At 71.4% G+C, this 57,671-nt stretch carries 47 protein-coding genes, 1 tRNA gene and 1 riboswitch (1 of these 49 running past the window's edge); of the genes, 34 read left to right on the top strand and 14 right to left on the bottom strand.

Annotated elements, in window-relative coordinates; all coding sequences use genetic code 11:
- Window positions 1-74: the 3' portion of a hypothetical protein gene (locus tag P3T29_RS13090; protein ID WP_280716564.1), read on the top strand. Its footprint begins 214 nt before the window's first position; only the last 74 of its 288 coding nucleotides appear in the window; its start codon lies beyond the left edge, outside the window; it ends in the stop codon at window positions 72-74.
- A 70-nt stretch (window positions 75-144) separates the two neighbouring features.
- Here P3T29_RS13090 and ppc read toward each other — a convergent pair whose 3' ends face one another.
- On the bottom strand, window positions 145-2,910 hold the full coding sequence (gene ppc / locus P3T29_RS13085) for a phosphoenolpyruvate carboxylase (protein ID WP_280716644.1): 2,766 nt from the start codon (window positions 2,908-2,910) through the stop codon (window positions 145-147).
- A gap of 254 nt (window positions 2,911-3,164) precedes the next feature.
- On the opposite strand from ppc, the gene P3T29_RS13080 reads away from it, so the two are divergent.
- Window positions 3,165-4,433 carry a histidine kinase gene (locus P3T29_RS13080; RefSeq protein WP_280716563.1) on the top strand — a complete coding sequence of 423 codons (1,269 nt, stop codon included), beginning with the start codon at window positions 3,165-3,167 and terminating at the stop codon, window positions 4,431-4,433.
- A 67-nt stretch (window positions 4,434-4,500) separates the two neighbouring features.
- Here the strand turns inward: P3T29_RS13080 and P3T29_RS13075 are convergent, their stop codons facing one another.
- Entirely contained in the window at window positions 4,501-5,175 is a 675-nt protein-coding gene (locus P3T29_RS13075; protein ID WP_348532825.1) for an SUKH-3 domain-containing protein, read from the bottom strand.
- Complete coding sequence (locus P3T29_RS13070; protein WP_280716562.1) at window positions 5,100-5,576, bottom strand: YwqJ-related putative deaminase; 477 nt, start codon at window positions 5,574-5,576, stop codon at window positions 5,100-5,102. The genes P3T29_RS13075 and P3T29_RS13070 overlap by 76 nt, the downstream gene beginning before the upstream one ends.
- A gap of 427 nt (window positions 5,577-6,003) precedes the next feature.
- Here P3T29_RS13070 and P3T29_RS13065 point away from each other — a divergent pair, with 427 nt between their 5' ends.
- The 6 genes from P3T29_RS13065 to P3T29_RS13040 all read left to right on the top strand — a co-directional run bounded on the left by P3T29_RS13065 (window position 6,004) and on the right by P3T29_RS13040 (window position 14,556).
- Entirely contained in the window at window positions 6,004-6,984 is a 981-nt protein-coding gene (locus tag P3T29_RS13065; RefSeq protein WP_280716561.1) for an NAD-dependent epimerase/dehydratase family protein, read from the top strand.
- A 218-nt stretch (window positions 6,985-7,202) separates the two neighbouring features.
- Window positions 7,203-8,330 (top strand): DegT/DnrJ/EryC1/StrS family aminotransferase, encoded by a 1,128-nt coding sequence (locus P3T29_RS13060; RefSeq protein ID WP_280716560.1) that lies wholly within the window; start codon window positions 7,203-7,205, stop codon window positions 8,328-8,330.
- 141 nt (window positions 8,331-8,471) lie between these two features.
- Window positions 8,472-9,578: a DegT/DnrJ/EryC1/StrS family aminotransferase gene (locus P3T29_RS13055; RefSeq protein WP_280716559.1), complete on the top strand. Its 1,107-nt coding sequence runs from the start codon at window positions 8,472-8,474 to the stop codon at window positions 9,576-9,578.
- 136 nt (window positions 9,579-9,714) lie between these two features.
- On the top strand, window positions 9,715-10,725 hold the full coding sequence (locus P3T29_RS13050; RefSeq protein ID WP_280716558.1) for an SMI1/KNR4 family protein: 1,011 nt from the start codon (window positions 9,715-9,717) through the stop codon (window positions 10,723-10,725).
- Between the two features lie 61 nt (window positions 10,726-10,786).
- On the top strand, window positions 10,787-13,000 hold the full coding sequence (locus P3T29_RS13045) for an SUKH-4 family immunity protein (protein ID WP_348532824.1): 2,214 nt from the start codon (window positions 10,787-10,789) through the stop codon (window positions 12,998-13,000).
- A gap of 317 nt (window positions 13,001-13,317) precedes the next feature.
- A complete protein-coding gene (locus P3T29_RS13040; protein WP_280716556.1) occupies window positions 13,318-14,556 on the top strand; it encodes a hypothetical protein in 1,239 nt (412 codons plus the stop codon).
- A gap of 18 nt (window positions 14,557-14,574) precedes the next feature.
- Here the strand turns inward: P3T29_RS13040 and P3T29_RS13035 are convergent, their stop codons facing one another.
- Window positions 14,575-15,492: a hypothetical protein gene (locus tag P3T29_RS13035; protein ID WP_280716555.1), complete on the bottom strand. Its 918-nt coding sequence runs from the start codon at window positions 15,490-15,492 to the stop codon at window positions 14,575-14,577.
- Window positions 15,493-16,120: 628 nt separating this feature from the next.
- Between P3T29_RS13035 and mfd the strand changes: the two genes are divergently transcribed.
- Window positions 16,121-19,735, top strand: coding sequence for a transcription-repair coupling factor (mfd, locus tag P3T29_RS13030; protein ID WP_280716554.1), 3,615 nt, complete (start codon window positions 16,121-16,123; stop codon window positions 19,733-19,735).
- Between the two features lie 126 nt (window positions 19,736-19,861).
- On the opposite strand, the gene P3T29_RS13025 is transcribed toward mfd, so the two are convergent.
- Window positions 19,862-20,455, bottom strand: coding sequence for a DUF4352 domain-containing protein (locus tag P3T29_RS13025; RefSeq protein WP_280716553.1), 594 nt, complete (start codon window positions 20,453-20,455; stop codon window positions 19,862-19,864).
- Window positions 20,456-20,671: 216 nt separating this feature from the next.
- On the opposite strand from P3T29_RS13025, the gene P3T29_RS13020 reads away from it, so the two are divergent.
- The 5 genes from P3T29_RS13020 to P3T29_RS13000 all read left to right on the top strand — a co-directional run bounded on the left by P3T29_RS13020 (window position 20,672) and on the right by P3T29_RS13000 (window position 26,997).
- Window positions 20,672-22,774: an N-6 DNA methylase gene (locus P3T29_RS13020; RefSeq protein ID WP_280716552.1), complete on the top strand. Its 2,103-nt coding sequence runs from the start codon at window positions 20,672-20,674 to the stop codon at window positions 22,772-22,774.
- 150 nt (window positions 22,775-22,924) lie between these two features.
- A complete protein-coding gene (locus P3T29_RS13015; RefSeq protein ID WP_280716551.1) occupies window positions 22,925-23,446 on the top strand; it encodes a hypothetical protein in 522 nt (173 codons plus the stop codon).
- Entirely contained in the window at window positions 23,443-25,167 is a 1,725-nt protein-coding gene (locus tag P3T29_RS13010; RefSeq protein ID WP_280716550.1) for a serine/threonine-protein kinase, read from the top strand. The genes P3T29_RS13015 and P3T29_RS13010 overlap by 4 nt, the downstream gene beginning before the upstream one ends.
- Before the next feature lie 141 nt (window positions 25,168-25,308).
- A complete protein-coding gene (locus P3T29_RS13005; protein WP_280716549.1) occupies window positions 25,309-25,941 on the top strand; it encodes a SurA N-terminal domain-containing protein in 633 nt (210 codons plus the stop codon).
- A gap of 60 nt (window positions 25,942-26,001) precedes the next feature.
- Complete coding sequence (locus P3T29_RS13000; protein ID WP_280716548.1) at window positions 26,002-26,997, top strand: MazG family protein; 996 nt, start codon at window positions 26,002-26,004, stop codon at window positions 26,995-26,997.
- Here P3T29_RS13000 and P3T29_RS12995 read toward each other — a convergent pair.
- The gene (locus P3T29_RS12995) at window positions 26,952-27,383 is read right to left on the bottom strand and encodes an SDR family NAD(P)-dependent oxidoreductase (RefSeq protein WP_280716547.1); all 432 of its coding nucleotides are present in this window, start codon (window positions 27,381-27,383) and stop codon (window positions 26,952-26,954) included. The two genes, P3T29_RS13000 and P3T29_RS12995, sit on opposite strands and share 46 nt — an antisense overlap.
- Before the next feature lie 156 nt (window positions 27,384-27,539).
- Here P3T29_RS12995 and P3T29_RS12990 point away from each other — a divergent pair, with 156 nt between their 5' ends.
- The 7 genes from P3T29_RS12990 to P3T29_RS12960 all read left to right on the top strand — a co-directional run bounded on the left by P3T29_RS12990 (window position 27,540) and on the right by P3T29_RS12960 (window position 35,623).
- A complete protein-coding gene (locus tag P3T29_RS12990) occupies window positions 27,540-28,790 on the top strand; it encodes a cytochrome P450 (protein WP_280716546.1) in 1,251 nt (416 codons plus the stop codon).
- 253 nt (window positions 28,791-29,043) lie between these two features.
- Window positions 29,044-29,191: riboswitch (cyclic di-AMP (ydaO/yuaA leader) on the top strand.
- A gap of 5 nt (window positions 29,192-29,196) precedes the next feature.
- Entirely contained in the window at window positions 29,197-30,030 is an 834-nt protein-coding gene (locus tag P3T29_RS12985) for a transglycosylase family protein (protein WP_280716545.1), read from the top strand.
- Between the two features lie 248 nt (window positions 30,031-30,278).
- Window positions 30,279-31,565, top strand: coding sequence for a phosphopyruvate hydratase (gene eno, locus P3T29_RS12980; protein ID WP_280716544.1), 1,287 nt, complete (start codon window positions 30,279-30,281; stop codon window positions 31,563-31,565).
- A gap of 138 nt (window positions 31,566-31,703) precedes the next feature.
- Entirely contained in the window at window positions 31,704-32,153 is a 450-nt protein-coding gene (locus P3T29_RS12975) for a septum formation initiator family protein (protein WP_280716543.1), read from the top strand.
- A 12-nt stretch (window positions 32,154-32,165) separates the two neighbouring features.
- Window positions 32,166-32,819 (top strand): DUF501 domain-containing protein, encoded by a 654-nt coding sequence (locus P3T29_RS12970; RefSeq protein ID WP_280716542.1) that lies wholly within the window; start codon window positions 32,166-32,168, stop codon window positions 32,817-32,819.
- Window positions 32,816-33,754, top strand: coding sequence for a Ppx/GppA phosphatase family protein (locus tag P3T29_RS12965; RefSeq protein WP_280716541.1), 939 nt, complete (start codon window positions 32,816-32,818; stop codon window positions 33,752-33,754). Before P3T29_RS12970 ends, P3T29_RS12965 begins: the two co-directional genes overlap by 4 nt.
- Window positions 33,755-34,255: 501 nt before the next feature.
- On the top strand, window positions 34,256-35,623 hold the full coding sequence (locus P3T29_RS12960; RefSeq protein WP_280716540.1) for an NAD(P)/FAD-dependent oxidoreductase: 1,368 nt from the start codon (window positions 34,256-34,258) through the stop codon (window positions 35,621-35,623).
- A 307-nt stretch (window positions 35,624-35,930) separates the two neighbouring features.
- Here the strand turns inward: P3T29_RS12960 and P3T29_RS12955 are convergent, their stop codons facing one another.
- Window positions 35,931-38,522 carry an ABC transporter permease gene (locus P3T29_RS12955; protein ID WP_280716539.1) on the bottom strand — a complete coding sequence of 864 codons (2,592 nt, stop codon included), beginning with the start codon at window positions 38,520-38,522 and terminating at the stop codon, window positions 35,931-35,933.
- Window positions 38,523-38,567: 45 nt separating this feature from the next.
- Complete coding sequence (locus P3T29_RS12950; RefSeq protein WP_280716538.1) at window positions 38,568-39,341, bottom strand: ABC transporter ATP-binding protein; 774 nt, start codon at window positions 39,339-39,341, stop codon at window positions 38,568-38,570.
- A 428-nt stretch (window positions 39,342-39,769) separates the two neighbouring features.
- Between P3T29_RS12950 and P3T29_RS12945 the strand changes: the two genes are divergently transcribed.
- The 3 genes from P3T29_RS12945 to P3T29_RS12935 all read left to right on the top strand — a co-directional run bounded on the left by P3T29_RS12945 (window position 39,770) and on the right by P3T29_RS12935 (window position 41,261).
- Window positions 39,770-39,854 (top strand) — tRNA-Leu (locus P3T29_RS12945).
- Between the two features lie 114 nt (window positions 39,855-39,968).
- On the top strand, window positions 39,969-40,868 hold the full coding sequence (locus P3T29_RS12940) for a Bax inhibitor-1/YccA family protein (RefSeq protein WP_280716537.1): 900 nt from the start codon (window positions 39,969-39,971) through the stop codon (window positions 40,866-40,868).
- A gap of 75 nt (window positions 40,869-40,943) precedes the next feature.
- Window positions 40,944-41,261: a hypothetical protein gene (locus tag P3T29_RS12935; protein ID WP_280716536.1), complete on the top strand. Its 318-nt coding sequence runs from the start codon at window positions 40,944-40,946 to the stop codon at window positions 41,259-41,261.
- A 62-nt stretch (window positions 41,262-41,323) separates the two neighbouring features.
- Here the strand turns inward: P3T29_RS12935 and P3T29_RS12930 are convergent, their stop codons facing one another.
- The 3 genes from P3T29_RS12930 to P3T29_RS12920 form a co-directional block, all read right to left on the bottom strand.
- On the bottom strand, window positions 41,324-42,331 hold the full coding sequence (locus P3T29_RS12930; protein WP_280716535.1) for a hypothetical protein: 1,008 nt from the start codon (window positions 42,329-42,331) through the stop codon (window positions 41,324-41,326).
- A gap of 270 nt (window positions 42,332-42,601) precedes the next feature.
- On the bottom strand, window positions 42,602-43,822 hold the full coding sequence (locus P3T29_RS12925; RefSeq protein WP_280716534.1) for an acetyl-CoA C-acetyltransferase: 1,221 nt from the start codon (window positions 43,820-43,822) through the stop codon (window positions 42,602-42,604).
- Between the two features lie 92 nt (window positions 43,823-43,914).
- Window positions 43,915-45,009, bottom strand: coding sequence for an SGNH/GDSL hydrolase family protein (locus tag P3T29_RS12920; protein ID WP_280716533.1), 1,095 nt, complete (start codon window positions 45,007-45,009; stop codon window positions 43,915-43,917).
- Window positions 45,010-45,172: 163 nt separating this feature from the next.
- Between P3T29_RS12920 and P3T29_RS12915 the strand changes: the two genes are divergently transcribed.
- From P3T29_RS12915 to P3T29_RS12885, 7 genes are all read left to right on the top strand, one after another.
- The gene (locus P3T29_RS12915; RefSeq protein WP_280716532.1) at window positions 45,173-46,573 is read left to right on the top strand and encodes a cystathionine beta-synthase; all 1,401 of its coding nucleotides are present in this window, start codon (window positions 45,173-45,175) and stop codon (window positions 46,571-46,573) included.
- A gap of 625 nt (window positions 46,574-47,198) precedes the next feature.
- Window positions 47,199-47,525 (top strand): hypothetical protein, encoded by a 327-nt coding sequence (locus tag P3T29_RS12910; RefSeq protein WP_280716531.1) that lies wholly within the window; start codon window positions 47,199-47,201, stop codon window positions 47,523-47,525.
- A 207-nt stretch (window positions 47,526-47,732) separates the two neighbouring features.
- A complete protein-coding gene (locus P3T29_RS12905) occupies window positions 47,733-48,980 on the top strand; it encodes an Ig-like domain-containing protein (RefSeq protein WP_280716530.1) in 1,248 nt (415 codons plus the stop codon).
- A 95-nt stretch (window positions 48,981-49,075) separates the two neighbouring features.
- On the top strand, window positions 49,076-50,014 hold the full coding sequence (locus P3T29_RS12900) for a MerR family transcriptional regulator (RefSeq protein ID WP_280716529.1): 939 nt from the start codon (window positions 49,076-49,078) through the stop codon (window positions 50,012-50,014).
- A gap of 228 nt (window positions 50,015-50,242) precedes the next feature.
- The gene (locus P3T29_RS12895) at window positions 50,243-51,556 is read left to right on the top strand and encodes a hypothetical protein (protein ID WP_280716528.1); all 1,314 of its coding nucleotides are present in this window, start codon (window positions 50,243-50,245) and stop codon (window positions 51,554-51,556) included.
- A 193-nt stretch (window positions 51,557-51,749) separates the two neighbouring features.
- A complete protein-coding gene (locus tag P3T29_RS12890; RefSeq protein ID WP_280716527.1) occupies window positions 51,750-52,616 on the top strand; it encodes an AraC family transcriptional regulator in 867 nt (288 codons plus the stop codon).
- 188 nt (window positions 52,617-52,804) lie between these two features.
- Entirely contained in the window at window positions 52,805-53,842 is a 1,038-nt protein-coding gene (locus P3T29_RS12885; RefSeq protein ID WP_280716526.1) for a serine hydrolase, read from the top strand.
- A 143-nt stretch (window positions 53,843-53,985) separates the two neighbouring features.
- Here the strand turns inward: P3T29_RS12885 and P3T29_RS12880 are convergent, their stop codons facing one another.
- From P3T29_RS12880 to P3T29_RS12870, 3 genes are all read right to left on the bottom strand, one after another.
- Window positions 53,986-54,300: a hypothetical protein gene (locus tag P3T29_RS12880; protein WP_280716524.1), complete on the bottom strand. Its 315-nt coding sequence runs from the start codon at window positions 54,298-54,300 to the stop codon at window positions 53,986-53,988.
- Between the two features lie 22 nt (window positions 54,301-54,322).
- A complete protein-coding gene (locus P3T29_RS12875) occupies window positions 54,323-54,478 on the bottom strand; it encodes a hypothetical protein (RefSeq protein ID WP_280716523.1) in 156 nt (51 codons plus the stop codon).
- A gap of 196 nt (window positions 54,479-54,674) precedes the next feature.
- Entirely contained in the window at window positions 54,675-55,094 is a 420-nt protein-coding gene (locus P3T29_RS12870) for an ATP-binding protein (RefSeq protein WP_280716643.1), read from the bottom strand.
- Window positions 55,095-55,286: 192 nt separating this feature from the next.
- Between P3T29_RS12870 and P3T29_RS12865 the strand changes: the two genes are divergently transcribed.
- The 3 genes from P3T29_RS12865 to P3T29_RS12855 all read left to right on the top strand — a co-directional run bounded on the left by P3T29_RS12865 (window position 55,287) and on the right by P3T29_RS12855 (window position 57,584).
- Window positions 55,287-56,567, top strand: a complete 1,281-nt coding sequence (locus P3T29_RS12865; protein WP_280716522.1) for a helix-turn-helix transcriptional regulator — start codon at window positions 55,287-55,289, stop codon at window positions 56,565-56,567.
- A gap of 60 nt (window positions 56,568-56,627) precedes the next feature.
- On the top strand, window positions 56,628-57,140 hold the full coding sequence (locus P3T29_RS12860; RefSeq protein WP_280716521.1) for an NUDIX hydrolase: 513 nt from the start codon (window positions 56,628-56,630) through the stop codon (window positions 57,138-57,140).
- Between the two features lie 81 nt (window positions 57,141-57,221).
- Complete coding sequence (locus P3T29_RS12855; protein WP_348532823.1) at window positions 57,222-57,584, top strand: class IV adenylate cyclase; 363 nt, start codon at window positions 57,222-57,224, stop codon at window positions 57,582-57,584.
- Window positions 57,585-57,671 lie beyond the last annotated feature (87 nt).

The following is a 57,671-nucleotide window of genomic DNA, read 5'->3' as shown; positions in this document are numbered from 1 at the left end:
GCCTGGTGGTCGTCGCGGGCGGTGCGGCGACCTGGCTGCGACGTAAGCGCTCGGGCCGCGTGACTGTTCACTGAGGGGTCACCAGGAGGGGCGCGGGGTTCTGTTCGTCGAACAGAGCCCTGCGCCCCTTGTCGTGGCCGGGCGTCAGCCGGTGTTGCGGAGGCCGGCCGCGATGCCGTTGACCGTCAGCAGCAGGGCGCGGGCCCGCAGCGGGTCCTCCGGGCGGCCCTGGGCCACCATTTCGCGCTGGCGGCGGAGCAGGGCGACCTGGAGGTAGGAGATCGGGTCCAGGTAGGCGTCGCGGACCACGAAGGTCTGCTTCAGTACCGGGTTCGACTCCAGGAGTTCGCTCTCACCGGTGAGGCGGAGCACCTCCTTCAGGGTGAGGTCGTGCTCGGCGGTGATCTGGTCGAAGACGTACTGCAGCTCGGCGGGCACCAACTGCTCGACGTAGTGCCGGGCGATCCGCAGGTCCGTCTTGGCCAGCGTCATGGCGACGTTGGACAGGAAGTTCTGGAAGAAGTGCCAGTCGCCGTGCATCTCGTCCAGCACGTCGCCGAGGCCCGCCTCGCGGGCCGCCGCCAGGCCGGAACCGACGCCGTACCAGCCGGGGACGATCTGCCGGGACTGCGTCCAGCCGAAGACCCACGGGATGGCCCGCAGGCCGTCCAGGCCCGCGCCGGAGTCCGGGCGGCGGGACGGGCGGGAGCCCAGGTGCAGCGAGGCGAGCTGGTCGACCGGGGTGGCCGCGAAGAAGTACTTCGGCAGGTCCTCCTGCTCGACCAGCTTGCGGTACGCGGTGTGGGCGGCCTCGGAGACCTGGTCCATCGCCGCGTCCCAGCGGGCCAGCTCCTCGGGGGCCTGGCGCGGGGAGGTGTGCAGGGCGGAGGCGGCCAGCGTCGCCGAGACGGTGAGCTCCAGGTTCTCCCGGGCCAGCGACGGGATCAGGTACTTGTCCGAGATCACCTCGCCCTGCTCGGTGACCTTGATCTCGCCCTCCAGGGTGCCCCACGGCTGGGCGAGGATCGCCTCGTGCGAGGGGCCGCCGCCACGGCCGACGGTGCCGCCGCGCCCGTGGAAGAGCCGCAGCCGGATGCCGTACCGGTGCGCGACGTCGCGCAGTCGGCGCTGGGCGCGGTGGATCTCCCACTGGGAGGTGGTGATGCCGCCGAACTTGGACGAGTCGGAGTAGCCCAGCATCACCTCCTGGACGTCGCCCCGGAGCGAGACCAGCAGGCGGTAGGACGGGTCCGAGAGCATCTCGTCCAGGATGCGGTCGGCCTGCTGGAGTTCGTCCGTGGTCTCCAGCAGCGGGACGATGCCGATCTTGGCGATGCCCGAGTGCAGGTCGATCAGACCGGCCTCGCGGGCCAGCACGGTCGCGGCGAAGACGTCGTCGGCGCCCTGGCACATCGAGATGATGTAGCTCTCGACGATCTCGTCGCCGAAGCGCTCGAAGCCCTCGCGGATGGTGTTGAAGACGCCGAGCGTCTTCGTCCCGGCGGCGTCCAGCGGAGCCGGGGTCGGCGCGAGCGGGCGGCGCGAGCGCAGCTCCTTGGCGAGCAGCTTCTGCCGGTACTCGCGCGGCATGTCGGTGTAGCGCCAGGCCTCCTCGCCGAGCCGGTCGAAGAGCTGGCCGAGCGCGTGGTGGTGGGCCTCGGCGTGCTCGCGGACGTCCATGGTGGCGAGCTGCAGGCCGAACGCCTCGACGGTGCGGATCGCCCGGGCCAGCCGGCCGTCGGCGATCAGCTGGCCCCGGTGGCTGCGCAGCGAGTCCTGGATCAGCTTGAGGTCGGCGACCAGCTCGCGGGTGCCGAGGTAGTCCCGGCCGGGCACGTGCGGGGTGCCGGTGGCGAGGCGCTCGCGGGTGTTCTCCAGCTTGAGCCGGACGCAGGTGGCCTTCAGCCGGTACGGCTCCTCGGCGTTCATCCGCTTGTAGCGCGGGCTGAGTTCGGGCAGCAGCGTGAGGTCGGCGTCCAGGGATGCGAGGAGTTCGCTGGAGGCACCGGCCAGGCGGACGGAGGTGGAGAGCGAGTTGCGCAGGTCGTCCACGGCGGACAGCGCGTCCTTGATGCCGTACTCGTGCTGCAGGTTGAGGACGTCCCAGGTGACCTGCGGGGTGACGTTCGGGTTGCCGTCCCGGTCGCCGCCGATCCAGGTGCCGAAGGTCAGCGGGCGGACGCCGTCGGGCAGCGCGAGGCCGACCCGGGCCAGCTCCTCGTGCAGCTCCTCCAGCACCTCCGGGACGGCCTCGCGGTACAGCTCGTCCAGGTAGTAGACGGCGTTGCGGGCCTCGTCGGTGGGCTCGGGGCGGGCGATCCGGAGTTCGTCGGTCTGCCAGAGCAGGTCGATCACCTCGGCGAGCCGGCGGTCGGCCTGCCGCTTGGCGGAGCTGTGGCGGACCGGGTCGGAGGCGGCGAGGCCGGAGGCGACGTGTTCGCGGTGGATGCGCTCCAGCAGCTCGCCGATCCGGCGGAGCTTGTTGAGGACGCTGCGGCGGGCGGCCTCGGTCGGGTGCGCGGTGAAGACCGGACGGACGGCGAGGTTGGCCAGCGTGTTGGCCAGGTGCTTCGGGTCCGCCTCGGCGAGCTGGTCGGCGGTCTGCGCCAGCAGCGAGCCCTCGCGGGCCCGGCGGGTGGCGAACTCCCGGCCACGGTGCACCTGTTCGGTGACGTTGGCGAGGTGGAAGTAGGTGGAGAAGGCGCGGACCAGCTTGGCGGCGGTGTCGAGGTCGATACCGCCGAGCAGCTCCGCCGTCGCCTCGCCGTCGGAGCGGCTGAGCATGCGTACCTGCTCGACCAGGCCGAGCAGTTCGGGGCCCTCCTGGCGTACCAGGGTCTCGCCGAGCAGGTCGCCGAGGCGGCGGATGTCCGCGCGCAGGGCGGCGTTGTCGGCGACCGGGTCGGACACGGTCGGGCTGGGACTGTCCGCCGGGGTGGGGACCGGAGCGGTCACGGCTGGGCTCCCTGTGATGGTGGGGTTCGGCAACGGCTCTCTCTGTCACCGAGTGTGTGGCGACGCGTGCGGACCGCGCTGTCCGACGCGAACAGCATAGGTGGCACCGGGTGCCGGATCCGTGAGGTGGCCGGATGGCGGACAGCCGCGATGGGTCTTTGCGGAAAGTCGGTGGGGAACGGGAAAGTCTGCGGCCTAGGCTGTCGGACATGAGCAAGTCGCCTGAGGGGGGCGGGCCGACCCATCCACTGTGGTGGTGGGAGCGGCGCCGCAGTGCGTTGCTGGATGTGGGCCTGGCGGCACTGGCCGGGCTGGAGTGCGCCTTCGGCGCTTACACGATGGTCTGGGACCGGCTGCACGGGCCGTTCGCGGTCGCGGTGGCCGGGGCGGTGCTGGGGGCGCTGGCGGGCAGCACGCTGGTGGTCCGGCGGCGGTGGCCGGCGGTGCCGGTGCTGGTGGCGCTGGTCTTCGTACCCGGGATGTTCGGCGTGGTGCTGCTGATGGTCTCGCTGTACAGCCTGGCGGCGACCTGGGAGTGGCCGTCGCGGCGGGGCCGGGTGGTGGGGCTCTCCGCGCTGGCGTTCGCCGAGTCGCTGGGCATGGTGCTGTTCTCGATGCTGAGCGGTCAGACACCGCCCGGGGAGACGCAGCCGCCGATCTGGCTGTTCGCCCTGCTGGCGGTCCTGGTCGCGGTCGGGCTGACGGTGCCGCCGGTGGTCACCGGCCTGTACACGGGCGCCCGCCGCCGCCTGGTCGAGTCGCTCCAGGACCGCGCCCACGGCCTGGAGGCCGAGCTGGGCCTGCTCGCCGAGCAGGCCCAGGAGCGCGCCCGGCGGGCCCGGCTGGAGGAGCGCACCCGGATCGCCCGGGAGATGCACGACGTGGTGGCGCACCGGGTGAGCCTGATGGTGGTGCACGCCGGAGCGGTCGAGCGGATCGTCGACCGCGACCCGGAGAAGGCCCGGCAGAGCGCCAAACTGATGGGCGAGGTCGGCCGGCAGGCGCTGGACGAGCTGCGCGAGATCCTCGGGGTGCTGCGGATGTCCCAGGAGACGGCCGAGCCGACCGCCGGTCTCGGCGAGCTGCCCCGGCTGGTCCAGCAGTCCGAGGCGGCCGGGATGCGGGTGAAGCTGACCGTCACCGGCGCCAGCCGCCCCTTCGCCGTCGAGGCGGAACAGACGGCGTACCGGGTCGTCCAGGAGGGCCTGACCAACGCGCACAAGCACGCGGGCGGGGCCCGGGTCCGGGTGGTCCTGGCGTACGTGCCGAACGGCGTCCGGGTCGCGGTGGCCAACGACTGCCCGGCCTCGGCGGCGAACGTGGCGTTGCCCAGCGGCGGGAACGGGCTGCTCGGGATGCGCGAGCGGGTCCTCGCGCTCGGCGGGACCTTCTCGGCCGGGCCGGACCAGCTCGGCGGCTTCCGGGTGGAGGCAGTGCTGCCTTCGCGCCTTGCGCTCCACGTTGAGCCGCTCGTGTAGGGGGCGCGAGGGAGAGCGCGGGCCCGGCGCCTTCCGGTTTCGCGCAGTTCCCCGCGCCCCTGAACAATTACCCGACAGACCGGAGGCGTTCGGGGGTGAGGCCGAGGACGAGGGTGGCGACCGCCTGGTCGATGGTGTGGCCGAGGAACCACTCGCCGGTGTGGTCCAGGCTGTAGACCCGGCCCTCCTCGTCGATGGTGAGCAGGGCCTGTCCGTACAGCTCCTCGCCCAGCGGGGCGAGCCGGCTGCCGAGTGCGCGCCCGAGGTCGGCCAGCGTACGCGGCTGGTGCAGCCCGCAGCGCGGGTCGAGCAGGAAGGGCGTCCGGGCGATCCGGCGTCCGGCGCCGGTGAGGCCGAAGGAGAGCCCGCCGAACTCGGCCCAGGCTTCGACCGCGGCGGGGAAGACCGAGTGCTGGACGCTCAGGGCGTCACCGTGGGCGACGAGTTCGTCCGCCCACTCCTCGGCCTGGCGGATCTGCCAGCGGCCCGGGTGCCAGCCGGCCTGCTTGAGCGCGGCGGCGACGTCGGCGGGGAAGCGGGGCTGGGCGCGTACGGCGGACGCAGCTGACGCAGCTGACGCGGCGGACGCAGCTGACGCGGCGGACGCGGTGGACGGGTTCAGGACTTGCTCCGGTGGGTGGGGTGGGGGAGAGGGCGAGCGGGCCTTCAGTGCTGGGTGGTGGGCCCGACGGCGACGCTCGCGACGTTCAGGTGGTCGAGCAGGGGCGTGCAGGAGCGGCACGGCGGTGCGTGGGTGCCGTGCGCCGGGTCGCCCTCCTCGCGGATCCGGACGGTGGTCAGCCGGGCGCCCTTGAGCGCCTTGCGGGCGTCCTGGAGGCTCAGCGGCTTGCGGGTGGCGCGCTTGGAGCGCCCGGTGTCCACCGTGGTCAGGAACTGCGAGAGCAGCACCGCCTCCGGGCAGCGGCCGAGGAAGCGCTCCCGGTGTTCGATCGGCAGGGCGCCCAGGAAGTCGCCGATCAGCGGGTGCAGTACGGGCTGCCCGTCCGGCTTGGGCCCGGCCAGGGTGCGGACGTCGCCGTTCTTGAGCGACAGGGCTGCCGCGACGGCGGGCAGCAGGCTGTCCCGGTGGTGGCGCAGCACCGGCACGGCCGGGGCGGCGGCGGGCGGCTCCGGGTGGTCCATGGCTGCTCCTTCGGCGCGGGTGGGGCGGGGGCTTCGGTGGTGCCGGGCCCGTGCTGACGATCGGTGAAACCTGAGGTAGGGACAGGGTAGGCGCCAAGCCTGCCAAACGCCGCTGACATTCGGCGCGTCGGGGTGCAGCGGATCCGGTCGGGGTGGTGGGTTTCTGTGTCCAAGTTGTGCGTCAGGTTTGCGGATTCGGGCCACGGGCGGTGGTGGCGGCCGGTAGCGTTCCAGCAGCAGGGCCAAGGGCGTTCGAGCTGCCGGGGGAGGCGGTCGGGCGTGGCTCAGGGGTGCCGTGGGGGCGAGCAAGGGGTGGTCGTGCGATGACGCATGTGCCGACCGGGTTGTGGCTGCCGTGTGCGGTCTCTCACTTCTGTGCGGGCCCCGACACCGAACCGACCACTGCTCAGGAGAGGGCCAGCGCCCGATGAACGCAGTCGCCATTGAGGGCTCCCGCTGTCTCGTCACGGGCGGGGCCGGCACCATCGGCTCCACCGTGGTCGACCAACTGATCGAGGGCGGGGCCCGCGAGGTCGTCGTCCTGGACAACTTCGTCCGGGGGCGGATGGAGAACCTCGCCGCCGCCCAGGCCGCCGCCGCCCCCGGACAGCTCCGGGTGGTGGACGGGGACATCCGCGACCGGGCCCTGCTGCGGGAGCTGCTCGACCCGGGCACCGACCTGCTCTTCCACCTCGCCGCGATCCGGATCACCCAGTGCGCCACCGAACCCCGGCTGGCCCTGGAGATCATGGTCGACGGCACCTTCGACGTGGTCGAGGCCGCCGCCGAGACCGGTGTGAAGAAGGTCATCGCCTCCTCCACCGCCTCGGTCTACGGCCTGGCCGACACCTTCCCGACCCCCGAGACCCAGCACCCGTACCACAACGACACCCTCTACGGCGCCGCCAAGGTCTTCAACGAGGGCCTGCTGCGCAGCTTCCACGCGATGTCCGGCCTGGACTACGTCGCGCTGCGCTACTTCAACGTGTACGGGCCCCGGATGGACGTGCACGGCCGCTACACCGAGGTGTTCATCCGCTGGATGGAGCGGATCGCCGCCGGGCAGCCGCCGCTGATCTTCGGCGACGGCGCGCAGACCATGGACTTCGTCTACACCGAGGACATCGCCCGCGCCAACCTGCTGGCCGCCGCCGCACCCGTCACCGACCGCGTCTACAACATCGCCAGTTCCACCGAGATCTCGCTGCGCGGCCTCGCCGACGCCCTGCTGTACGCGATGGACCGGACCGACCTCGACGTCGAGCACGGCCCGGCCCGGGGTACCGCCGGCGGCGTCGTCCGCCGCCTCGCCGACATCTCGGCCGCCCAACGCGACCTCGGCTGGAAGCCCGAACTCGGCCTCGACGACGGCCTCCGCAAGCTTGTTGCCTGGTGGCGCGAGCAGTAGCAGCCAACCTGAGGGGGCGCGGGGTGCTGTGTGCGCAACCGTGTACCACCGTCGTTCCTTTTCGCGCAGTTCCCCGCGCCCCTGTTGTGGCTGGCCGAATGTGAGGGGTTACCCCAGGGGGGCGGGGACCTGCGCGCGCAACCGTGCACTTTCGTAGAGCCCTGATCGAGCAGAGGCCCGCGCCCCCGTAGGCGACTCAAGAGAGTTCGGAGCACTTCGTGTCAACGATCCCCGTCATGATCCCCTGGCTCGGCGAGGAGGAGGCGCAGGCCGCCGCCGAGGCCGTACGGTCCGGCTGGGTGGCCCAGGGCCCCCGGGTGGCCGAGTTCGAGCGGGCCTTCGCCGAGCACCTCGGCGTCCCGCATGCCGTCGCCGTCTCCTCCTGCACCACCGCGCTGCACCTCGCCCTGATCGGGGCCGGCGTCGGCCCGGGCGACGAGGTCGTGGTGCCCTCGCTCTCCTTCATCGCCACCGCCAACGCCGTGACGTACCTGGGCGGCACTCCGGTCTTCGCCGACGTCGACCCCGCCTCCGGCAACCTGACCGCCGCGACCGTCGCGCCGCTGCTGACGGACCGTACGAAGGCCGTCGTCGCCGTCGACCAGGGCGGGGTACCCGTCGACCTCGACCCGATCCGGGCGCTGGTCGAACCGCGCGGCGCCACCGTGGTCGAGGACGCCGCCTGCGCGGCCGGCGCGCTCTACCAGGGCCGTCCGGCGGGCAGTACGGCGGCGCTCGCCGCGTACTCCTTCCATCCCCGCAAGCTGCTCACCACCGGCGAGGGCGGCATGCTGACCTGTCAGGACGGCGAACTCGCCGCCCGGCTACGGCGGCTGCGCGAGCACGGGATGAGCGTCTCGGCCGCCGACCGGCACGCGGGCGGCGGGGCGGGGGTGCTGGAGACGTACGACGAGATCGGGTTCAACTACCGGATGACCGACATCCAGGCCGCGATCGGCCTGGTCCAGCTCGGCAAGCTGCCCGCGATGGTCGGCCGCCGCCGGGAGCTGGCCGCCCGCTACCGCGAGCTGCTCGGCCCGCTGGGCGAACGGCTGGTGGCCGACCCGGCGCACGGCACCGGCAACTTCCAGTCCTGCTGGCTGCTGCTCCCGGACGACGCACCCGACCGGGGCGAGCTGCTGGCCCGGCTGGCCGCCGACGGGATCTCCGCCCGGCGCGGCATCATGGCGTCCCACCTGGAGACCCCCTACAAGGGCACCGGCCGGGTGCCGCTGCCCGCCACCGAACTGATCACCCGCCGTTCGATCATCCTGCCGCTCTACCACTCGCTTACCGAGCAGCAGCAGGACACGGTGATCGTCGCGCTGCTCGCGGCTCTCAGCTGACGCAGCAGCCTCCCGGGGCGGGGGAGCTGTGCGATCAGGGCTCTACGTAGGTGCATGGTTGTTCGCGCACGTAGTTGATCCAGTGGAGCCCCGCGCCCCTTTCTCTGTTCCCATCCGTTGCCGAAGAGGGGCATATCCCGCATGAGTTCGATCCCGCTCGTCGACCTGCAAGCCGCCCACGCCGAGGTTGCCGGGGAGGTGCGTGAGGGGTTCGACCGGGTGCTCGCCACCGGTGCCTACATCAAGGGCCCGGACGTCGCCGCCTTCGAGGCCGAGTACGCGGAGTTCTCCGGTGTGCGGCACGCCGTCGGCACCGCCAACGGTACGGACGCACTGGAGATGGCCCTGCGTGCGCTCGAACTCCCGGGCGGTGCAGGGGTGGTAATGCCGGCGAACACCTTCGTGGCCACCGCCGAGGCGGTGGTCCGGGCCGGGCTGCGGCCGGTCCTGGTGGACGTCGACCCGGAGTACCTGCTGATCGACCCGGCGCTCGCCGCCGACGCGCTGCCCGGTGCGGCGGCGCTGGTGCCCGTCCACCTCAATGGTCAGCTCGCGCCGATGGAGCGGTTGTTGGAGATCGCGGGGACCCTCCCGGTGGTCGAGGACGGCGCGCAGTCCCAGGGCGCCCGCCGGCACGGCCGGGTCTCGGGCTCCTGGGCGCGGATCTCCGCCACCAGCTTCTACCCGGGCAAGAACCTCGGCGCGTACGGGGACGCGGGCGCCGTCGTCACGGGCGACGCGGAACTCGCGGCCGCCGTACGGCTGATCGGCGACCACGGTTCCGGGCGCAAGTACATCCACGAGCGCTTCGGCTTCAACTCCCGGATGGACACCCTGCAGGCCGTGGTGCTGCGCGCCAAGCTGCGTCGGCTGCCGTTCTGGAACGAGGCCCGCCGGGCCGCCGCCACCCGGTACGACGAGCTGCTCGGAGGGATCGGCGGCCTCACCCTGCCCGGCACGATGCCCGGCAACGAGCACGTCTGGCACCTCTACGTGGTGCGGATCGAGCGCGGGCGGGACGAGGTGCTCGCCGAGCTGCAGGCTGCCGGGATCGGCGCGGGTATCCACTACCCGGTGCCCGTCCATCTCCAGCCCGCCTTCCGCGAGCTCGGGTACGGCGCGGGCAGTTTCCCCGTCACCGAGCGGGCGGCGGGCGAGATCCTGACGCTGCCGCTCTTCCCGCAGATCACGGAGGGTCAGCAGAGCCGGGTGGCGGAGGCGCTGGCCAAGGCGCTGGCCAGGATCTGACGACTCCCTCCGCCGGCCCGTTCCGCTCCGTTCGAGGAACCCCCGACCAGGTCGGCCGGGCCCGGCCGGTACCCCCTAGGCTGATGTCCAGCAGTAGCTGACGGACAGAGTGGCAGCAGCCAGTGGGGGCACCCAGATGACGACAGGTCGGCCCGGCACCTCCGCGGCGCCCAACGGGGCGTACGCGGGCCAGGTGGTGCGGTTCCCGGACCCGGTACGAGCCGCGAAGCACCCCGACGGGGTGCTGATGGACGCGTACGGGTACCCGGACTTCAGCCCGTACGCGGCCGCCGCCGCCGAGGTCGCCGACCCGCCCGAGGGCCTGGGGGTGGACGAGCTGCGGCTGACCGACTACGTGTCGGCCAACGCCGCGCTCTTCACCCAGGGCCACGAACTCTGGGCCGACCTGGACACCGCCGTCGCCACCCCGGCCGGCTGGACGTGGCACCACGTCGCCGGGCGGGCGGCGCCGGGCTGGCGCCGGATGGAGCTGATCCCCGTCGAGGTGAAGGCGCTGCTCAGGCACCACGGCGGCCTGGCCAGCTCGCGCGCCAACCACTCCCACCGAGGCACCCGGCCGCTCCAGGAGCACCGGCCCATCCACTTCTCGCTGGCCAAGGACGGCGGTGACCCGCTGAGCGTCACCGAGGATCTGGTGCAGCGGGCGGAGCAGCGGCTCGCCCACCCGCTGCCGCCCGCCTACCGCAGCTTCCTCAAGGTCGGCGGCGGCCGGTCCCCGGTCGGCGTCGCGCTGGACACCGGGCTCGGGCTGCTGCTGGACCAGCCGTTCCTGACCCTGAGTGAGGAGTACGGCGTCCACGACCTGGTCTACGCGAACAAGTGCTTCCGCGACCACCTCACCAAGGACTACCTGGGCATCGCCTACGTCCAGGGCGGCCTGCTGGCGCTCAAGGTGCGTGGCGAGCAAGTCGGTTCGGTCTGGTTCTGCCTCTACGACGACGCCCGGGACGACGCCGGCGCCGAGCGCCCCGAGACCCCGGAGGAACGGGTGGAGCGTCTGCTGCTGCCGTGCGGCGCGGACTTCGACGAGTTCCTGCTCCGGCTGGCGGGCAGCCCGCCGGAGCTGGAGGCCGTGGCGGGAATGATGGTGGACGGCGGGTTCGCCCGGGCCGTACCGGTGAACTGATGCGTGGTCGGACGCGTGGTCGGACGCGGGGTCGTATGGAGAATGGGGTGGACCGGGCGTGGTGACGTACGCGCAGGCGCAGGAGCTTGCCGAGGACTGGATCAACGCGGGGGTACCGCGCTCGCGGGTGCAGACCGTGCGGGTACGTGAATTCGACCTGGGCTTCGTCTGCTGGGCCCTGGAGCCGGGCGAGGGCCAGCCCGCCGAGGGTGCCACCGGTGGCGGCCCCCGGCTGGTGATCGCCCGCGACAGCGGCGCCAGCACGCTCTGGCCGCCGCTGCCCGTCAACGAGGTGGTCCGGCGGTACGAGGAGACCTACGGCACCCCTTCGGTACCCAACCCGGCCGGGGCAGCGAAGCCCGTCCCGTCCGCCGTCGAGGCGACCTCGTTCCACCTCACCCCGCCGAAGTGGGTCCAGGAGGCGGGAGCGGCCGCGATCGCGGCGGAGGCCGCCAGGCTCGACGGGCCCGCACCGGAGGCACCCGTCGCGGTGGATCCGGTGGCAGCGGCGGTGGCTGCGCCGGTCGCAGCGGTCGCAGCGGTCGCGGAGCCGGCGGAGGAGGCGTACGCGCCGCCGGTGCGGCTCAGCACGCCACCCGCGTCCGAGCGCCCGGCCGGCCAGGCGCCGACCATGCTCGCCCCGCCGCCGGACTCCACCCCGCCGCCGTTCCCGCTGCCGACGCCCGCGCAGTCGTTCCCGGAGGCCGCCCCGGCCGCTGCCCCGGCCGCGCCGGTGCCTGCCCAGGCTCCCGCTCCGGCCCCCGAGCAGGCTCCGGCGATCGAGCACGCCCCGACGATGCTCGCGTCCGACGGTTCGCCGGGCTTGATGGGGCTGCCCGGTGCCCCGGGCCCGGGGCACGCCGGACGCGGGCCGAGTGCGCCGCCGCCACCGCCGCCGGCGGAGCTGCGGCCCGCCTCGGGCGGTCACCACGCCGATGGCGCGGCCGGTCGTTCCGGCCCGGGCGCACCCCCGCCCCCGCCTGCGTCGCTGCTCGGCGGGGCTCAGCCCGCTGCCCCCGCTGCCGCCGGGATCTCGTACGAGGCGACCCAGCTCGCGACGGCCGTCGAGTACCCCCAGCCCCAGCCCCAGCCCGGGCCCGGTCAGCCGGCGTTCCCGCCGCCGCCCCCGCCCGGTGGGTTCCAGCCCGGTGCGTTCCAGCCGGGTGCGTACGCGACGCCGGGGCCGGCGCCGGTCGGGTACGGCTACCCGGGTGTCGCCTCGGCGGGTGCGCCCGCGCCCGTCGTACCGGCCGGACCGCCGCCGATGGCGCCGATGCCGCCGGTCGCGGTGCCGCCGTCCGGCGTGCCCTCGATCGGGCCGGGCAGTGTCGCGGTGGTGAGCTACCGGGGGCCCGACGGCTCGGAGCAGAAGCTGATCCACCGCAGTGAGCCCGGCACCCCGCACCCGGAGTGGAAGGCCCTTCAGGACCTGCGCCGCCTGAACGTCCCGCCGGACCAGGTGCTGGAGCTGCACACCGACCTGGAGTGCTGCGAGCTGCCCGGCGGCTACTGCGCCCGGATGGTCCGGGCCGCCTGGCCGAACGTCCGGCTCAGCCACACCGCCCCCTACGGGCGGGACCAGCAGGCCCGGCAGTCGGGCATGGCGCTGCTGCTCGACCACCTCGACCAGCTGCACCAGCTGGCCGCCGCCCCGCAGCGCCCGCGCCCGGTCCGGGTGCCGCTGCCCGCGCCCGGTACCGTCCCGATGCTGCCGCCGGTCGCGCCGCAGCAGCTGGCGGCCGAGCTGGGACAGGTCTTCGGCCCCGGCGTGTTCCGCTTCGAGCAGCGCGCGGTCTCCCGGCAGGGCGTACCCGAGGCGGTGGCGCAGACCCTGGTGTGGGCCGGGCTGCCGCGCGACTTCGCGCCGTTCTTCTGGGCCCAGGCCCAGGAGGGCCGCCCGATCCCGACCCTGGCCGAGCTGGCGGCCGAACGCGGCCTGCCGCAGGGCCCGGACTTCGGCGGCTTCCTGGTGCTCGGCAACGACTACGGCCGTCAGCTCTGCGTGCAGTACGGCACGGCCGCAGTGGTCGCGGTGGACCTCGAGGGCGGCGGCGAGCCCCCGCGCTTCGTCAACACCGGTGTGCCGGAGTTCGTCCGCAGCCTCGCCGTCCTCGGCCGGATGTGGCCGCTGCGGTACGGGCTGACGCCGGACCAGGCCGGACGCTGGACCACCGACTTCCAGGCCCAGCTGGCGGCCGTCGACCCGGCGGCCCTGCAGACACCGGAGACCTGGTGGGCGGTGCTGCTGGAGCAGTTCTGGGACGGCGTGATGTGACGCGGTTAAGGCCGCCCCCCAATTGCCGGTCGGTCCAAGTCTCCCGGTGACCGCGTGAGGCGGGTCACCGAAACCTCCGGGCCCGTTCCCGGCGTCGTACGACTGAGGTCGGCGGCGCCGGGGGTGGGCCTGTCGGCTGTTCCGAACGGTGGATCGACGCGCCTTGTGAGGAGATCAGCTCGTCTTTTCGAGGTATCTGCGCAAAATGGGACAAGATAATGACCGGCTCTAAAAGCCCGCGACCCAGTCGATGACCGCAGTCGATGACCCTGTCGATGTCGATGACCCCGTCGATCCCGAAGCCAAGGAGAAGGTTCATGAGTGACGCCGCCGCTGTGTACGGCTTCACGGCTGCCCGCCGGGGCTACGCGCCCGAGCAGGTCGACCAGGCGCTCGCCGCCCTGACCGCCGAGCGGGATCGTGCCTGGGAGCGGCTCAGCGTGCTCGGCGCGGGCTTGCGCGAGATGGAGATCCGGCTCGCCGACGTCCGCCAGGCCGCGGCCGACGCCCCTGAACCCGACTACGAGGTGCTCAGCGAGCAGGCCGCTCAGCTGATGAAGATCGCCGACTCCGAGGCGCTGGCCGTCCGGGAGAAGGCCGAGCGGGCGGCCGAGGACGCGCGCGACAACGCGTACGACGCGGGCCAGGCCCTCACCGCGACGACTAAGGAGTACGCCGCCACCACGCGTGGAGAGGCCGACCAGGCCGCCCGCCGGACGGAGGAGCGCACCCGGGCCGAGGCCGAGAAGCTCCGGGCCGAGGCCGACAGCGACGCCCGCACCATCCGGGACACGGCGACGGCGGACGCCGCGAAGATCCGGGTCGGCGCGGCCGAGGCCGAGGAGCGCGCCGAGGCCAAGCTCGCGGAGCTGCGCCGGAACGCCGACGAGACCTTCGCCGCCGAGGAGGCCCGGGCCGACGCCGAGGACACCGAGATCGCGGCCACGGCCGAGCGCAGGCTCAAGGAGGCCGAGCAGCACCGCGAGACGGTCCTCGCGCAGATCAAGCAGGCGGACGCCGAGGCCCAGGCCAGGGCCGACCAGCTGGTCGAGCAGGCCCGGCGGGCGGCGGACAAGATCCGCGTCGCGAGCGAGGCCGAGCAGCGCGAGTTCGCCGTCCGGCAGGAGCAGGTGCAGCAGCACCTGGACCACATCAAGCAGACCCTGGCCGCCCTCACCGGCGCGGCGGTCGGCGCGATCGAGCCCGCTGCGCCGGCTGCACCCGCAGCACCCGCCGCGCCTGCTGCACCGGTCGCGCCTGCTGCACCGGTCGCGCCTGCTGCACCGGTCGCACCGGTTGCGGCTGCCGCGCCTGTTGCACCGGCCGAGGTCGCGCCGGTCGTACTGGTTGCGCCGGTTGAAGCTGAGCCCGCCGAGGCGCTGACCACGGTGCTTCCGAAGCTTCCGCCGCGGCCGGTCACCCCGCCGCCCGCTCCGGCCCAGACGTCGGCGCTTCCCCCGGACATCGAGACCAGGATCATCCCGAAGATCGTGATCGTCGACGACGGCTCCGAGTACGAGACCCACCCGAACCCCGTGGTCCGCCGCCGTCGCTGACGCAGGGCGCCCGGCCGGCTACCCCGCTGCGGAGCTGCTGAGCAGCTTCGCGAGCCGCTGGCGCTGGTCCTTGAGCACCTGCTGATGGGCCGTCAGGGCGGTCGCGTTCTGCGTGATCTGCTGCCGCTGGTAGCCCGTGAGCACGGCGAAGTAGACCCCGGCCAGTCCGCTCCGGGCGGTGCAGTCGGCGTCGGTCCGGGCGGTGGCGAGTTCCGTCGTGGAGGGCGGGCCGCCGATGCTCCGGTAGTGCTGGGCCAGGGTGTCCGGGTTGGCGGTGGGGTACCCGGCCTTCGTCATACAGGCGGCCCAGGTCGAGGTGGCGGTGGTGACCCGGCTGTCCTGGTCGGCCTCCTGGAGGGACTCGGCGGACAGGCGGTTGACCAGGTCCGTGCCGGACTGGTCGACCGGCTTGAGCTGGTCGGCGACCTGTCGGTCGCAGTCCACCCGGGCGGTCACGTACGCCTCGGACTCGTCCGGTGCGACGGGCGGGGTACCCGGCACCGGCGACTGAACCGGTGACTGCGCGGGCGGGTGGAAGCCCTGGGTGGCGGCGGCCTGGGCGCCGAGGTAGCCCCAGGCACCGGCCGGGAGGGTGCTCGTATTGTCGGGCGGGGTGGCGCGCGGGTAGTCGTCCGCGCTGAAGGTGGCGAATCCGGCCTTGTGCATGCAGGAGACCACCAGGGTGGTCTGGGACTGGCCGGCCTGCTGGATGTCCTGGTCGCCGGGCTGGTAGGCGGCGAGCGGGAGCCCGTTCATCGCGGCGCTGCCGGAGTCGGGAGCCGGCGGGGTGCTGGTCACCGCAGGCGGGGTCGGCTCGGCAGAGGTCTGTCCGTCGGGCCGGCCGGGCCCGCCGGTGGCGCAACCGGTGGCGAGGGCCGGGAGCAGGACGGCGAGCAGTAGGCCCGCCAGTCGGTTTCGGCGGCCGTGGGCATCCACGCTGGCGTTCCAATCCGCGCGGCGTGGGTGGGGGTGGTGGTGCCGTGCCTGTTCGGACAGTAGTCCGGCGGCCGGGCCGCAGCCACTGCTTCGGGAGCACGTCCGCGTGACCTGTGTCACTGGATCCGGTCGGTCTGAGGCCAGGACTCGTGGCGCCCTCTGTTGAGGGACGCCACGACTCCCGGCGACTGGGCACAGGCGCCCCCACCCAGGGCCGCCCGGCCTCGCACGATCCCGACCCCCATCGGGATGTGCCGGCACCGCTGCAGCCATCCCCCACGGTTGGGTGCGGCGGGCACGAACACCATCCTGCGCGCCGACCATGGACGGACAGTGACAGGAGTGTGTCCACTTCATGTGATCTGCGCTTCGGGCCACTTACCTCGGGTTCCGGTCGGCACACCGGCTTTGACGTGCACATAAACAGAGCCGGCGGAGATCTCGGCGGAGCAGGCGCGGTTCGCGCACCACGCCTGCCGGTCCGTCGGCGCCGCTGTCCGTGTGCGTGTCGGTGGTCCGGCGTAGGCTGGAGGCCCCCGGGCGCAACGCGTGCCGGGCCGTTCGCGTTGCCCTGGCCGGTTCCACCGTGCGCCGGGGGACACCAGCCACGGGACGAAGAAGAGACTCGATGAGCCTGTCCGGACTGCTCGATGTCGTCGTACGGGATGCCGCCCTCGCCGAGGCGATCGAGGCGGCGGCTGCCGGACGGAGGCAGCATCTCGACCTGGTCGGCCCGTCCGCCGCCCGCCCGTTCGCGCTCGCCGCGCTGGCCCGCTCGCTCGCCCGGGGTGGCGGTGAGCAGGGCCGGCCGGTCCTCGCCGTCACCGCGACCGGCCGGGAGGCCGAGGACCTCGCGGCCTCGCTCCGCTCGCTGCTGCCGCCCGACGCGGTGGCCGAGTTCCCCGCCTGGGAGACGCTGCCGCACGAGCGGCTCTCCCCGCGTTCGGACACCGTCGGCCGTCGGCTGGCGGTGCTGCGGCGGATCGCCCACCCGAGCGCCGACGACCCGCAGGCCGGGCCGGTCCAGGTGATCGTGGCGCCCGTCCGTTCCGTCCTGCAGCCGCAGGTCAAGGGGCTCGCGGAGCTGGTGCCGGTCGCGCTGCAGCGCGGTGAGCAGCATGACCTGGACGACGTGGCCCGCCGGCTCGCGGCCGCCGCCTACGCCCGGGTGGAACTGGTCGAGAAGCGCGGCGAGTTCGCCGTCCGCGGCGGCATCCTGGACGTCTTCCCGCCGACCGAGGAGCACCCGCTGCGGGTGGAGTTCTGGGGCGACGAGGTCGAGGAGATCCGGTACTTCAAGGTCGCCGACCAGCGGTCGCTGGAGATCGCCGAGCACGGTGTCTGGGCGCCGCCCTGCCGTGAACTGCTGCTCACCGACGAGGTCCGGGCGAAGGCCGCCGAGCTGGCCGTCCGGCACCCCGAACTCGGGGAGATCCTCGACAAGATCGCCCAGGGCATCGCGGTCGAGGGCATGGAGTCGCTGGCGCCCGTCCTGGTGGACGACATGGAACTGCTGCTCGACGTCCTCCCGGCCGGCTGCATCGCCGTGGTCTGCGACCCCGAGCGGGTCCGCACCCGGGCCGCCGATCTGGTCGCCACCAGTCAGGAGTTCCTGCACGCGTCCTGGGCGGCCGCCGCCTCGGGCGGGGACCGGCCGATCGACCTGGAGATGATCGACGTCTCGGCTGCCTCGCTCTGGTCGCTCGCCGACGTGCGCGAGCACGCCGCCGGGATCGGGCTGCCCTGGTGGTCCGTCAGCCCGTTCGCGACCAGTGACTCCAGCATCAGCGAGGTGCTGGAGTTCGACGCCAACACGCTGACGCTCGGCATGCACGCCGTCGAGGCGTACCGGGGTGACACCACCCGCGCCATCGCCGACGCCAAGGAGCGTCTCGCCGCCGACTGGCGGGTCGTCATGGTGACGGAGGGCCACGGACCTGCCACCCGGCTGGCCGAGGTGCTTGGCAACGAGGGCATCCCGGCCCGGCTGGTGGCCGACCTCACCGAGGCGCCCACCCGGGACGTGGTCTACGTCGCGACCGGCTCGATCGAGCACGGCTTCGTGGACGAGGCGCTCAAGCTCACCGTCATCACCGAGACCGATCTCTCCGGGCAGAAGTCCTCCACCAAGGACATGCGCCGGATGCCGTCCCGCCGCCGCAACGCCATCGACCCGCTGGCGCTCAAGGCCGGCGACTACGTCGTCCACGAGGCGCACGGCGTCGGCAAGTACGTCGAGATGGTGCAGCGCACCGTCCAGGGCGCGACCCGCGAGTACCTGGTGCTGGAGTACGCCCCCGCCAAGAAGGGCCACCCCGGCGACCGGCTGTTCGTGCCGACCGACCAGCTCGACCAGGTCACCAAGTACGTCGGCGGCGAGTCCCCGACCCTGCACCGGCTCGGCGGCGCGGACTGGGCGAAGACCAAGCAGAAGGCCAAGAAGGCCGTCCGCGAGATCGCCGGCGACCTGATCAAGCTCTACTCGGCCCGGATGGCGGCCCCCGGCCACACCTTCGGCCCGGACACCCCGTGGCAGCGCGAGCTGGAGGACGCCTTCCCGTACGCGGAGACGCCCGACCAGCTGACCACCATCGCCGAGGTCAAGTCGGACATGGAGAAGTCCGTCCCGATGGACCGCCTGATCTGCGGTGACGTCGGCTACGGCAAGACCGAGATCGCGGTCCGGGCCGCCTTCAAGGCCGTCCAGGACGGCAAGCAGGTGGCCGTCCTGGTGCCGACCACGCTGCTCGTCCAGCAGCACTTCTCGACCTTCGCCGAGCGGTACGCCAACTTCCCCGTGGTGGTGAAGGCGCTGTCGCGCTTCCAGAGCGACAGCGAGGCGAAGGCCGTCCTGGAGGGGCTGACCGAGGGCTCGGTGGACGTCGTCATCGGCACCCACCGGCTGTTCTCCTCCGACACCAGGTTCAAGGACCTCGGTCTGGTCATCGTCGACGAGGAGCAGCGCTTCGGCGTCGAGCACAAGGAGCAGCTGAAGAAGCTGCGCGCCAACGTCGACGTGCTGACCATGTCGGCCACGCCGATCCCGCGCACCCTGGAGATGGCCGTCACCGGCATCCGCGAGATGTCCACCATCACCACCCCGCCGGAGGAGCGGCACCCGGTGCTGACCTTCGTCGGCCCGTACGACGAGAAGCAGATCTCGGCGGCGATCCGGCGCGAACTGCTGCGCGAGGGCCAGGTCTTCTACATCCACAACCGGGTCGAGTCGATCGACAAGGCGGCGGCCCGGCTGAAGGACCTCGTCCCTGAGGCCCGGATCGCCACCGCGCACGGGCAGATGGGCGAGAGCCTGCTGGAGAAGGTCGTCGTCGACTTCTGGGAGAAGGAGTTCGACGTGCTGGTCTCCACCACGATCGTCGAGTCCGGTATCGACATCTCCAACGCCAACACGCTGATCGTCGAGCGCGGCGACACCTTCGGCCTCTCCCAGCTGCACCAGCTGCGCGGGCGGGTCGGGCGTGGCCGCGAGCGCGGGTACGCGTACATGCTCTACCCGCCGGAGAAGCCGCTCACCGAGACGGCGCACGAGCGGCTCGCGACCATCGCCCAGCACACCGAGATGGGCGCGGGTATGTACGTGGCGATGAAGGACCTGGAGATCCGCGGAGCCGGCAACCTGCTCGGCGGCGAGCAGTCCGGGCACATCGCGGGCGTCGGCTTCGACCTCTACATGCGGATGGTCGGGGAGGCGGTGGCCGAGTTCCGCGACTCGCTGGCGAGCGGCGGCCGGGAGCCGGAGGAGGAGCCGCTGGAGGTGAAGATCGAGCTGCCCGTGGACGCCCACGTGCCGCACGACTACGCCCCCGGCGAGCGGCTGCGCCTGCAGGCGTACCGCTCGATCGCGGCGGTCAACTCCGAGGAGGACATCGTCCATGTCCGCGAGGAGCTGAAGGACCGGTACGGCAAGCTGCCCGACCCGGTGGAGAACCTGCTGATGGTGGCCGCGCTGCGGCTCTACGCCCGGCGCTGCGGCATCTCGGACATCACCCTCGCCGGGGCGAACATCCGCTTCGGGCCGGTCGAGCTGCGGGAGTCGCAGGAGCTGCGGCTGAACCGCCTCTACCCGCGCAGCCAGGTCAAGGCGGCGGCCCACCAGCTGCTGGTGCCCCGCCCGAGCACCGGCCGGATCGGCGGCAAGCCGCTGGTCGGGCGTGAACTGCTGGCGTGGTGCAGCGAGTTCCTGGGCGCGATGTTCGACGACCTCGCGGGGGCGAAGCGGTAGCTCAAGGCAACTGAGCAACCACATCCAGGGGCGCGGGGAACTGCGCGAAGCGGTAGGGCACCGGCCGGTGCCTTCCGGTTTCGCGCAGTTCCCCGCGCCCCCATGCGTACCCGTGCCAACGCGCCGTCAGGCGAGCACCCACTGGCCGGTCTGCTGGGCGAAGCCGCTGTCCAGCGCGAACTGGGCCTTGTCGATCTTCGCGTCCTTGGGGACCTCGAAGGTGATGAAGCCGAGGGCGCTCTCGCCGGGGGCGATGTTGACCGGGGCCTGGAAGCTGGGGCCGGCCTTGGTGTCGGAGAGCGACGTGCTGTAGGACTGCCCCTGGCCGTCGAGCAGCTTGGCGCTGTTCTGCGGGGCGTCGCTGTACGCCTTGCTACTGGTGTCCTTGATCCGGAACTGGACGGCGACGAACCGCATGCCGTCGGCCGGCTTGGTGAACTCGTCCGCGCCGTCCGGGCTGTCGACGACCTTGAGCACTGTGACGTCGGCCGTGTCGGAGGCGTCGGAGCCCTTGAGGGAGATGGTGTCGCCGAGCTTCGCCGCGCCCTTGGCAGCTGGGGCGGCCGAGGTCTTCCCGCCGGCGGCCGAGGCTGCGGAGCTCTTGGGGGTGGTGGAGACCGAGGAGTCGGTCGGCCCGCAGGCGGTGGCGCCGAGGGCGACCAGGGCCGCACCCAGCAGGAGGGCGGCGGTGCGACGGCGGGCGGTGGTGGCGATGGCCATGACGGAACTCCCATTCCAGGTGGTTCGGTTCGCTGCGGCGGGCTGCCGGTCTGCGATGCCGTTCTTGCGGTGCCGTTCTTGCGATGGGTAGATCACATCATCAGCTGTGAACGATGTCAACAATGATTTACGAAACCTCTCTGTTCACGTGTGAACCCTGCCTGTGTCGTGCCTGGCTATGCTGTGTGGTCACACCCAGCTGAAGGAGCCCGCCAGATGTCGGACCGCCCCGAGGTGACCGCTGTCGAGATCGCCCGCCTCGCCGGGGTCGGCCGAGCCGCCGTCAGCAACTGGCGCCGCCGCCACCCCGACTTCCCGCGCCCGGCCGGTGGCACGGACAGCAGCCCGACCTTCCGGCTCGACCAGGTGGAGCAGTGGCTGCGCGCACAGGGCAAGCTCGCCGAGCTGCCGCTGCTGGAGCGGACCTGGCAGCAGCTGGAGAGCCTCCGCGACCCGGCCGGTCCGCCCGCCGCGCCGCTGGTCGGGGCGGGCGCCTTCCTCCTGCTGCTGCACCGGGAGGCCGCCACCTGGGCCACGCTCGCCGCAGAGTCCGACACCCGCCTCGCCACCGCCCTGCCCCGGGCCCTCGGCGGGCTCGCCGACCGCGTCCTCGGCCCCGCCGGCGCCGCCCTGCTGGCCCTGCCGGGCCTGCTCGGCAGCACCGACCTCGACCTCGCCCGCCTGCTCGCCGCGCTCGCCCACCAGCACGGCCCGGTCGCCGCGTACGAGCAGCTGCTCACCCGCCACGCCGAGGCCAACTCCCGCCAGCTCAGCCCCACCCCGCCCGAGGCGGCCGCCCTGCTGGCGGCCGTCGCCGGGCACCCCGGTTCGGTGCTGGACCCGGCGTGCGGGCTGGGCGGCCTGCTGCTCGCCGTCCCGCCGACCGCCGTCCGGCACGGCCAGGACCTCGACCCGGTGCTCGCCGCGCTCGCCCTGCTCCGGCTCGCCCTGCACACCCCGGCCGACCACCCCGCGCCGCTCGCGCTGGACCTGCGCCCCGGCGACACCCTGCGCGCCGACGCCCACCCCGGGCTCGCCGTCGACGCGGTGCTCTGCCAGCCGCCGTACAACGAGCGGGACTGGGGCCACGACGAGCTGCAGTACGACTCCCGCTGGCTCGGCGGCCAGGTCCCGCCACGCGGCGAGTCCGAACTCGCCTGGGTCCTGCACTGCCTGGCGCACGCCGGCCCCGGCGGCCTGGCCGCGCTGCTGCTGCCGCCCACCGTCGCCTCCCGCCGGTCCGGCCGCCGGATCCGGGCCGAACTGCTGCGCTCCGGCGCGCTGCGCGCCGTGATCGCGCTCCCGGCCGGCGCCGCCCCGCCGTACGGCGTCCCGCTGCACCTCTGGGTGCTGCGCCGTCCGCAGCCGGGCGACGACTTCCGGCAGGTGCTGCTGGTGGACGCGAGCGGCGGCCACCCGGCGGGTGAGGGCGGGCGGGACCGGATCAACTGGCCCGACCTGCACCGCACGGTGCTCGACGCCTGGCGCACCTTCGACGCAGCCGCCCGCTCCGGCGAGCCGCTGCCGCCCGACCGGGCGGGTGTCCACCGGGCCGTCGCCGCCATCGACCTGCTGGACGACGAGACCGACCTCTCGCCCGCCCGGCACCTGCCGCCCCCGGTGCTCTCCGGCGGCCTGGACGGGCTGTCCCACCTGCGGAACCGCTTCGCCGAGCTGCTCGCCGACCTCGGGGGCCCGGCCGCCGGGCCGCCCGGCGTCGGAGCCGCTGCGGGGGAGTCCGCCCCGACCGTCACGGTGGGGGAGCTGGTCCGCGCCGGAGCGCTGGAGCTGTACTCCTCCGGTCCGGGTGGGCCAGCCGGCAACCCGGCCGACGGGGCGTCGGGCGTGCCCGTGCTGACCGACCAGGACCTGATCGCCGGCACCGCCCCGACCGCCGTGCTGGACCCGGCCGAAACCCCGCTCACCACCCGGCCCGGTGACGTCCTGGTCTCCGCGCTCGGCGCCTCCGTCGCCCGGGTCGTCCAGGCCGGCGGTCCGTTGGACGGCGTCGCGCTCGGGCGGCAGCTCCACCTGCTCCGCCCGAACCCGGAGCTGCTCGACCCCGAGTTCCTGGCCGGGCAGTTGCGCTCCACCGGAGTCGCCCGTCGCGCCGCCAGCCACGCGTCCACCACCACCCGGCTGGACATCCGCCGGGCCGAGCTGCCCCGGTTGCCGATCGACCGTCAGCGGGCGCTCGGCACGGCCTTCCAGCGCGTCGCGGCCTTCGAGGAGGCCCTCCAGCAGGCCGCCGCCGTCGGGCGCAGCCTCGCCCAGGGCCTCACCGACGGCCTGGCGGCGGGCACCCTCGCGGAGAGCTGACGGCCCGTCCCCGTGCCGAGCTGCCCTCAGAGCGTTCGCCGGTAAGGGTCTGCTCGGGGCGGGTGATGGGCGGTACCGTTGGCGGGAGACGCACGCGTGTCCGCACGGCACGCCGGAGAACCGTCACGGACCACCCGCTCGGGAGCGCACATGGCAGGCCACCAGTACGGGCAGTTCGGCCCCGCGCAGGGCGGACCGTACGCCTGGTGGGGCAAGTTGCTGTGCTGCCTGGTCCCGCTGCTGACCCTGGGTCTGCTCGGGTTGGTGCCCTCGCTGTTGCTGGCGGTGCGGCGCAGGCGGGCGGTGGACGTGCTGGGCGCGGTGTTCTTCGGGCTGCTCACGCTCGCGGCGTTCGTCCTGGTGGGTCTTGCGCCCAAGAGCGGGACGCCGTCGAGCACGCTGCTCGGCTTTACGGCGCTCCCGCTGTGGCTGGGCGCGCCGGTGCACTTCCTCGTGCTGGACTCGCCCCGGTTCTGGGGCATGCCGGGCCCGGCGCCGGCGCCGTTCGTGCCCGGGCAGGTACGGATTCAGTCCCAACCACCGCAACAGGCCGCACAGCTGACCGAGTGGCAGCCCCCGGTCGGGGTGGACACGCCCGTGCCGGCCTCCGACGACCTCCAGCAGCTCGGTGAGCTGCTCCGCCGTCAGGTCCGGGAGGGCGGCCGCCCGTGACCGGCGCGCGCGTCATCGACGGCCGGTACCGCCTCGCCGAGAAGATCGGCCACGGCGGCATGGGCCAGGTCTGGGCGGCGTACGACGAGCGGCTGGACCGCCGGGTCGCGGTCAAGCTGCTCCGGTCCGACCTGCTGCCGGCCGATCCGGCAGGTCCCGGCGCCGACGGCCGGGGCAGCCGGGGCAGCCAGGGTGCCGAGTTCCGCCGTCGCTTCCTGCGCGAGTGCCGGATCACGGCCGCGCTCGACCACCCCGGGCTGGTCACCGTGCTGGACGCGGGGGAGGACTCCGGCGAGCTCTACCTGGTGATGCAGCGCATCCCGGGCCTGAGCCTCGCCGACCTGCTGGCCGAGGAGGACCCGTTCGCGGTCGGCTGGGCGGTCGCCGTCGCCGCGCAGATCTGCGCCGCGCTCGCCGTGGTGCACGCCGTCCCGGTGGTGCACCGCGACCTCAAGCCGAGCAACGTGATGGTCCGCGACGACGGCCGGGTGGTGGTGCTCGACCTCGGGATCGCCACCGCGCTGGACGCCGACACCACCCGCCTCACCCTCACCGGCGCCCTGGTCGGCAGCCCCACCTACATGGCACCCGAGCAGGCCCTCGCCACCACCGCCGACCCGCGCAGCGACCTCTACGCGCTGGGGTGCATGCTGCACGAGATGCTCGCGGGCGAGGCGCCCTTCCGGGCTCCGACCGCGCTCGGCCTGCTGCACCGGCACATCGGCGAACCGCCGTCCCCGCTGCGCGAGTTGCGTCCCGAAGTGCCGGCGGCGCTGGAGGCACTCGTACTCCACCTGCTGGCCAAGCAGCCCGCCGATCGCCCTGCCGACGTCCAGCGGGTGTACGAGCGGCTGCTGCCGCTGCTCCCGCCCTCGGCCGCCGCCCCGCAGGGCCGTTACGGCGCGCTGCCGGACCCGACCCGCCCGTACCGCTACCCGTACCAGCCGCAGCCCGCGCCGCAGCCCGTGTCGCAGCCGGCGCCGCACCTCGCGCCGAACACAGCTCCGGTAGTTCAGGTTCCCGAGCCCCGGCCCGAGCCGCAGGCGCCGGACTTGACCGCCGCCTGCGCGGAGTTGTCGGACCTGGTGGCCGCCCGGCGGAACGCCGAGGTGATCGACCTGGCGGCCCGGCTGCTGCCGCTGGCCCAGGCCGAACTGGGCGACGACGCACCGCCGGTACGTACGATTCGGGCCATCTTCGCCCACACCCTGCTGCAGGAGCGGCAGTACCGCGCCGCGTTGCCCGAGTACCGGTTGCTGGCGGCCGCCGCCGAGGCCGAGCACGGCCCGAAGCACCCGATGGTGCTCGATCACCGCCGGAAGGCGGCGAGTTGCCTGGAGCACCTGAGCCGGGGAGCGGAGGCGCTCGCCGAGTACCGGGCGCTGCTCGCCGAGTACTCGGCGAGGTTCGACTCCGGTCAGGATCCCGACCCCGAGCGGGTCTTCGAACTCCGGGAGCGGATCGGCCTGTTGACGGCTTCGGCGGGCGATCTGGACGGCGCCTGGCAGGGGCTCGTCCAACTGCTCTTCGACCGCGAGCGCAGGCTCGGCCCGCACCACCCGGAGGTCCGGCGGCTCCGCCAGAGCCTCGACCAGCTGAACGCCCACCGCACCACCGGGACCGCCGGCGCGCCGACCCCCGACCCACGCGCCGCCGGCTGGCCCGCCCCCGCAACCGCCCCCGCACCGCTGCCCGGCAACCCGTACGCCACCGGACGGTAAGAGCCTGCCGCCCGCCACCGGCGTCACCCGTTCGGGCCAAGGTCTGGGCAAGCCGCTCGGTTGCTCCCTATTGTCAGTTCCCGTCAGGAGAACCACCTGTCACCACCGGACACCACCTGCCCACAACCCGGGAGGCCCCACGTGATCCGCACCAGCTCCGCCGTCCGCCGCACCCGTACCGCCGTCGGCGTCCTGCTCGCCGCAGCCGCCCTGACCGCGTGCAGCGGGGGGACGGCCGACCAGGGGGCGGCGGCCGTGGTCGGCGGCCGTCGGATCCCGATCTCCGAGGTGGAGGCCCGGGTCACGGAGCTGCGGACGGCCATGGCGGCGCAGCCGGGCGCCCCGGGTGCCGAACCCGCCGGGCTGACCAGGCAGACGGTGAGCAACCTGGTGCTCGACCAGGTGGTGTCCCGGGCCCTCGCCGACCGTCAACTATCGGTCTCCGTCGGGGAGATCGCCAAGGCGCGGGACGCGGACAGCAAGCTGCTCGGCGGCCAGGACGCGTTGAGCCGAGCGCTGCTCAAGCAGGGCGTGCCCGCCGGGGAGATCGACACTGCCTACCGTCAGACGCTCGGTATCCAGAAGATCGCCATGGCCGAGGGCAAGGACGCTCGGACGGCTGACGGGGACGCGGTGGTCCGGGCGGCGCTCACGACGGCCGGCACCGAGCTGAAGATCCAGGTCAACCCGCGCTACGGACAGTGGGACCCCGCGAAGATCTCGATCACCGACGCCGTCGCCGCCTGGCTGCCGCAGCCCGCCGCAGCCGCCTGACCGGGGTAGCCCCTTGGGCACCCGGCCACGGCACCCGTCCCCGCCCGGTAGGTTCGAGCCGTGGACACTTCGAAGCTGATCCTGCTCACCACCACCCACCGGGTCGCCCCCGGTCTGCTTTCCTGGCCCGCCTGGGAGGCGCTGCGCGGGGCGGCCCGGGTGCTGGCCGCCGACCCGGACCACCCGCAACTGCCCGCCGTCCGGCAGGCCGGGGTGACGGTGGAGCTGGTCGAGCGCGGTACCGCCCCGGCGTTGGCCCGGTTGCTGATCGGGGCCGGTCCCGTCGTCTGGCTCGGCAGCCCGGACGGCGATCCGGGGCTGACCGACGCGCTGGCCCGGATCGCCGTGGAGGAGGCCGGGACGGTCCCGGAGATCGAGATCCTGCCCGGCTCCTACGACCTGCCGGGCGCCCGGCTGCTCGACCTGGTCTCGGTGATGGACCGGCTACGCTCGCCCGGCGGCTGCCCGTGGGACGCCGAGCAGACCCATGCCTCCCTGGTGAAGTACCTGGTAGAGGAGGCGTTCGAGCTGGTCGAGGCGATCGAGGAGGACGACCGGGAGACGCTCCGCGAGGAGTTGGGCGACGTGCTGCTCCAGGTCTTCTTCCACTCCCGGATCGCCGAGGAGCACGCCGAGGACCCGTTCACCATCGACGACGTGGCGGGCGACCTGGTCGAGAAGCTGATGTACCGCCACCCGCACGTCTTCGGCGACGTCGAGGCGACCGGGACGGCCCAGGTCGAGGCCAACTGGGAGCAGCTGAAGGCCGCCGAGAAGCAGCGCGAGTCGCTGCTGGACGGCGTGCCGGCCGGGCTGCCCGCGCTGGCGTACGCGGCCAAGCTGGTCTCGCGGGTCCGCCGGGCCGGGTTCGAGGGCGTGCCCGACCAGGCGTACGAGCTGCCCGGGGTGCTGACGGCCGAGTCCGCAGGCGCGCTGCTGCTCGCCGTGGTGCAGCGGGCCCACGACGCGGGGGTCGATGTGGACGCGGCGCTCCGGGCGGCCGCGCGCGACTACCGCAGCGCGGTCCGGGTCGCCGAGGGGCTGGCGGCGGGCTGACGCTGCGGCGGGACGACCTCGCTGATCGCCTCGCCGACCAGGGCGAGCAGCTCGGCGAGCGGGTCGAGGTGGTCGGGCAGCTCGTCCAGCGACACGATCCGCTCGCCGTCGGGCCCGGTCACGCAGAACAGGTCGATCGGGCCCAGGTGCTTCGCGGCGGTGTTCACCAGCGCGGCGACGTCGCTGGGCTGGTGGACGTCGCTCGACACCCCGACCACCGGGCAGCCGGGCCGGTCCAGCTCGGCGGCGAGGTCCTCGGCGGCACCGGGGTTCTGGTCCGCGACGAGCACCCCCGCCGCACCGGCGGCGGTGAACCGCCGCGCCAGATCGGCTCCTGAACCGCCGCGGAGTACGGCGATCACCACCACTGCCCCGGCTACTCGCATGACCTGCTCCTCCTTGAGCGACTAGTCGCGGACGGGCACCGCACGGCCCGCCCCACGACTGTTCGGAGGATCGTAGACACGCCGCGACCCTCCGCAACAGGGATTACCCGTCAGGTGACCAGGCTCACTCCTCCCGGCACCGGTTACCTTCATGGCATGCCGGAATCGCCCGAAACCAGTCAGCCGGAACTCTTCACCTGGGAGTTCGCCGCCGACCCCTACCCCGCGTACGCGTGGCTGCGCGAGCACTCACCCGTACACCGCACCACGTTGCCCAGCGGGGTGGAAGCCTGGCTGGTCACCCGGTACGCCGACGCCCGGCAGGCCCTGGCGGACGCGCGGCTCTCCAAGAACCCCACGCACCACGGCCGTAGCAGCGGACGCACCGGCATCCCGGGGGAGCGCCAGGCCGACCTGATGACGCACCTCCTCAACATCGACCCGCCGGACCACACCAGGCTGCGCCGCCTGGTCTCCAAGGCGTTCACACCGCGCGGGGTGGCCGAGTTCGAGCCACGGGTCCGGCAGCTGACCGACCGGCTGATCGACGGCTTCGCGGACCGTGGCTCGGCCGACCTGATCCACGAGTTCGCCTTCCCGCTGCCGATCTACGCGATCTGCGACCTGCTCGGCGTGCCGCCGGAGGACCAGGACGACTTCCGGGACTGGGCCGGGATGATGATCCGGCACACCAAGGCCGGACAGGGCGGCGGCCCGCGCGGCGGAGTGGCCCGCGCGGTGAAGAAGATGCGCGCCTACCTGCTGGAACTGATCCACCGCAAGCGGGCCGACCTCGGCGACGACCTGATCTCCGGCCTGATCCGGGCCAGTGACCACGGCGAGCACCTGACCGAGAACGAGGCGGCGGCGATGGCCTTCATCCTGCTCTTCGCCGGGTTCGAGACCACCGTGAACCTGATCGGGAACGGCGTTTACGCCCTGCTCCGCAACCCCGGCCAGCGGGAGTTGCTGCAGGCGTCCGTGCAGCGCGGCGAGACCGGGCTGCTGACCACGGCGGTGGAGGAACTCCTGCGGTACGACGGCCCGGTGGAGCTGGCCACCTGGCGGTTCGCGACCCACCCGCTGACCATCGGCGGCGTGGACATCCCGGTGGGCGACCCGGTGTTGGTCGTCCTCGCGGCGGCCGACCGCGACCCGGCCCGGTTCGCCGAGGAGAACACCCTCGACCTGGCCCGGAAGGACAACCCCCACCTGGGTTTCGGCCACGGCATCCACTACTGCATCGGCGCTCCGCTGGCCCGGTTGGAGGGGCAGGCGGCCCTGGGCGCACTGCTCACCCGCCTCCCCGACCTCCAACTGGCCGCCGACCCGGACGACCTGCGCTGGCGCGGCGGTCTGATCATGCGTGGGCTGCGGGAGTTGCCGGTGTCGTTCACCGCTGTCTGACGGTGTGACGGTGTGACGGGCGGGACGGTGTGTGACGGCGTGTCGGAGTGTCGGGGGTGGCTGGTTCCGGCCGTCTGAATGCGTATCAAGTCGGACAAAAGCATACGGTTTGTAGGCAATGCATGACAGGCCGTAATTTCCGTGTGATGAACGAGATATGAGCTTGTGATCTGACAGTTCATCTGTCTACCCTCCCTTCAGTTCGCAGCTGCGAGCCCCGTGCGCGGAACGCCGAATCCTGCCCGCCGCGCTCCCGGGACACCGACCAGACCCTTGGGCAGGGGCGGGGGACCCAGGTTTGTTGCCGTCCCCACGGCTTGGGGTGAAGCCGCATCCGTGCGGCCGGGCCACCTCCCGGTCCGAACCCGACAGCTCACCTCGCAGGCGTGCGGAGAGGGACTTCTTCATGCTCTTCACCGGTTCGGGCCGTCATCGCCGTCCCACCCAGACCGAGAAGGCCATCGCCGTCGCCGGCGTGGCTGGCGTCGGTCTGGCACTGCCGCTGCTCGCCGCCACCAGTGCGCACGCCGCCCCCGTGTCGGCCTGGGACAGGGTTGCCGACTGCGAGAGCGGCGGTGACTGGAGCATCAACACCGGCAACGGCTTCTACGGCGGGCTGCAGTTCACCTCCAGCACCTGGAAGGCGTTCGGCGGCTCCCAGTACGCCGCGCGGGCCGACCAGGCGTCCAAGGGTCAGCAGATCGCCGTGGCCGAGCAGGTGCTCGCCGAGCAGGGCCCGGGCGCCTGGCCGGTCTGCTCCGGCAAGGCCGGTCTGAGCAAGGGCGGTTCGGTCGCCTCGGTCGACACCAGCACGCCCGCCGGCAGCGGTAAGCGGGCCGCCAGGCATGCCGCCCCGCAGAGCGCCGCCCCTGCCACCTCCGCCGCCAGCCCCGGCTTCCCCGGCAAGGCCGGCTACGACGCGGGCTCGGGCAAGTACTGGTACCAGAAGGACGGTGGCTGGTACTGGACCAGCCACCAGGACGTCTACAACCAGTTCGCCGGCGCCGCGAAGCATGCCGCTCCGGCCCCGGCTTCGGCTCAGGCTGCGGTCCAGGCGGCGCCCGCCAAGCCGAGCGCCGCCGTCAAGAGCTACACCGTCAAGCCCGGTGACACCCTGTCGGCCATCGCCCAGTCCCAGCACGTCTCCGGTGGCTGGCAGTCGCTGTACGACGGCAACAAGCCCACCGTCGGCGGCAATCCGGACCTGATTCTCCCGGGCGAGGTGCTCCAGCTCGCCTGAAACCTGACGCCTGAGCCCTGGTGTCTGACCCCTGACGTCTGGCGCCCGACGTCCGGTGCCTGACGCTTCGGAAGGGCCGTCCCCGCAGCGAGCGGGGGCGGCCCTTCTCGCGTACATCCAGGTGAACTACCGGCGAGTAGCCAGGCCACACGGTGAGACGGGACCTAGGTCAGCGCGGTCCGAGGGCCCGGTGCGGTTAGGCTCTGGTCGTAACGACTTCACATCCCGCTCTCACAAGGAGATGCCTCGTGCCGTCCATTGATGTCGTCGTAGCCCGTGAGATTCTCGACTCGCGTGGCAACCCCACGGTCGAGGTCGAGGTCGGTCTCGATGACGGCAGCACCGGCCGTGCCGCTGTCCCGTCCGGCGCCTCCACCGGTGCCTTCGAGGCGCTCGAGCTGCGCGACGGTGACAAGAACCGCTACTTCGGCAAGGGTGTCGAGAAGGCCGTCCTGGCCGTCATCGAGCAGATCGGCCCGGAGCTCGTCGGCTACGACGCCACCGAGCAGCGGCTGATCGACCAGGCCATGCTCGACCTGGACGCCACCCCCGACAAGTCCTCGCTGGGCGCCAACGCGATCCTCGGCGTCTCGCTCGCCGTGGCGCACGCCGCCTCCGAGGCCAGCGACCTGCCGCTGTTCCGCTACCTCGGTGGCCCGAACGCGCACGTGCTCCCCGTCCCGATGATGAACATCCTCAACGGTGGTTCGCACGCGGACTCCAACGTGGACATCCAGGAGTTCATGATCGCTCCGATCGGCGCGGAGTCCTTCTCCGAGGCCGTCCGCTGGGGCGTCGAGGTCTACCACACCCTCAAGGGTGTGCTGAAGGAGCGCGGCCTCTCCACCGGTCTCGGCGACGAGGGCGGCTTCGCCCCGAACCTGGACAACAACCGCGAGGCGCTGAACCTCATCGTCGAGGCCATCAGGAAGGCCGGCTACACCCCGGGCAAGGACGTCGCGCTCGCGCTCGACGTCGCCGCCTCCGAGTTCTACAAGGACGGCGCGTACCACTTCGAGGGCAAGGCGCTCACCTCCGCCGAGCTCATCGACTACTACGCCGAGCTGGTCGCCGCGTACCCGCTGGTCTCGATCGAGGACCCGCTGGACGAGTCGGACTGGGACGGCTGGAAGGACATGACCGTCAAGCTCGGCGACAAGGTCCAGCTGGTCGGTGACGACCTGTTCGTGACCAACCCGGCCCGCCTGGCCCGTGGCATCGAGACCGGCACCGCGAACGCGCTGCTGGTCAAGGTCAACCAGATCGGCTCGCTGACCGAGACCCTGGACGCCGTCGAGATGGCCCAGCGCAACGGTTACCGCTGCATGATGTCGCACCGCTCCGGTGAGACCGAGGACGTCACCATCGCCGACCTCGCCGTCGCCACCAACTGCGGCCAGATCAAGACCGGCGCCCCGGCCCGCTCCGAGCGCGTCGCCAAGTACAACCAGCTGCTGCGCATCGAGGAGATCCTCGACGACGCGGCCGAGTACGCGGGTCGCGGCGCGTTCCCGCGCTTCCGCGCTGCCGAGTAAGTAGGGCCTCGCGCCCCTTGGGTAGTGCAACTGGCTCTCCGCGGGCGGAGCCCTGCCGCATGCCTGACCGGTGCCCCGGCCTTCACCCCGTAGGGTGGAGGCCGGGGCACCGGTGCGATCGGAGGAGGGGCGGCGGAGATGGCCAAGTGGAAGATCCCTGGTCTGGTGGCGCGTCCGCGCTTCACCAGCCGGGCGACCGTCCTGGTCCTGGTGATCTGCTCGCTCGTCGCGATCCTCGCCTACCCCACCCGGCAGTTCATCTCGCAGCGTTCGGAGATCGCCGCCCAGCGCGCCAAGGCCGACAACGCCCGCCGACAGGTCGAGCAGCTCGGCAAGGAACGGGCCCGCTGGGAGGATCCGGCGTTCGTGAGGACGCAGGCCCGCGAGCGACTGCACTACGCGATGCCCGGTGAGACGCCGTTCATCTCGGTCGATCCGAAGGCGCCCGTCACCGCCCGGCCCTCCTCGGCCAACTCGGCACCGGCCCCGAAGGCCGCTGCCGCCCGGCCCTGGTACACCGGCGTCTGGGACTCGGTCGACCTGGCCGACTCCGCCGCCGCCCCCGCCCCTGCCCCCGCCCCTCGCTAGAGACAGCACCCCATGACCATTGAGAATCCCGCAGTTTCCGACTCCGATGTCGCCGCCATCGCGGCCCAGCTCGGCCGCGTCCCGCGCGGCCTGCGTGGGGTGGCGCACCGCTGCCCGTGCGGCAACCCGGACGTCGTCGAGACGGCGCCCCGGCTGCCGGACGGTACGCCGTTCCCGACCCTGTACTACCTGACCTGCCCCAAGGCCGCCTCGCTGATCGGCACCCTGGAGGCGGACGGCGTGATGAAGGATCAGACCGCCCGCCTGGCCGAGGACCCGGAGCTCGCCGCCGCGTACGAGAAGGCGCACGAGGACTACATCGCCCGCCGGGACGCCATCGAGGTGCTGGAGGGCTTCCCGAGCGCCGGTGGCATGCCGGACCGGGTGAAGTGCCTGCACGTGCTGGTCGGCCACTCGCTGGCGGCCGGGCCCGGCGTCAATCCGCTGGGTGACGAGGCGATCGGCATGCTGGAGGACTGGTGGGCCAAGGGCCCGTGCGTCAGTCCGGAGGCGGTCGAGGAGAGTGCCGCCGCCGTGGCCGAGAAGCGGGAACAGGCCGAGGACCACGCCGCCGTGATCGCCGCCAAGGAGCAACTGGCCGCCGAGCGCGCGGCCAAGAAGCGCCAGGCCGAAGAGGCCGGTTCGGCCCAGGAGGAGTCAGAGTGACCGTCACCCGAGTCGCCGCGATCGACTGCGGCACCAACTCCATCCGGCTGTTGATCGCCGACCTGGACGCGAGCACCGGCGAGATCGGCGACCTGGACCGCCGCATGATCATCAACCGGCTCGGCCAGGGCGTGGACAAGAGCGGCCGCCTGCACCCGGACGCGCTGGAGCGCACCTTCGCGGCCTGCCGCGAGTACGCGGCGGTGCTCGCCGAGTACGGCGTCGGCCCGGACCGCCTGCGGATGGTCGCCACCTCGGCCTCCCGGGACGCCGAGAACGCCGACGAGTTCACCAAGGGCGTCCGGGAGATCCTCGGGGTCGAGCCCGAGGTGGTCAGCGGTGACGAGGAGGCCCGGCTCTCCTTCGTCGGCGCCACCAAGGAACTCACCGGCGAGGCCGTCGAGCCCCCGTACCTGGTGTTCGACCTGGGCGGCGGCTCCACCGAGTTCGTGCTCGGCGCGGACGAGGTCGCGGCCGCCAGGTCGGTGGACATCGGCTGCGTCCGGCTGACCGAACGGCACTTCGCCGGGGTCGAGCTGCCCACGCCGGATCAGATCTCGGCCGCCAAGGCCGACATCCGGGCCGCGCTGGACCTGGCCGCCGAGACCGTCCCGCTGACCGAGGCGGCCACCCTGGTCGGTCTCGCCGGTACCGTCACCACGGTGGCCGGCATCGCGCTCGGCCTGCCCGCGTACGACTCCGCCGCCATCCACCACTCCCGGATCCCGCTGGCGGGCGTCCGTGAGGTGGTCGGGATGCTGCTGACCTCGACGCACGAGCAGCGCGCCGCGATCCCCGTGATGCACCCGGGCCGGGTCGACGTGATCGCCGCCGGGGCGCTCGTCCTGCTGGAGATCATGGAGCGGACCGGCGCCGCCGAGGTGGTCGTCAGCGAGCACGACATCCTCGACGGGATCGCCTGGAGTCTGGCCTGACAAGGTTTGGCCTGACAACGTTTGGCCTGACAAGGTCTGGCCTGACCCGGTAGGGCGGTCCTGGCCCTCACGGCCCTTACCGTTTCGGCCCCGGAGTGCCCGCGAGGCGTCCGGGGCCGAGGTCTGTCCGGCGTGTCGTGACAGACTCTCGAGAAACTTCGTGAATTTCTTCACATGGCGATCCAGTCATTCGACCTAGTTGGGCGCCCGCTACGTCCGATATGCGGGACCGAAGGTCGACCCAGAGCTCGCCCGTTGGATCGCAGGCGGGAGCTGCGGTGGGTGATGGAATCGAAACGGTGAGCAGGGAACCCGGGTGGCGCAAGGATCGTTGCTGCTCAGTGAGGCTGTCAGTGCTCCGGTGCTCGCGGTGTGCGCCCGGCGGGCGTGGCAAGGGCGGTCGGTGCCGGATCTGTGGCCGCGTAGTGTAGCAGGTGGTGTCCAGAGTTCTGTGACGGGCCTCACGAAGGTGCCGCCAGGCGGTGCTGGATACTTTCGGATATGAGCACCATGGAGCGTCCTCGCATCCTCATTGTCGGCGGTGGTTACGTCGGCCTGTATGCCGCGATGCGCATCCTCAAGAAGATGCGCTACGGAGAGGCGACCGTCACGGTCGTCGACCCGCGGTCGTACATGACGTACCTGCCCTTCCTTCCCGAGGCGGCCGGCGGCAACGTCGCGCCCCGCAACCTTGTCGCGCCCCTGCGCAGCGCCCTCAAGAAGGCGGAGGTGCTCACCGGTCACGTGACCGGTGTGGACCACGCCCGTAAGGTCGCCACCATCGCGCCGCCGGCCGGCGGCGCGTACGAGCTGCCCTTCGACTACCTCGTCGTCGCGACCGGCTCGGTCTCCCGCACCTTCCCGATCCCCGGCCTGGCCGAGCACGGCATCGGCATGAAGACGGTTGAAGAGGCGATCAGCCTCCGCAACCACGTCATGGCGCAGCTGGACAAGGCCGAGTCGACGGCGGACCCCGAGGTCCGCCGCAAGGCCCTCACCTTCGTGGTCATCGGCGGCGGCTTCGCCGGCGTCGAGACCATCGCCGAGGTCGAGGACATGGCCCGGGACGCGGCGAAGATCTACAAGACCGTCAGCCGTGACGACATGCGCTTCATCCTGGTGGAGGCGGCCAACCGCATCCTCCCGGAGATGGGCCCGGACCTCGGTCTGTGGACCAAGGAGAAGCTCGAAGAGCGCAACATCGAGATCTACATCGAGACCTCGATGGACTCCTGCGTCGACCAGCACGTGGTGCTGAAGAACGGCGTCGAGGCGGATGCCTCCACCATCGTGTGGACGGCGGGCGTCAAGCCCAACCCGATCCTCGCCAACTTCGGCCTCCCGCTGGGCCCGCGCGGCCACGTGGACACCGCCCCGACCCTCCAGGTCCAGGGCTTCGACTACGTCTGGTCCGCCGGCGACAACGCCCAGGTCCCCGACCTCGCCGTCGGCGAGGGTGCCTGGTGCCCGCCGAACGCCCAGCACGCCGTCCGTCAGGCCGTCCAGCTCGGCGACAACGTGATCTCCGGCATGCGGGGCTTCCCGCAGAAGGAGTACAAGCACAAGAACCTCGGTGCGGTCGCCGGTCTCGGCCTGCACAAGGGCGTGGCGATCCTCTTCGGCAAGTACAAGCTGAAGGGCCGTCCGGCCTGGTGGTTCCACCGCCTGTACCACGGCAGCCGCGTGCCGACCATGAACCGCAAGGTCCGGGTCTTCACCGACTGGACGCTCGCGATGTTCCTGAAGCGCGAGACCGTCGGCCTGGCCGAGATGGAGAAGCCGTTCGGAGCGTTCCAGGAGGCCACCGCGCCGGCTGTCAAGCCGGTTGCCGCCGCCACGGAGCCCGCCAAGGAGCTTGCCAGCAAGTAGGTACGACGACCTGACCCCGGTTTGGGAGAGCCGGGGTATGAGTCGGAGGCTCTCCGCCCGGCAGTGTCGCCGGACCACGACCTCCGTGGTGCTCAGCCGGCCGTGCGACCGGGCGGAGTACGAGAAGTCAAGTAGTCACGAAGGCACGACGTCACGAGAAGGCCCTGGCCGGGCCCCTGTCCTCAGGGGCCCGGCCAGGGCCTTTCGTATGTCCTCGTATGTCCTCGTCGGTCCTTGGCGCCTGAGCGGGCGTCCTGTGCGCGGGCACTGACCACGTGTCCTGCGCCGCGCGCGATCTGTCGTGGTGTCAGGAGGTCTTGATGCTGTCCAGGATGTCCAGCTTGGAGGCCCGGCGGGCCGGCCAGATCGCGGCGACCAGGCCGACCAGCCCGGCGAGGAGCAGGAATACCAGCATCTTGCCGTACGGGACGACCGTGGCGAGCCCGGGCATGCTGGACTCCAGCGTCCCGTTGACGGCCCAGGCCATGAAGCAGCCGAGCAGCACGCCGACGGTCGCGCCGAAGAGCGAGATCACCACGGACTCAAGCCGGACCATCCGCTTGATACCGCTCCGGTCCAGGCCGATCGCCCGGAGCATCCCGATCTCGCGCTTGCGCTCGAAGACCGACATGGCCAGCGTGTTGACCACACCGAGGACGGCGACCACCACGGACATCGCCAGCAGGCCGTACATCATGTTCAGCGCGAAGGTGATGATCTTGTTGAACTGGTCCTGGATGTCCTGCTTGGTCTGCACCTCGACCGCCGGGTTGCTGCCGGTGGCGTCCTTGACGGCCTGCTGCAGGGCGGCCGTCGGGCCGTCGGTGCCCTTGACCAGGACCTGGCGGATGTCCGCGTCCGGCTCGCGCTTGGTGACCTCGGTGTTGGACGCCAGCACGGAGGAGAGCATCGCGTTGCTCTCGTAGACACCGCCGACGGTCAGGCCGGCCGGCTCCTGCTTGCCCTGGGGGCTGTACTCGCTCACCTTGGCGACCGAGCCGACCGCGAGGCCGGACTTCTTCGCGTAGTCGGAGGTGATCAGGATCTGGCCCTTCGTCAGGGCGTCGGCCGAGCCGCTGATCATCTTCGGCTTGATCAACTGGTCGACGGTGGCCGGGTCGACGCCGTCGACGGGGCTGGTGTCGCCGTTGACGTCCCAGTAGACCTCGGTGAGCGGGCTGGCGGCGGCGACGCCGGGGGCCTTGCCGATCTGTGCTGCGAGCTCGGGGGTCATCGTCATGCCGTTGGCCATCTGGACGGCGAAGTCGGCCTTCATGGAGCTGGTGACGGCCTTGTCGACGGCTCCGCTGACGGAGGCACCGAGCACGGTCAGCGCACTGACCAGAGTGAGGCCGATGGTGAGGGCGGCGGCGGTGGCGGCCGTCCGACGCGGGTTGCGCACCGCGTTCTGCCGGGCCAGCTTGCCCGGCGTACCGGCCAGCTTGGACAGCAGCGGGCCGACCAGGGCGATCACCGGACGGGAGAGCAGCGGCAGCAGGACGAAGATGCCGACCAGTGCCAGCGCGGCGCCGAGGCCGACCGGCAGCCGGCCCGAACTGTCGCCCGTCGAGGCGCCCATGGCGACCAGCGCCAGGCCGCCACCGGCGACCAGCGAGCCGATGATGTTACGGATGAGCAGGCTCTTCTGGGAGGCAGGCTGGTCACCGTTGCTCATCGCGGCGACGGGGGCGATCCGCGAGGCGCGCAGCGCCGGGAAGACGGCGGAGAGCACGGTGACGAGGATGCCGACCACAGGGGCGACGATCATCGCGGTGGGCGAGACGACCAGCGGTCCGGTCGGCATGCCGGAGCTGAGCGAACCGACCAGCGCCTGCATGCCCGCGCCGATGCCGATGCCCGCGAGCAGACCGGCGGCCGAGGCCAGGGCGCCGATCAGCAGCGCCTCGACCAGCACCGAGTTGGTGACCTGGCGGCGGCTGGCACCGACGGCGCGCAGCAGCGCGAGCTCCTTCGTCCGCTGGGCGATCAGCATGGTGAAGGTGTTGGCGATGATGAAGATGCCGACGAAGAGCGAGATGGCGGCGAACACCAGCAGCATGGTCTTCATCGAGTCGGTCTGCTGGGCGACCATCGTGGTCTGCTGCTCGGTGAGCGTCGTGCCGGTCTCGGTCTGGAACCGGCTGCCGTTGCCGTTGCCATTGCCGTCGCCGGGCAGCTGCTTGACGACCTCGTCGAGCAGCGCGGTCTCGGAGGTGCCGGGCTTGGCCTTCACCGTGATGCTGCTGTACTGGCCGGGCGTCAGCAGCTGCTGCTGGGCGCTGGCGGTGTCCAGCAGGGTGAGCGTGCCGCCGGAGCGGACCTGCGGGTCGCCGGTGGTGAAGATGCCGGTCAGCACGGCGTTGGAGGCCGGGCCGGTGGCGGCAGTCCGGACGGTGTCGCCGACGTGGTAACCGCCCTTGGCGGCGGCCTCCTTGTCGAGTGCGATCTCCCCGGCCTTCTGCGGCCCGCGGCCCTCGGTCATCGGGTAGCGGGAGTCCTGGCCGGAGGCGTCCGGGACGAAGTTGCTGCCGGTGGCCGACCAGGCCTCGCCGATCAGCTTGCCCTTCTTGTCGGCGACGGCCGTGAAGCCGGAGACGACGCCCTGGGCACGCTCGGTGCCGGGCAGGCCGGCTATCTGCTTGACGGTTGCGTCGGTCAACTTCGCCGAACCGCGCCCGCTCTTGTCACGGGAGCCGGCCTTCGAACCGGCCGAGTAGTCGGTGACCTGGACGGAGACGTCGGAGTAGCTCTTGGAGTAGCTGTTCTTCATGGCCTGGCCGAGCGTGTCGGAGAAGACCATGGTGCCGGCCACGAAGGCCGTGCCGAGCATGATGGCGAGAGCCGTCATCAGCAGACGGCCCTTGTGGGCCAGCACATTGCGCAGTGCGGTGCGGAACATGGGTGCGTCCTGGGGGAGTCGGGGCGGGCGGTGGCTGGCGAGGTGTCAGCTCGTCCGCCCCTTGGCGTCGAAGCGGCGCATCCGGTCCAGGACGCTGTCGGCCGTCGGGCCCTCCAGCTCGTCCACGATCCGGCCGTCGGCGAGGAAGATCACCCGGTCCGCGTACGAGGCTGCGACCGGGTCGTGCGTGACCATCACGACCGTCTGGCCCAGCTCACGGACGGAGTTGCGGAGGAAGGAGAGGATCTCGGCGCCGGAACGGGAGTCGAGGTTCCCGGTGGGTTCGTCGGCGAAGACGATGTCAGGCTTGCCGGCCAGCGCGCGGGCGCAGGCCACCCGCTGCTGCTGGCCGCCGGAGAGCTGGCTCGGGCGGTGCGAGAGCCGGCCGGAGAGGCCGACGGTGTCCACCACCGTGTCCAGCCACCGCTGGTCGACCTTGCGGCCCGCGATGTCCATCGGCAGCGTGATGTTCTCCAGTGCCGTCAGCGTCGGCAGCAGGTTGAACGCCTGGAAGATGAAGCCGATGTGATCCCGGCGCAGCTTGGTCAGCTGCTTGTCCTTCAGCCCGACCAGCTCCGTCTCGCCGATCATCGAGGAGCCGGAGGAGACGGTGTCCAGGCCGGCCATGCAGTGCATCAGCGTGGACTTGCCGGAGCCGGACGGGCCCATGATCGCGGTGTACCGGCCCTGCGGGAAGACCACGCTCACGTCGTCCAGGGCGACGACTCGCGTCTCGCCTTCGCCGTAGACCTTGTTGAGGCCGGTGGCGCGGGCGGCCGCCTGGCCGGTGCGGACGGCGGTTGCGGTCGTCGAGGTCACGGGGAGCTCCTGTCGAAGTGTGCGGAGATGTTCGGACGTGCGGGCGGGTCGGACGTGCAGGGTGAGTCGGACGTGCAGGGTGAGTCGGACGTGCGGGGTGGGCCGACGTGCAGGGTGTGTCGAGGTACGGGGTGGGTCGAGTACCGACCGCTTCTCAATGGTCCTTTGCCTGACCTTGGCTATTCGTCGCCCCGGGGGACGGTTGTGCCGCCCGCCGCTGGGCGTACATGGAGGGTGGACTCTCCTCCTCCGGTATGACACCGACCCTGAGTGTCCCGCCCTGGCCGGTTCCGGCAGGTCGGTGGCCGAATCACGGACTGTTCGTCAGATGGCAAGGAAACATGACAACTTCCTGGCTGGGAACATGCGCGAGGGGTAGTCGGGCGACTAGTCTCAGAGGTAGCCCGTACAGGGGCGGAGCGGTTCACGCCCGGGTGGTGGAACGCAGACACGGGCAGCTTAAAACTGCTTGGCCGCGAGGCCGTGCCGGTTCGAGTCCGGCCCCGGGCACCAACCCCTTTTCGTGCTGTCGTGTGTGAGTCATCCTCGCGGCGTAGGCCCGACCCTTTGCCAAGGCATTACCCTTGGAAATGTGGGCGGCGCCGTGCCGCCACGGAGGGAATGAGCATGAGAAGCAGCAACCCGGTCTTCTCTCGGGAGGGATCCTTCACCCGCGAGGCCGGCTACGCGGCTCCCGGCCACACCCGGCAGGGCGGCTCCGGCTACGCGGGCGACCCGTACGGCAACAACCCCTACGGCGCCAACCCCTACGGCGCCAACCCGTACGCCGGCGGGCCGCAGTCCGGGCAGTTGACGGACCAGCAGCTGACGGAGATGTACGAGGCGCCGTCCGCCGGCCCGCTGCGGACGGGCCGGATGACCATGGACGACGTGGTCGCCAGGACGGCGCTGACGCTGCTGACGGTGGTGGCCGGTGGCGCGGTCGCCTGGTTCGCGCTTCCGGTGGCCAACTACGGCATCGCCGTGGTGGCGGCCCTGGCGGCCTTCGTGGTCGGCATGGTGATCACCTTCAGGCGCAGCGCCGGAGCTCCGCTGGTGCTGGCCTACGCGGCACTGGAGGGCTTCTTCCTCGGCGCGATCACCAACGTGTTCAACACGGCCCTGCCGGGCATCGCCGTCCAGGCGGTGCTGGGTACGGCGGCGGTGTTCGCGGCGATGCTGATCGCCTACAAGAGCGGCCGGATCCGGGTCACCCCGCGCTACACGCGGATCGGCCTGACGGTGGCCATGGGCTTCCTGCTGCTGATGCTGGTCAACCTGGTCGCCTCGATGTTCGGCGCCGGCATGGGCCTGAACTCCGGGCCGCTGGGCATCCTGGTCGGCGTGGTCGGGATCGGCCTCGGCGCGTTCTTCCTCTCGCTCGACTTCGCCGAGATCGAGCAGGCCATCCGCAGCGGCGCCCCGCAGCAGGAGTCCTGGCGGGCCGCCTTCGGGCTGACGGTCTCGCTGGTCTGGATCTACCTGGAGATGCTGCGCCTGATCGCCATCCTGCGCGGCGACGACTAGGAGCCGTAGTGATGTATGGGCCCCGGAGCGACGGCTCCGGGGCCCATACGTCACTACGGGGATACCCTCGGGCTCATGTCTGAAGCGAAGTCCCTGCTGGAAGCCGTCGACCTCCTGGCGGATCGTTTCCGCTCGATGCCGCAGAGCCGGCTGCTGGGCGCGGTGCCCGGGTACCCGTCCCGGGCGGCCGCCGGGCTGGCGCTGGCGCGGCGGTTGGCCGGCGCCGCGCTGACGGCGGCGGGGGAGCGGCCGCGCGAGCTGCCGGAGGCCGGGCCGTTCGCGGTCGGGGACCAGCTGGCGGTGGCCGCGCACGAGCTGGCGGCGGTGGCCGACGGCGAGGCGCTCGATGAGGCGCTCGTGGCCGTCCGGGCCGTGGCGGAACTGGTGGGCTGACGCGAGAAGGCCGGCCGCGTCCGTAACCCCAGGACTCGGCCGGCCTTCGGCAGGTGTCGGTGTCAGATGCTGGCGACCACCCGGTCGGCCAGGACGTACACGGCGTCGTCGTCGGTCGAGAAGGTCAGCGAGTACGAGCCGGAGAAGCGCGAGCCGCCGAGCAGCCGGACGTCCTCACCGGCGCGGACGGCGTCGATCAGGCGGTAGGCCGCCTCACGGTCGCCGGGGGCCACGCAGAGGGTGGTGCCGTCGGCGAAGGCGTACACGTCCAGGGTGCCCAGCGGGCCGGGGCGGACGTCGGTGAGGGCGATCCGGTCGTCGGCGAGCGTGGCCAGCCGGGTGTCGGTCCACTCGCGGGACGGGGCCTGGCTGGGGACGAAGTCCGGGTGCGAGGGGTGCCGACGCGGGTCGGGCGCGGTCACCGGCTCGGTGTCGACCTCGGAGTCGAGCGAGGGATCGAGCGCGGTGTCGGCGTCCAGCAGGCCGGCCTCCAGGCCGGTGGCGAGCAGGTCGGCCTCGCGGCGGGCCTTGGCCTCGCCGGCCGCCTCGCTGCCGCCGCCGTGCGCGGGGTGCGTGGGGTGCGCGCCGTGTGCGGGGTGGCTCGGGCGGGTGCCGCCGCCGATGGTGCCGTCGCCGTCGCCGATCAGCTCCTCCAGCGCCGAGCGCAGGGCCTCGCCGAACTCCGGGTCCATGGTGCCGGAGTTGTCCACCGCCTCCTGCGGGCCCGTCGGGCGCGGGAAGAACAGCGGCCACTCCTCGGCGGCGGTCAGCCCGGTGCTGGTGAACGGGACGGTGCCGGCGAACGGGGAGTCGAACAGCGGGGCGTCCTCCACCGCGCGGGCTTCCTGCTCGGCCCAGAACGCCCGGGCTTCGGCGATCTCCCGCTCGCGGTCGACCGCGAGGGCCTCTACGACGGCGCGGCGTATGACCTCTTCGTCAAGGGGGGCCGGAACCGGGGTGGTGGCCGGCCGCTGCTCGTCCAACCGGCGGGAGAGCCCACGGACATGGAGCAGGACAGCGGTGCACAGGGCGATCAGGACCAGCAGCAGAGTGGTGTAGACGGCGCTCACGGAACGTACTCCTAGGGAGGAGTGGAACGGGGTTACGTCTCCACACTGCCGCATCGACCCCCGTTACCGCAGGGGCAGATGTCCGATTTGTCTGTGACTTACCTCCTTGTCCTCAAATTGTTAGGTAGCACCGTTCTACGCAGCGGAGTTGAGTGACTTCGGGGTGTCGATAAAAGTGCGTTCCGGGCACGAAAAGAGGACCGGATCACGATCGAAATGTGATCCGGCCCTCAATTACGCACGGTCACCCCAAATGGGTGGCGGAGCGGGTCAGCTGAGGCGCTCGATGACCATCGCCATGCCCTGGCCGCCGCCCACGCACATGGTCTCCAGGCCGAACTGCTTGTCGTGCCACTGCAGCGAGTTGATCAGCGTTCCGGTGATCCGGGCGCCGGTCATGCCGAACGGGTGGCCGACGGCGATCGCGCCGCCGTTGACGTTCAGCCGGTCCAGGTCGACGCCCAAGTCCCGGTAGGACGGGATGACCTGGGCCGCGAAGGCCTCGTTCATCTCGACCAGGTCGATGTCGCCGATGGACAGCCCGGCGCGCTTCAGTGCCTGCCGGGAGGCCTCGACCGGGCCGTAGCCCATGATCTCGGGGGAGAGGGCGCTGACGCCGGTGGAGACCACCCGGGCGAGCGGCGTGATGCCGAGCTCGCGGGCCTTGGTGTCGGACATGATCACCAGGGCGGCTGCGCCGTCGTTGAGCGGGCAGCAGTTACCGGCGGTAACCGTTCCGTCCGGCCGGAACACCGGCTTGAGGCCGGACACGGCCTCCAACGTCACCCCGGCGCGCGGGCCGTCGTCGGCCGAGACCACGGTGCCGTCGGGGGTGGTGACCGGGGTGATCTCGCGCTGCCAGAAGCCTGCCTTGATGGCGGCCTCGGCGAGGTTCTGCGAGCGGACGCCGAACTCGTCCTGCTCGGCGCGGGTGATGCCCTTGAGCGCGGCCAGGTTCTCGGCGGTCTGGCCCATCGCGATGTACGCGTCCGGGACGAGCCCGTCCTCGCGCGGGTCGTGCCACTCTCCGCCGCCCTCGGCCGCGCGCTTGGCCGTCCGGGCGATGGCGTCGTCGAACAGCGGGTTCAGGGTGCCCGGCATGCCGTCCGAGGTGCCGTTGATCGAGCGCGAGACGGTCTCGACGCCGGCCGAGATGAAGATGTCGCCCTCGCCCGCCTTGATCGCGTGCAGTGCCATCCGGGTGGTCTGCAGCGAGGAGGCGCAGTACCGGGTCAGCGTGGTGCCGGGCAGGTAGTCCATGCCCAGCTGGACCGCGACGATGCGGGCCAGGTTGTGGCCCTGCTCGCCGCCGGGCAGGCCGCAGCCGAGCATCAGGTCGTCGATCTGGCGCGGGTCGAGCTCGGGCACCTTGGCGAGCGCGGTGGCGATGATCTGCGCGGTCAGGTCGTCCGGGCGGACGTCCTTGAGCGAGCCCTTGAAGGCCCGGCCGATCGGCGAACGGGCGGCGCTGACGATGACGGCTTCGGGCATGGTGGCTCCTCGCTGGGTGACCTTGCTGGCTACTGACCATTCACTTAGCAGTATGACTCGGCCAAGTGGGATGCTCGTGAGGAAAGTTACCGTTAAGTAGCTCGAACGTCACCCGTACCCGCGTGTGAGTTCGCCGACGCCCCGCCAGGTGCGCCCTGGGATGGGGCTCCCGGTTCACCCGGCAGCCCGAGCCGCAGCCGGTGCCTGAGCTGCGCCCAGCGCCACACCCCGGCCTCCGGGTCGGCCGCCGCCACCTCGGTGCCGGACCGCCCGGCCGCCGTCGCGGCGGCCACCGCCACCGGCAGCACCACACCCTCCTGGGCCTGCTGGGCGGCCGCCTCGGGCCCGGCGTCCTGCGGCCAGAGGTCCAGGACGGCGCAGAGCGAGGGCAGCAGGGCCATCGCCGCCGTGGCGTACCCCTGCGCGGACGGGTGGTAGCGGTCCGAGGCGAACATCTCCGGGCGGGCCGCGAACTCCGGGCCGAGCAGTGAGCCCAGTGAGACGGTCCGGCCGCCGTTCCCCACCACCGCTATGGTCTGAGCCGCCGCCAGCTGGCGGCTCAGCCGCCGGGCCACCCAGCGCAGCGGCGGCCGGACGGGCTTGATGGTGCCCAGATCCGGGCAGGTGCCGACGACCACCTCGCAGCCGGCCGCGCGCAGTTCCCGGACGGCCTCGCCCAGCTGCCGTACGCACTGGGCGGCGGGCGCGTGCCGGGTGACGTCGTTGGCCCCGATCATGATCACCGCCAGGTCGGGCCGGTGCGCCACCGCCAGCTCGACCTGCCGGGCGAGATCGGCCGAGCGGGCTCCCGACTTCGCCACGTTGAACAGCCGTACCCGGCGCTCGGCGACGGCCGCGAGCCCGGCGGCCAGCAGAGCGCCCGGGGTCTCCTGCCCGCGCCTGACGCCCAGGCCGGCCGCCGTGGAGTCGCCGAGGAAGGCGAGCACGATCGGCGGCTCGGGGCCGGAGCCGCCCACCTCCGGGTCGGTGAAACCGTCGCCGTACACCCCGTCGGCCCTGGGCGGATCGCCGTCCAGCGCGCCCACCGCGCGGACCGCGAGCCTGCTCTCGGTGACCAGCAGCCCGACCAGGCCGACGCCCAGCAGGCCGAGCCCGCCACCCCCGTACGCGGCCGCCGTGGCGATCCGCCGGGCCACCCGGGCCCGTGACTCCTGTGCCCCTGCCACCCCGGACCCCCCTTCGCCTGAGCCCCTGGTGGGGCTGTGCCGGCGCCTCTTCTCTCCTTGATACCCGCCCACGCCGCGCGCTATCGGTGAGCATCGGCCATCCGTGGCCATAGGCTTTGAATCACCCTTAGTACATCGCAGGCCCCAGACCGGGAGGATCCCCGTGCGGTACAGCAATTCGATCATCGAGCTGGTCGGCAACACGCCTCTGCTGAAGCTGAACAAGGTCACCGAAGGCATCAGTGCGACCGTGCTGGCGAAGGTCGAGTACTTCAACCCCGGTGGCTCGGTCAAGGACCGGATCGCGATGCGCATGATCGAGGCCGCCGAGGCTTCCGGCGCGCTCAAGCCCGGTGGCACGATCGTGGAGCCCACCTCGGGCAACACCGGTGTCGGCCTGGCCATCGTGGCCCAGCAGAAGGGTTACCACTGCATCTTCGTCTGTCCGGACAAGGTCTCGACCGACAAGATCAACACCCTCCGCGCCTACGGTGCCGAGGTCGTGGTCTGCCCGACCGCCGTCGCGCCGGAGCACCCGGACTCGTACTACAACGTCTCCGACCGCCTCGTCCGGGAGACCCCGAACGCCTGGAAGCCGGACCAGTACTCCAACCCGGAGAACCCCGCCTCGCACTACCACTCCACCGGCCCGGAGCTGTGGGAGCAGACCGACGGGAAGATCACCCACTTCGTCGCGGGCGTGGGTACCGGCGGCACCATCTCCGGCACCGGCCGGTACCTGAAGGACGCCTCGGGCGGCAAGGTCCAGGTCATCGGCGCCGACCCGGAGGGCTCGGTCTACTCCGGCGGCACCGGCCGTCCGTACCTGGTCGAGGGCGTCGGCGAGGACTTCTGGCCGACCGCGTACGACCGTGACGTCGCGGACGAGATCGTGGCCGTGTCCGACAAGGACTCGTTCCAGATGACCCGTCGCCTGGCCAAGGAGGAGGGCCTGCTGGTCGGCGGCTCCTGCGGGATGGCCGTGGTGGCCGCGCTCGAGGTCGCCAAGCGGCTCGGCCCGGACGACGTGGTCGTCGTGCTGCTGCCGGACGGCGGCCGCGGCTACCTCTCGAAGATCTTCAACGACGACTGGATGGCCGACTACGGCTTCCTCCCGTCCGCCACCGACGAGGCGCACATCTCCGAGGTGCTGGCCCGCAAGGACGCCATCGAGCACGAGGGCATCCCGCAGTTCGTCCACATGCACCCGACCGAGACGGTCGCCGAGGCCGTCCGCGTGCTGCGCGACTTCGGCGTCTCCCAGATGCCGGTGGTCTCGGCGGGCGCCGCCCACCCGGACGTCATGGCGGGCGAGGTGATCGGTTCGGTGGTCGAGCGGGAGATCCTGGACGGGCTGTTCGCGCAGCGCATCCAGCTGACCGACACGCTGGACAAGGTGATGTCCAAGCCGCTGCCGGTGGTCGGCTCGGGCGAGACCGTCACCAGCCTGATGAACGTCCTGGAGAAGGCGGACGCGGCCGTGGTGCTGGTGGAGGGCAAGCCGCAGGGCATCGTCACCCGGCAGGACCTGCTGGCCTTTCTGGCCGGCCGCGCTGGTCACTGAGCGCGCCGGTCACTGAGCGCTCTGTCGCCAGGGGTGCGGGGGCTGAGCGTCGTCGGGAGGTGCGGGTCGTGGCCTTCCGGATTCGCGCAGTCCCTCGCGCCCCTGACTGTGGTTGCCCTCTGAGTCCTCGTCACACGCCGATGCGAAGTGGTACGCAGGCGACATGTTCACGCATCATGCGGTTAACAACCGTCCGGCAATGTAGTGGTCACGGCAAGACGCCGAGCATGGTGACGGCGGTGGTCGGGAGCGGCTCCCCGGTCTCGCGGTCACCACGGACACGTCGGTCGGCCCTGACCCGGCCCACCGTGTCCTCCCTCCCCGCCCGCCACGGGCGGGAGGGGATCTCGTAGGGGCTGCCGTCGTCCCGCCCCTGTGGTCGGCTCCGGTCGGCGCACAGGGTGTGGCGGCCCCTGCGGCACCCAGCGCGCCGCAAGGCGCGGCTCCGCGGCTCCCGGGTGGGGGAGCGTGTGCGGAGACGGTAGGGCCGGTTCCCGGTCGCCTCGTTCGCGAGGTGGCCGGGGGCCGGCCCGCACTGCTTTCCGGGCCCGCTGCCGGCCCCGCCGGCGGGCCTGCCGCACCACCGGTTCGGCAACCGCGGGCCCGCTCGCCTACGCTCGCACTCATGACCAGCACTGACCTGCCCGAGCAGGACGTCCCCCGTTACGTACGTCTCACCATCGAGCTCATCGCCGAGATCACCGATGAGCAGGCCCTCAAGACCGCCGCGCTCGCCCAGGTCAAGGACGACGAGTACCTCGACGACGAGGAGCGCGCCCAGTCCGTCGAGGCCATCGAGGTGGACCCGTCCGGTTCGCTCGCTCACTTCATCGACCCGGTCGCGCTGCTCGCCGACGTTCCCGGTGTCGAGCTGACCTCGGCCACCTGGGAGTCCGCCCAGACCGAGTTCGAGGTGACCGAAGAGGGGTACGACGAGTACACCGTCGAGTGACGTCCGACACTGCGCGCGACGCGCTGTCTGACACCTGCCGCCCGGTCCGAGAGTCTCGGATCGGGCGGTTTGTCCATTTCTGGCGTGAATAGATGTGAATACTATTACTCTCATATGATCTCAACCGGTTGATGATGGAACCGCATCGTCCTGGACTGCGTTGTTCAATCCGTAACGCCCGCAGGTGGAGAGCAGGGAGATCGCGAAGTGACGGCACCGGAGAACCAGAACCGTCCTGTCGGAGGCAACTGGAGCCGTCGCGGTGTGCTCGCGGGCCTGCTCGGCGCCCCGGTGCTGTTCGTGGCCGCGTGCAGTGGCTCCGACAAGAGCAACAGCGGTGGCAGCGGTGGCGGTGGTGGTGCGGTCGGTACTCCGAAGACCTCGGTCGCCAAGATCACCGTGTCTCCGGCGGACGGTGTCACCGACGCTCCGTTCGGTGCGCCGGTCAAGGTCGCCGTGGTGGACGGCAAGTTGACCTCCGTCAAGGTCACCGACTCGACCGGGAAGGCGATAGCCGGGCAGCTGACCGCCGACGCGACCGGCTGGGCCTCGACCGACCAGCTCGGCAGCGGTACCAAGTACACCGTCTCCGCCGTGGCCGCCGACGGCTCCGGGCTGGAGGCGGACGCCAACGCCGCCTTCGCCACCGCGTCGCCCGCCAACACCTTCGTCGGCTACTTCACTCCGGAGGACGGCAGCACCGTCGGCGTCGGCATGCCGGTCTCGATCAACTTCAACAAGCCGGTCACCGACCGCAAGGCCGTGCAGCAGGGGATCACCGTGGTCGCCGAACCGGGTGTCGAGATCGTCGGGCACTGGTTCTCCAGCACCCGGCTCGACTTCCGCCCCGAGCAGTACTGGGCCAAGGGCACCAAGGTGAGGGTCAGCCTGCGGCTGAAGGACGTCGAGGGCGCGAAGGGCGTCTACGGCACCCAGGCCAAGGACGTGAACTTCACCATCGGCCGCAGCCAGACCAGCGTCGCCGACCTTTCCGCCGACACTCTGACCGTCACCACCGACGGGCAGGTCACCGCGACCTACCCCGTCATCGGCGGCGCCCCCGACCACAAGACCTGGGCGGGCAAGCTGGTCATCTCCGAGCAGCACCCGCAGACCAAGATGGACTCCACCACGGTCGGCCTCGGCGACGAGTACAACATCCCCGACGTGCCGCACGCCCAGCGGCTGACCACCTCCGGCACCTTCATCCACGGCAACTACTGGTCGCCCGCCTCGGCCTTCGGCAAGACCAACGGCAGCCACGGCTGCATCGCCCTGCGGGACGTCAAGGGCGCGGCTGACCAGGGCACCAACGCGGCCAAGTTCTACGCGAGTTCGATGACCGGCGATGTCGTCGAGGTGGTCAACTCCGGTGACAGGACCGTCGATCCGGCCAACGGGCTGAACGGTTGGAACATGGCCTGGGCCGACTGGAAGGCCGGCAGCGCGGTGTAACCGGCCGTCGGCAGCCAGAGCCCCGCGTATCTTTCGGTCTCCCGAGTGTCTTTACGCTTGAGTCTCCAGCAAGGGGAGGCCCCAGGGTGGTGGACATGGACGACGACGCCCTCCGCACCATCGGTGAACTGGCCCGGTTGACCGGTCTCACGGTCAAGACCATCCGGTTCTGGTCCGATGCCGGGGTGGTGCCGCCGACCGACCGCACACCCGCCGGCTACCGGCTCTACGGCCGGGAAGCGCTCGCCCGCCTCGACCTCGTCCGTACGCTGCGCGACCTCGGTGTCGACCTCGCCACCATCCAGCAGGTGCTGGACCGCGAGATCACCGTCGCCGAGGTCGCGGCCGTGCACGCCGAGGCCCTGGACGTGCAGATCCGGACACTCCGGCTGCGCCGGGCCGTCCTGCGAGCGGTGGCCAGACGCGGGTCCACACCGGAGGAGTTGGAACTCATGCACAAGCTCGCCAAGCTCACCGATCAGGAACGCCGAAGCCTGATCAACGACTTCATCGACGAGGCCTTCGAAGGGCTCGACGTCGGGCCCGAGTTCATCGCCAAGATGCGCGGTGCGATGCCCGAGCTGCCGGCGGAGCCGACGCCCGAACAGGCCGACGCCTGGATCGAGTTGGCCGAACTCGTACAGGATCCGGACTTCCGCGCCGGTATCCGGAAGGCGGCCGCTTACCAGGCGAAGGAGCGCGCCGAGGGCGGGCGGACCGGCACCGCCGAAGACCATCGGCTGGTGGAGCTGGTCCAGGAGCGGACCGGCGCGGCCCGGGCGACGGGCATCACGCCCGCCGAGGCGGCCGCCGTGCCGGTGATCGACGAACTCGCCGGTGCGTTCGCGGAGCTCTTCGGCCGCGCGGACGGGCGGGAGTTCCGGGTCTGGCTGCTGGAGCGGATGGCGGCCGGGAACGACCCGCGTTACGAGCGGTACTGGCAGCTCATCGCGGTGATCAACGGTTGGCCCGTCATGCCGAGCCTGGCCCCGGCCTTCGACTGGCTGACCGCCGGCCTGCGGGCCGGGTTGTAGCTCTCGGGGCGCAGCCTCGCAGCCCCGGCGGTGGGTGGCCGTTCGAATGCCGAGCCACTGCCGGGGCTGTCGGACCGTTGGGATACCTTGTGCTCACCCCTGACCAGGGGCGATATTCGCGCGCGCCCGTGTGCGATTTATGTTTCTCTGTGCGTCCATCGCACAGGTGCAGCGTGGCCGGCTTCCGGCTGCGTACGGGCCGCCGTTCCACAGGAGATTGCCATCAACATGACCATACGCGGGACCGTCCGCACCGTGCTGGCCACCACCGCTTGCACCGGAGTGCTCGTCGGCGGCCTGGCCGCCTGTGGGACGGTCACTCAGCTGACCACGGCCCAGAAGGTCTCGGGGGCCTTCGGGAAGCTGGGAGATGCGAAGACGTTCAAGGCCGAGGTGTCCTTCGACGCGACGGCCGATCAGATCGTCGCCTTCGAGAAGTCGGCCGGCGGCACTGTCGACGCGAAGTCGGCCGCCACGATCGCCGAGCTGAGCCTCGCCGTCTCGGTCAGCTCGGACAAGCCGCTGAAGGACGTCGCTCCCAAGACGCCGCAGGCGTCCGGCGACCTCGACGCGTTCGCCGGGGTGAAGGACGTCAACCTGTCCTACGTCCTCGCGGGCAAGAGCGGGACGACCTACGCCGACGTCAGGCTGATCGCCGGCAAGCCCTACCTGAAGTTCGACGCGGCGGGGATCGCCAAGTTGGCGGGCAAGGACCCGGCCGAGCTGAACACCGTCGCCGGTCAGCTCCCGCCGGAGCTGAAGGTCGTCAAGGACGCGCTGGCCGGCAAGTGGCTCAGCATCGACCCGACCCTGCTTCAGCAGCTCGCCAAGGACCCCAAGCTCGGTGCGCTGGCGGGCGCCGCAGGGTCGGCCTCGCCGTCCGCCGCGCCCTCGATCGACCCCAAGGTGGCCAAGGACCTGACGGCCTCGCTCAAGGACGTGCTGTCGCACAACCTCACCTTCGACGACCAGGGCACCAAGGACGGCGTCGACCACATCGTCGCCAGCGCCCCGGCGCGCGGCCTGGCCCAGGGCTTCCTGAACGCGGTCAAGCCGTTCGCCAAGTCCATCCCGAACGGTGACAAGCTGCCGGGCTCGGTCCCGACCACCGTCCCGGACAAGAAGATCAACGTCGACCTGTACCTCAAGGGCGGCGCGCTCTCCTCGGTCTCCTTCGACCTCGCCCAGCTGGCCGAGAAGGCCGGCCCGGACGTCCACCTGCCGATCAAGCTCGCCTTCGGTCAGGACGTCGCCCCGCTGGAGGCGCCGACCGGCGCCACCGAGTTCGGCATGTCGGACATCACCAGCATGATGGGCATGTTCGCCAAGGGCGCCGGCGGCGGCCTCGGCGCGGGTCTCGGTGCGGGTCCCGGTGCGGGCGGGATCACGCCCGGCAAGCCGGCCACGCCGCTGACGGACGCCCAGATCAAGGAGCTCACCAAGGCCGGCATCCCCGAGGCCCAGCTCAAGATCATGAACCAGGGTGGCATGAGCTACGACCAGATCAAGGCCCTCCTGACCGGCGCCGGCGCCCAGAACTGACGCTCCCGCACCCGGCTGCGGCCCCGCGAACTCCCGTCAGGGGAGTGCGCGGGGCCGCGCTGCGTTCCGGCCCGCCGAGGTTTCCGACGGCGGGCCGGCGGCCTCCCGCACCCCGACCGAAGCGGGCACAGGATGTCGGGTGCGGCAGGGCGGGCCGTTCCTAGGGTGAGTGTCGAAAGGGAGGGAGACCGGGATGCTGGAACGGCTGAACCAGGCGATGGAGCACATCGAGCGCCACCTCGACCAGCAGATCGAGGTGGCCGAGCTGGCCCGCATCGCTCTCACGTCCGAGTACCACCTGCGGCGGATGTTCTCCATGTTGGCGGGCATGCCGTTGTCGGAGTACGTCCGGCGCAGGCGCCTGACCGTCGCCGGGGCCGAGGTGCTCGGCGGGGAGCGGACGCTGCTGGACATCGCGGTGCGCTACGGCTACGGATCCGCCGAGGCGTTCGCGCGGGCGTTCCGTGCGGTGCACGGGGTCGGTCCTGGCGAGGCCAGGCGGACCGGTGCGGTGCTGCAGTCCCAGTCCCGGATGTCCTTCCGCCTCGTCATCGAAGGGAGCAGCACCATGAAGTACCGGATCGTGGAGAAGGAAGAGTTCCGGGTCGTGGGCAGGATGGCCACCGTCCCGCTCATCTACGAGGGCGTGAACCCGCACATCCTGGAGCACATCCAGAGCATTGGACCGGAGACTGTGCAGCGCGTCACGAGCCTGTCCGACCAGGACCCCGAGGGCATCCTCTCGGTGATCGTGTACCACTCCGCCAGCCGTGAGGAAGGTAGCGAACACGACTACTGGCACGCGGTGGTGACCGGCGCCGAGGCCCCCGAGGACCTGGACGCCCTCACCGTCCCGGCGGGCACCTGGGCCGTCTTCGAGAACTCCGGCCCGTACCCGGAGGCGCTTCAGCACCTCTGGCGGGACGTGTTCACAGAGTGGTTCCCGTCCAACCCGTACGCGAGCCGGCCGGGGCCGGAGATCCTGCGCACCCGGCCGTCCCAGGACTGGACGCAGTCGGACACCCAGCTCTGGATTCCCGTGGAGCGGACCACGGTCTGACGAGACAGTACGCGGCGCTCCGGGGTCGGTGTCGACCCCGGAATGGGGCCCGGGAATAATCGCGCGAACGAGCACACCACGTGGCTCTGGAACCGAGATATCTGACGGTGCGTGATACCTCCTGTCCCCGGGTCGATCCACTTCGTCCCGGGGCAGGTACCCCCGTCTCTCGAAGGGATTTTCTTCTCGTGACAGCTCTCCCCCGCACCCGTACCCGCATACGTCGCCCGCTGGCCCGCCTGGCCGCCGGTGCGGCGGCGACGCTGCTGGCGTTCGCCGTACCCGTCGGCGCGCAGGCGGCGACGCCCGGCCCGGCGCCCAAGCCCGTACCCAAGCCCGCGCCCGCACCCAAGCCGGTGCCGAAGCCCGTGCCGAGCACCCCGGCTTACTGCTCCTCCGCGCAGAACCCCCAGCTGGCCGCCCGCCTGTCCCAGGACATCGCGAAGGCGATGACCGGCCGCCAGGACACCATGGCCTTCGCGATATCGGATGCCAAGACCGGCGTCTCCTGCACCTACCAGCCCTCCCTGCACTTCGACTCGGCGAGCGTCATCAAGGCGACCATCATGGGCGCCGTGCTGCGCCGCGCCGAGGACGAGAACCGGTACCTGACCGACTGGGAGGACAGCAACCTCCAGCAGATGATCACGGCCTCCGACAACACGGCGGCCACCAACCTGTGGAACAGCCTGGGCATGCCCCGCCTCCAGGCCTTCCTGAAGCTGGCCGGGATGAACGACACCCAGCTGGGCACCGCCGGCTACTGGGGTCTCACGCAGATAACCGCAGCCGACGAACTGAAGGCGCTGGACGTCTACACCGGCAACCCGAACGTGATCAAGCCGGGCGCAAAGGCCTACGGCCTGAGCCTGATGAGCCAGGTCGAGGCCGACCAGCGTTGGGGCACCCCCTACGGCGCGCCGGCCGGGATCTCCACGCACGTGAAGAACGGCTGGCTGCCCCGCGCGACCCACGGCTGGCGGGTACACAGCCTGGGCATCTTCACCAGCCCGACCAAGGACTACCGGATGGCGATCCTGACCCAGGACAACGCCACCGAGGAGTACGGGATAGACACCATCCAGGCGATCGCCTCGGCAGTACACCACGACCTCAACCCCACCACCGGAACCCACAGTTCCGCAGTGGCCCCGCAGAGCCAGGGCACCCACGCACCCGAGGTCTCCGACGGCTCGGCCCCGTTCGCCGCACCCGCCACGCACTGACGCACACACTGACGCACGCCGGACGGGCCCGCCTGGGGCCCGTCCGGTACCGGTAGGCTCCGTGCCCGCGCGCCTCGCGCGAACGCGGGGCCTACCGGCGTGCGGCTGCCGGGTGCCGCCGAGCGACGTCAGGCCCCGCCGGATCACCGCGCGGTCTCGTCGGTGGGGCGGATCCACACGGAGTGAGGTCGGCCCTGGAGGGCGAAGCAGAGGTGCAGGTGTCCGTCCCGGTCCAGGAACTCGGAGACCCGCTCGACGACATCGGGGCCGAAGAACAGCTTGTACGCCTCGTACTGCGTCGAGCCGAGGGGCAGGGCGCGTAGTGACGTCCAGAGGGCGTCGGTCGCGGATCGGAGGTTCGGGAACGTCGCGGGAGCGATCACTCTCTCGATCTCGACGGTGACCGGCCGCGCCGCGCGCGCCGGGGTCGCAGAGCTCGCGTGCTTTGCCAGCCTCACTGGGTGCATCCTCTCGGGTCTGTCACGTCACTACCTGGTCCAGTTCGGCCCAGATGACCTTCCGGGCCCTGCTCTTGGTGGCGACGCCCCACGTCCCGGCACCGGACAGGGCGGCCTGAAGGGCGAGGACTTGAGCGGCGCTGATGGAGTCCGGCGGTACTTCGAGGTCGACCACCACGCGGTACCCGTCACCAACGGACCGCCAAATCCTAGGTGGGGTAGTGCAGTTGATGATCATCTGGAGGCTTGCTGCCAGCTCGGTCACCCATGTCGGGGGATCTGTCACGTCGCCACCATGCCCATCCCCGTCCGCCGCCCCGCACTGGGGTGGGAGCAGCGTGACGCCTTCACTTGTGCTGGCTGCTTGACCCGCATCACGACGGACCAACCAGCGCCCACGCGAACTTCCCGACCCCACCTGGACGCGGACAGCACCCCCACGCCACCGCCAGCGACTCCACCAGCCATAGCCCACGCCCCGACTCGTCATCAGCACCCGCGAGCGTTCGTAGTTCCGGTCGCTCACCACTGGCGTCATGAACCTCGACTTGTAGCAGCTCATCCCGTAGCTCGAATCGGACCGCGATCAACCGACCCGGCGACACCCGCGCATGCTTCAGCGAGTTGGTGACCAACTCCGAAAGCAACAACTCACCGACATCTACGAAGAGTTCGCCGCCATCCAGATCGCCGAGGAACTCACGCAACAGTCGCCGGGCAGTGCCAGCCGACTTCCGGTGGCGACGCAACCAATATGACCGCTCACCCGCACGGGTGGCCGGTCTCTGCTCCACTTCGGTTCCGGACACAACCACGCCCCGCCTCCGTCAGCCAAGCTCGCCCGACGCGGCCTTGCAGCGGGCCGCATCAAGCAGGTTCCTCCAGAGCAGGTGAAGCCGTCTTCCCCAGCGGGGGGTACTCATGATGGGTACACTCGCGGTTAGTTGGACGCGACGGATTGTCAGTACAACTGCACGGGAACAGGGATGACGGCCTACGCCTCCGCGGCAGCCTTGCCGACAGATGTCCTGGCGCGCGCTGACATGCGCTCTGCCCTCGAACGCCACGACTTCGGCGAGGTCTTCGCTCTGGCCCGCAAGTGGGCGGGCATCAGCTATTCGAAGACAGCCGAAGCTTGCGAGATCAAGCCCGAGAGGGTTGGGAAGCTCGCGAGAGGCGAAGGCAGCATCACCACGTACGAGAAGATCATCCAGATTGCTGACGCACTCCGGGTCCCAGGACATCTGCTCGGACTCGCCCCGCGTCCCTGGGAGGCCACGTTGCCTCAAGTGTCGTTGCCCGCATCCGACATTGAAGGCTGTGGTGGGGGACTGGCCTCGATGGAGATCATTGATTCGCTAACGCGATCGTCTGTCAGCGACGCTGCGTTGACAGAGCTGGAAGCGGCAGTGTTCCGAAACGCGGCGCTCTACCCGTCGAGTCCTCCCGGCCGGCTCATCCCGACCATGACCAAGCAGATGGTGAAGATCCATCAGATGCTTGATCACTCCCAATCCCTCAAGGTCAGGCGGAGGAGCGTCCAGCTCATCGGAGTGCTAGCCGGGCTGATCAGCAACGCCTTTCTCGACATTGGCGACAATGAGCGGTCAAGCGAGCTGCTTCGTGTGGGGGCGGTGGCAGCCGACGAAGCAGGAGACGAGGCATTGATGGCTTGGTTGCTCACGATGCAGAGCATTGGCCCGTTCTTCTCCAGACGGTCGTCCGACGCCGTGAAGCTGCTCTCGCATGCCGAGCAGCTTGCGGCAGCAGGCCCGGCCCGAAGGCGTGCATGGATCAGTGCCAGCAGCGCTCGGGCCCACGCCGCCGCAGGCAACAGATCGGCCGCACTTGCTGCTCTGGGTCAAGCCGCGTCGCTCCTGGGCAGTGCTGACGAGCCGTCTGGGATCGACTTCTTCAATGAGAGCCGACTTGACGGCATTGCGGGTAGCAGCCTGTTCCTCCTGGGTGACTACGACTCCGCGCGCGATCTGCTTGGAGCCGCCATCAATCAGCGTGCTCCGGTGGACGTCAAGGGGCGAGCGCTGCTGACTCTCGATCTGTCCGAGTGCCACATTCGGCAGGGCGAGATCGACGAGGCGTGTCGCGCCGCGCATGCTGCCCTCGACATTGCCGATGGCAGCATCGTGAAGCCGATCATGAACCGAGCTGAGAACCTCCGGTCGAGCCTGAGACCCTGGCGCACGATGACCCCAGTAGTGGCGTTTGCCGGCCGCCTGAATGACGAGACCTTCACCGCTGAGAACTGAGAGGTGCGGCAGTTGCGCTGGAAGAGCCACGGCCGGCGGCTCGTGTACGGGAGTGACTACGTGAACGTCTGGCTCGATGACGTTGACATCCCTGGAATCGGGCGAGTCGATCACCATGTCCTCACCATGCCCCGAGCGTCCACCACGGCTGTCGTAACGGACGAGACCGAGCGGATGCTTCTGCTCTGGCGCCACCGCTTCATCACCGATTCCTGGGGTTGGGAAGTTCCGGCGGGCTGGGCCGACCCTGGCGAGGAGCCCGTGGACGCGATCCGGCGCGAGGTCCAGGAGGAGACAGGCTGGAGCGCCGGCAGGGTTGAGCCGCTGACCAGCTACTACGCGTTGAGCGGCTTGTCGACCATGCGGTTCAGCAGTTTCCACGTCACGGACTGCCAGTACATCGGCCCGCCCACGGACCGCAGCGAGGCAACCCGGGTCGAGTGGATCCCGACCAAGGATGTGATCAAGCTTGCGACTGAAGGGGAGATCACGGACGGCCCTTCGCTCACCGCGATTTCGTACTACCTGGGGATCCACCATCGCGCGCAGCCCGCGCGACCAAGCGGACCGTAGGGAGATCGAACCGCCGAGTCGGAGATGTGTGAGCGGTAGTTGCCGAGGCCTAGTAGGTATGCGCAAGAACGGGAACGAGCGATGATCGAAGCCGAGATGAAGGCACGGGTGAGCAGCCCGGCAGCTGTCTTGCAGCGCTTGAAGGCGTACGCGCCGGGTCGGCCGGAGGTGTACCAGGACACCTACTACGACCAAGGCGGCTCACTCGCGGACAGCGACCGCGAGTTGAGGGTCAGGACCGTCCACGGCGTGGACGACACACGCTCGGTCCTCACCTACAAGGGCGCACGAGTTGACGAGGCCACCGGTTCGAAGCCTGAGCATGAATCCCGGGTCGACGACCCGGTGGCGGTGCACGCGATGCTTCGGGGTCTTGGCTACCGGCCGTCGATCGCGTTCGAAAAGCACTGCCGGAACTACGAGTTCGAGGAGGCTGTGAGGTGACCCCCGGATTGTGGACACAGGGGTTCATGCTGCGAGTGAGAGTTTAGCTGCTGCGTGGTGCTGCTGTTCGAACTCCATCGGGGAGAG

Origin of the sequence: Kitasatospora sp. MAP5-34 (assembly GCF_029894335.1) — a bacterium.
GTDB lineage: Bacteria > Actinomycetota > Actinomycetes > Streptomycetales > Streptomycetaceae > Kitasatospora.
The sequence above is the reverse complement of the archived record's forward strand: the minus strand, read 5'-3'. Positions and strand labels throughout refer to the sequence as shown.

What these genes read in the sequence shown, in the direction of transcription:
- P3T29_RS13080 (WP_280716563.1), top strand. Translation starts at nt 3,165, where the DNA reads ATGAGCAAGTCGCCTGAGGGGGGCGGGCCGACCCATCCACTGTGGTGG.
- P3T29_RS13070 (WP_280716562.1), bottom strand. Translation starts at nt 5,576, where the DNA reads ATGGACCACCCGGAGCCGCCCGCCGCCGCCCCGGCCGTGCCGGTGCTG.
- P3T29_RS13065 (WP_280716561.1), top strand. Translation starts at nt 6,004, where the DNA reads ATGAACGCAGTCGCCATTGAGGGCTCCCGCTGTCTCGTCACGGGCGGG.
- P3T29_RS13055 (WP_280716559.1), top strand. Translation starts at nt 8,472, where the DNA reads ATGAGTTCGATCCCGCTCGTCGACCTGCAAGCCGCCCACGCCGAGGTT.
- P3T29_RS13050 (WP_280716558.1), top strand. Translation starts at nt 9,715, where the DNA reads ATGACGACAGGTCGGCCCGGCACCTCCGCGGCGCCCAACGGGGCGTAC.
- P3T29_RS13040 (WP_280716556.1), top strand. Translation starts at nt 13,318, where the DNA reads ATGAGTGACGCCGCCGCTGTGTACGGCTTCACGGCTGCCCGCCGGGGC.
- mfd (WP_280716554.1), top strand. Translation starts at nt 16,121, where the DNA reads ATGAGCCTGTCCGGACTGCTCGATGTCGTCGTACGGGATGCCGCCCTC.
- P3T29_RS13025 (WP_280716553.1), bottom strand. Translation starts at nt 20,455, where the DNA reads ATGGCCATCGCCACCACCGCCCGCCGTCGCACCGCCGCCCTCCTGCTG.
- P3T29_RS13020 (WP_280716552.1), top strand. Translation starts at nt 20,672, where the DNA reads ATGTCGGACCGCCCCGAGGTGACCGCTGTCGAGATCGCCCGCCTCGCC.
- P3T29_RS13015 (WP_280716551.1), top strand. Translation starts at nt 22,925, where the DNA reads ATGGCAGGCCACCAGTACGGGCAGTTCGGCCCCGCGCAGGGCGGACCG.
- P3T29_RS12995 (WP_280716547.1), bottom strand. Translation starts at nt 27,383, where the DNA reads ATGCGAGTAGCCGGGGCAGTGGTGGTGATCGCCGTACTCCGCGGCGGT.
- P3T29_RS12990 (WP_280716546.1), top strand. Translation starts at nt 27,540, where the DNA reads ATGCCGGAATCGCCCGAAACCAGTCAGCCGGAACTCTTCACCTGGGAG.
- P3T29_RS12985 (WP_280716545.1), top strand. Translation starts at nt 29,197, where the DNA reads ATGCTCTTCACCGGTTCGGGCCGTCATCGCCGTCCCACCCAGACCGAG.
- P3T29_RS12975 (WP_280716543.1), top strand. Translation starts at nt 31,704, where the DNA reads ATGGCCAAGTGGAAGATCCCTGGTCTGGTGGCGCGTCCGCGCTTCACC.
- P3T29_RS12970 (WP_280716542.1), top strand. Translation starts at nt 32,166, where the DNA reads ATGACCATTGAGAATCCCGCAGTTTCCGACTCCGATGTCGCCGCCATC.
- P3T29_RS12960 (WP_280716540.1), top strand. Translation starts at nt 34,256, where the DNA reads ATGAGCACCATGGAGCGTCCTCGCATCCTCATTGTCGGCGGTGGTTAC.
- P3T29_RS12955 (WP_280716539.1), bottom strand. Translation starts at nt 38,522, where the DNA reads ATGTTCCGCACCGCACTGCGCAATGTGCTGGCCCACAAGGGCCGTCTG.
- P3T29_RS12940 (WP_280716537.1), top strand. Translation starts at nt 39,969, where the DNA reads ATGAGAAGCAGCAACCCGGTCTTCTCTCGGGAGGGATCCTTCACCCGC.
- P3T29_RS12935 (WP_280716536.1), top strand. Translation starts at nt 40,944, where the DNA reads ATGTCTGAAGCGAAGTCCCTGCTGGAAGCCGTCGACCTCCTGGCGGAT.
- P3T29_RS12925 (WP_280716534.1), bottom strand. Translation starts at nt 43,822, where the DNA reads ATGCCCGAAGCCGTCATCGTCAGCGCCGCCCGTTCGCCGATCGGCCGG.
- P3T29_RS12910 (WP_280716531.1), top strand. Translation starts at nt 47,199, where the DNA reads ATGACCAGCACTGACCTGCCCGAGCAGGACGTCCCCCGTTACGTACGT.
- P3T29_RS12900 (WP_280716529.1), top strand. Translation starts at nt 49,076, where the DNA reads ATGGACGACGACGCCCTCCGCACCATCGGTGAACTGGCCCGGTTGACC.
- P3T29_RS12895 (WP_280716528.1), top strand. Translation starts at nt 50,243, where the DNA reads ATGACCATACGCGGGACCGTCCGCACCGTGCTGGCCACCACCGCTTGC.
- P3T29_RS12890 (WP_280716527.1), top strand. Translation starts at nt 51,750, where the DNA reads ATGCTGGAACGGCTGAACCAGGCGATGGAGCACATCGAGCGCCACCTC.
- P3T29_RS12865 (WP_280716522.1), top strand. Translation starts at nt 55,287, where the DNA reads ATGACGGCCTACGCCTCCGCGGCAGCCTTGCCGACAGATGTCCTGGCG.
- P3T29_RS12855 (WP_348532823.1), top strand. Translation starts at nt 57,222, where the DNA reads ATGATCGAAGCCGAGATGAAGGCACGGGTGAGCAGCCCGGCAGCTGTC.